At 58.8% G+C, this 44,598-nt stretch carries 55 protein-coding genes and 2 pseudogenes; 16 read left to right on the forward strand and 41 right to left on the reverse strand.

The features are described 5' to 3' along the window. Positions 1 to 875 (reverse strand): DUF499 domain-containing protein (locus C444_RS17920; protein ID WP_004594466.1); only part of this gene is annotated, 875 nt, incomplete at its 3' end. Beyond that, positions 868 to 1,095, reverse strand: a complete 228-nt coding sequence (locus C444_RS17925; protein WP_004594467.1) for a hypothetical protein — start codon at positions 1,093 to 1,095, stop codon at positions 868 to 870. The genes C444_RS17925 and C444_RS17920, both read right to left, overlap by 8 nt. 365 nt (positions 1,096 to 1,460) lie before the next feature. Between C444_RS17925 and C444_RS17930 the strand changes: the two genes are divergently transcribed. The 5 genes from C444_RS17930 (at position 1,461) to C444_RS17950 (ending at position 6,289) form a co-directional block, all read left to right on the forward strand. Then, complete coding sequence (locus C444_RS17930; protein ID WP_004594468.1) at positions 1,461 to 2,213, forward strand: hypothetical protein; 753 nt, start codon at positions 1,461 to 1,463, stop codon at positions 2,211 to 2,213. Between the two features lie 132 nt (positions 2,214 to 2,345). Beyond that, positions 2,346 to 2,801 (forward strand): hypothetical protein, encoded by a 456-nt coding sequence (locus tag C444_RS17935; RefSeq protein WP_152420829.1) that lies wholly within the window; start codon positions 2,346 to 2,348, stop codon positions 2,799 to 2,801. Between the two features lie 46 nt (positions 2,802 to 2,847). Further along, positions 2,848 to 3,207: a hypothetical protein gene (locus C444_RS17940; RefSeq protein WP_004594470.1), complete on the forward strand. Its 360-nt coding sequence runs from the start codon at positions 2,848 to 2,850 to the stop codon at positions 3,205 to 3,207. A gap of 159 nt (positions 3,208 to 3,366) precedes the next feature. Then, positions 3,367 to 4,395: a Cdc6/Cdc18 family protein gene (locus C444_RS17945; RefSeq protein ID WP_004594471.1), complete on the forward strand. Its 1,029-nt coding sequence runs from the start codon at positions 3,367 to 3,369 to the stop codon at positions 4,393 to 4,395. Between the two features lie 637 nt (positions 4,396 to 5,032). Then, positions 5,033 to 6,289, forward strand: coding sequence for an orc1/cdc6 family replication initiation protein (locus C444_RS17950; protein WP_004594472.1), 1,257 nt, complete (start codon positions 5,033 to 5,035; stop codon positions 6,287 to 6,289). Between the two features lie 454 nt (positions 6,290 to 6,743). Here C444_RS17950 and C444_RS17955 read toward each other — a convergent pair. From C444_RS17955 to C444_RS17965, 3 genes and pseudogenes are all read right to left on the reverse strand, one after another. Then, positions 6,744 to 7,341 (reverse strand): annotated as a pseudogene (locus C444_RS17955) (hypothetical protein). A 93-nt stretch (positions 7,342 to 7,434) separates the two neighbouring features. Further along, positions 7,435 to 7,758, reverse strand: coding sequence for a hypothetical protein (locus C444_RS17960; protein WP_004594473.1), 324 nt, complete (start codon positions 7,756 to 7,758; stop codon positions 7,435 to 7,437). 172 nt (positions 7,759 to 7,930) lie between these two features. Next, complete coding sequence (locus C444_RS17965; RefSeq protein ID WP_004594474.1) at positions 7,931 to 8,749, reverse strand: hypothetical protein; 819 nt, start codon at positions 8,747 to 8,749, stop codon at positions 7,931 to 7,933. Positions 8,750 to 8,976: 227 nt separating this feature from the next. Here C444_RS17965 and C444_RS17970 point away from each other — a divergent pair, with 227 nt between their 5' ends. Both C444_RS17970 and C444_RS17975 read left to right on the forward strand, forming a co-directional pair. Beyond that, positions 8,977 to 9,648, forward strand: a complete 672-nt coding sequence (locus C444_RS17970) for a helix-turn-helix domain-containing protein (protein ID WP_049909607.1) — start codon at positions 8,977 to 8,979, stop codon at positions 9,646 to 9,648. After that, positions 9,645 to 10,340, forward strand: a complete 696-nt coding sequence (locus C444_RS17975) for a nucleotidyltransferase domain-containing protein (protein WP_004594476.1) — start codon at positions 9,645 to 9,647, stop codon at positions 10,338 to 10,340. The genes C444_RS17970 and C444_RS17975 overlap by 4 nt, the downstream gene beginning before the upstream one ends. Positions 10,341 to 10,465: 125 nt before the next feature. Here the strand turns inward: C444_RS17975 and C444_RS17980 are convergent, their stop codons facing one another. From C444_RS17980 to C444_RS17995, 4 genes are all read right to left on the reverse strand, one after another. Continuing rightward, complete coding sequence (locus C444_RS17980; protein WP_004594477.1) at positions 10,466 to 11,395, reverse strand: ArdC-like ssDNA-binding domain-containing protein; 930 nt, start codon at positions 11,393 to 11,395, stop codon at positions 10,466 to 10,468. Positions 11,396 to 11,483: 88 nt separating this feature from the next. Further along, on the reverse strand, positions 11,484 to 11,831 hold the full coding sequence (locus C444_RS17985; RefSeq protein WP_004594478.1) for a hypothetical protein: 348 nt from the start codon (positions 11,829 to 11,831) through the stop codon (positions 11,484 to 11,486). Between the two features lie 75 nt (positions 11,832 to 11,906). Continuing rightward, positions 11,907 to 12,908, reverse strand: coding sequence for a DUF6610 family protein (locus tag C444_RS17990; protein ID WP_004594479.1), 1,002 nt, complete (start codon positions 12,906 to 12,908; stop codon positions 11,907 to 11,909). A 124-nt stretch (positions 12,909 to 13,032) separates the two neighbouring features. Beyond that, on the reverse strand, positions 13,033 to 13,248 hold the full coding sequence (locus C444_RS17995) for a hypothetical protein (RefSeq protein ID WP_004594480.1): 216 nt from the start codon (positions 13,246 to 13,248) through the stop codon (positions 13,033 to 13,035). A gap of 189 nt (positions 13,249 to 13,437) precedes the next feature. Between C444_RS17995 and C444_RS18000 the strand changes: the two genes are divergently transcribed. After that, positions 13,438 to 13,587, forward strand: a complete 150-nt coding sequence (locus C444_RS18000; RefSeq protein ID WP_004594481.1) for a heavy-metal-associated domain-containing protein — start codon at positions 13,438 to 13,440, stop codon at positions 13,585 to 13,587. On the opposite strand, the gene C444_RS18005 is transcribed toward C444_RS18000, so the two are convergent. Then, on the reverse strand, positions 13,584 to 15,860 hold the full coding sequence (locus tag C444_RS18005) for a heavy metal translocating P-type ATPase (RefSeq protein WP_004594482.1): 2,277 nt from the start codon (positions 15,858 to 15,860) through the stop codon (positions 13,584 to 13,586). The genes C444_RS18000 and C444_RS18005 overlap by 4 nt on opposite strands. Positions 15,861 to 15,991: 131 nt before the next feature. Here C444_RS18005 and C444_RS18010 point away from each other — a divergent pair, with 131 nt between their 5' ends. Then, positions 15,992 to 16,591 (forward strand): ArsR/SmtB family transcription factor, encoded by a 600-nt coding sequence (locus tag C444_RS18010; RefSeq protein ID WP_004594483.1) that lies wholly within the window; start codon positions 15,992 to 15,994, stop codon positions 16,589 to 16,591. Here C444_RS18010 and C444_RS18015 read toward each other — a convergent pair. Further along, positions 16,538 to 17,371, reverse strand: coding sequence for a hypothetical protein (locus tag C444_RS18015; protein ID WP_049909608.1), 834 nt, complete (start codon positions 17,369 to 17,371; stop codon positions 16,538 to 16,540). The genes C444_RS18010 and C444_RS18015 overlap by 54 nt on opposite strands. 102 nt (positions 17,372 to 17,473) lie before the next feature. Between C444_RS18015 and C444_RS18020 the strand changes: the two genes are divergently transcribed. Then, positions 17,474 to 17,881: a CopG family ribbon-helix-helix protein gene (locus C444_RS18020; RefSeq protein WP_004594485.1), complete on the forward strand. Its 408-nt coding sequence runs from the start codon at positions 17,474 to 17,476 to the stop codon at positions 17,879 to 17,881. A gap of 3 nt (positions 17,882 to 17,884) precedes the next feature. Here the strand turns inward: C444_RS18020 and merA are convergent, their stop codons facing one another. Beyond that, on the reverse strand, positions 17,885 to 19,339 hold the full coding sequence (gene merA, locus C444_RS18025; RefSeq protein WP_004594486.1) for a mercury(II) reductase: 1,455 nt from the start codon (positions 19,337 to 19,339) through the stop codon (positions 17,885 to 17,887). A 78-nt stretch (positions 19,340 to 19,417) separates the two neighbouring features. Here merA and C444_RS18030 point away from each other — a divergent pair, with 78 nt between their 5' ends. Both C444_RS18030 and C444_RS18035 read left to right on the forward strand, forming a co-directional pair. Further along, positions 19,418 to 19,762, forward strand: a complete 345-nt coding sequence (locus tag C444_RS18030) for a winged helix-turn-helix transcriptional regulator (protein WP_004594487.1) — start codon at positions 19,418 to 19,420, stop codon at positions 19,760 to 19,762. Positions 19,763 to 19,863: 101 nt separating this feature from the next. Then, the gene (locus tag C444_RS18035; protein ID WP_004594488.1) at positions 19,864 to 20,418 is read left to right on the forward strand and encodes a redoxin domain-containing protein; all 555 of its coding nucleotides are present in this window, start codon (positions 19,864 to 19,866) and stop codon (positions 20,416 to 20,418) included. A 42-nt stretch (positions 20,419 to 20,460) separates the two neighbouring features. Here the strand turns inward: C444_RS18035 and C444_RS18040 are convergent, their stop codons facing one another. The 18 genes from C444_RS18040 to C444_RS18120 form a co-directional block, all read right to left on the reverse strand. Further along, positions 20,461 to 21,621 carry a hypothetical protein gene (locus C444_RS18040; RefSeq protein WP_004594489.1) on the reverse strand — a complete coding sequence of 387 codons (1,161 nt, stop codon included), beginning with the start codon at positions 21,619 to 21,621 and terminating at the stop codon, positions 20,461 to 20,463. 171 nt (positions 21,622 to 21,792) lie between these two features. Then, positions 21,793 to 22,329 (reverse strand): hypothetical protein, encoded by a 537-nt coding sequence (locus C444_RS18045; protein ID WP_004594490.1) that lies wholly within the window; start codon positions 22,327 to 22,329, stop codon positions 21,793 to 21,795. Beyond that, entirely contained in the window at positions 22,326 to 22,481 is a 156-nt protein-coding gene (locus C444_RS22460) for a hypothetical protein (RefSeq protein ID WP_004594491.1), read from the reverse strand. Before C444_RS22460 ends, C444_RS18045 begins: the two co-directional genes overlap by 4 nt. Next, entirely contained in the window at positions 22,481 to 23,167 is a 687-nt protein-coding gene (locus C444_RS18050) for a DUF6166 domain-containing protein (protein ID WP_004594492.1), read from the reverse strand. Before C444_RS18050 ends, C444_RS22460 begins: the two co-directional genes overlap by 1 nt. 156 nt (positions 23,168 to 23,323) lie before the next feature. Beyond that, positions 23,324 to 23,623, reverse strand: a complete 300-nt coding sequence (locus C444_RS18055) for a hypothetical protein (RefSeq protein ID WP_004594493.1) — start codon at positions 23,621 to 23,623, stop codon at positions 23,324 to 23,326. A gap of 53 nt (positions 23,624 to 23,676) precedes the next feature. Beyond that, entirely contained in the window at positions 23,677 to 23,898 is a 222-nt protein-coding gene (locus C444_RS18060) for a hypothetical protein (protein WP_049909609.1), read from the reverse strand. Positions 23,899 to 23,947: 49 nt separating this feature from the next. After that, on the reverse strand, positions 23,948 to 24,223 hold the full coding sequence (locus tag C444_RS18065) for a DUF7389 domain-containing protein (RefSeq protein ID WP_004594495.1): 276 nt from the start codon (positions 24,221 to 24,223) through the stop codon (positions 23,948 to 23,950). A 23-nt stretch (positions 24,224 to 24,246) separates the two neighbouring features. Continuing rightward, positions 24,247 to 24,648, reverse strand: a complete 402-nt coding sequence (locus C444_RS18070) for a DUF6166 domain-containing protein (RefSeq protein ID WP_004594496.1) — start codon at positions 24,646 to 24,648, stop codon at positions 24,247 to 24,249. A 79-nt stretch (positions 24,649 to 24,727) separates the two neighbouring features. Continuing rightward, positions 24,728 to 25,123 carry a DUF7567 family protein gene (locus C444_RS18075; protein ID WP_004594497.1) on the reverse strand — a complete coding sequence of 132 codons (396 nt, stop codon included), beginning with the start codon at positions 25,121 to 25,123 and terminating at the stop codon, positions 24,728 to 24,730. Positions 25,124 to 25,201: 78 nt separating this feature from the next. Then, positions 25,202 to 25,567 carry a DUF7568 family protein gene (locus tag C444_RS18080; RefSeq protein WP_004594498.1) on the reverse strand — a complete coding sequence of 122 codons (366 nt, stop codon included), beginning with the start codon at positions 25,565 to 25,567 and terminating at the stop codon, positions 25,202 to 25,204. 3 nt (positions 25,568 to 25,570) lie between these two features. Beyond that, positions 25,571 to 26,062, reverse strand: coding sequence for a hypothetical protein (locus C444_RS18085; protein ID WP_004594499.1), 492 nt, complete (start codon positions 26,060 to 26,062; stop codon positions 25,571 to 25,573). 107 nt (positions 26,063 to 26,169) lie between these two features. Further along, a complete protein-coding gene (locus tag C444_RS18090; protein ID WP_004594500.1) occupies positions 26,170 to 26,592 on the reverse strand; it encodes a hypothetical protein in 423 nt (140 codons plus the stop codon). A 121-nt stretch (positions 26,593 to 26,713) separates the two neighbouring features. Then, entirely contained in the window at positions 26,714 to 29,077 is a 2,364-nt protein-coding gene (locus tag C444_RS18095) for a heavy metal translocating P-type ATPase (RefSeq protein WP_004594501.1), read from the reverse strand. A gap of 59 nt (positions 29,078 to 29,136) precedes the next feature. Further along, positions 29,137 to 29,886, reverse strand: a complete 750-nt coding sequence (locus C444_RS18100; protein ID WP_004594502.1) for a helix-turn-helix domain-containing protein — start codon at positions 29,884 to 29,886, stop codon at positions 29,137 to 29,139. A gap of 61 nt (positions 29,887 to 29,947) precedes the next feature. Further along, positions 29,948 to 30,232, reverse strand: a complete 285-nt coding sequence (locus C444_RS18105; RefSeq protein ID WP_004594503.1) for a hypothetical protein — start codon at positions 30,230 to 30,232, stop codon at positions 29,948 to 29,950. 37 nt (positions 30,233 to 30,269) lie between these two features. Then, a complete protein-coding gene (locus C444_RS18110) occupies positions 30,270 to 30,932 on the reverse strand; it encodes a DUF6735 family protein (protein WP_004594504.1) in 663 nt (220 codons plus the stop codon). A 67-nt stretch (positions 30,933 to 30,999) separates the two neighbouring features. Further along, positions 31,000 to 31,380 carry a hypothetical protein gene (locus tag C444_RS18115; protein ID WP_004594505.1) on the reverse strand — a complete coding sequence of 127 codons (381 nt, stop codon included), beginning with the start codon at positions 31,378 to 31,380 and terminating at the stop codon, positions 31,000 to 31,002. Positions 31,381 to 31,466: 86 nt separating this feature from the next. After that, the gene (locus C444_RS18120; protein WP_004594506.1) at positions 31,467 to 31,655 is read right to left on the reverse strand and encodes a hypothetical protein; all 189 of its coding nucleotides are present in this window, start codon (positions 31,653 to 31,655) and stop codon (positions 31,467 to 31,469) included. Between the two features lie 335 nt (positions 31,656 to 31,990). On the opposite strand from C444_RS18120, the gene C444_RS18130 reads away from it, so the two are divergent. Both C444_RS18130 and C444_RS18135 read left to right on the forward strand, forming a co-directional pair. Then, positions 31,991 to 32,542, forward strand: a complete 552-nt coding sequence (locus C444_RS18130) for a DUF7342 family protein (protein WP_004594508.1) — start codon at positions 31,991 to 31,993, stop codon at positions 32,540 to 32,542. Between the two features lie 17 nt (positions 32,543 to 32,559). Next, on the forward strand, positions 32,560 to 33,048 hold the full coding sequence (locus C444_RS18135) for a hypothetical protein (RefSeq protein ID WP_004594509.1): 489 nt from the start codon (positions 32,560 to 32,562) through the stop codon (positions 33,046 to 33,048). Positions 33,049 to 33,299: 251 nt separating this feature from the next. On the opposite strand, the gene C444_RS18140 is transcribed toward C444_RS18135, so the two are convergent. From C444_RS18140 to C444_RS22605, 3 genes and pseudogenes are all read right to left on the reverse strand, one after another. Further along, positions 33,300 to 34,172 (reverse strand): biosurfactant protein 1, encoded by an 873-nt coding sequence (locus tag C444_RS18140; protein ID WP_004594510.1) that lies wholly within the window; start codon positions 34,170 to 34,172, stop codon positions 33,300 to 33,302. An 86-nt stretch (positions 34,173 to 34,258) separates the two neighbouring features. Next, complete coding sequence (locus C444_RS23010) at positions 34,259 to 34,381, reverse strand: hypothetical protein (RefSeq protein WP_275039453.1); 123 nt, start codon at positions 34,379 to 34,381, stop codon at positions 34,259 to 34,261. A gap of 53 nt (positions 34,382 to 34,434) precedes the next feature. Further along, positions 34,435 to 35,453 (reverse strand): annotated as a pseudogene (locus tag C444_RS22605) (transcription initiation factor IIB). Positions 35,454 to 35,674: 221 nt separating this feature from the next. Between C444_RS22605 and C444_RS21425 the strand changes: the two are divergent. After that, on the forward strand, positions 35,675 to 36,424 hold the full coding sequence (locus C444_RS21425) for a hypothetical protein (protein WP_011222446.1): 750 nt from the start codon (positions 35,675 to 35,677) through the stop codon (positions 36,422 to 36,424). A gap of 5 nt (positions 36,425 to 36,429) precedes the next feature. Here C444_RS21425 and C444_RS21430 read toward each other — a convergent pair whose 3' ends face one another. The 7 genes from C444_RS21430 to C444_RS18195 form a co-directional block, all read right to left on the reverse strand. Next, positions 36,430 to 37,767, reverse strand: a complete 1,338-nt coding sequence (locus C444_RS21430; RefSeq protein ID WP_011222445.1) for an AlbA family DNA-binding domain-containing protein — start codon at positions 37,765 to 37,767, stop codon at positions 36,430 to 36,432. Positions 37,768 to 37,998: 231 nt separating this feature from the next. Next, the gene (locus C444_RS18170; RefSeq protein ID WP_004594516.1) at positions 37,999 to 38,859 is read right to left on the reverse strand and encodes a hypothetical protein; all 861 of its coding nucleotides are present in this window, start codon (positions 38,857 to 38,859) and stop codon (positions 37,999 to 38,001) included. 587 nt (positions 38,860 to 39,446) lie between these two features. After that, a complete protein-coding gene (locus tag C444_RS18175) occupies positions 39,447 to 39,704 on the reverse strand; it encodes a HalOD1 output domain-containing protein (RefSeq protein WP_004594518.1) in 258 nt (85 codons plus the stop codon). Between the two features lie 84 nt (positions 39,705 to 39,788). Beyond that, positions 39,789 to 40,118, reverse strand: a complete 330-nt coding sequence (locus C444_RS18180; protein ID WP_004594519.1) for a hypothetical protein — start codon at positions 40,116 to 40,118, stop codon at positions 39,789 to 39,791. Positions 40,119 to 40,124: 6 nt separating this feature from the next. Then, a complete protein-coding gene (locus C444_RS18185; RefSeq protein WP_004594520.1) occupies positions 40,125 to 40,475 on the reverse strand; it encodes a hypothetical protein in 351 nt (116 codons plus the stop codon). 156 nt (positions 40,476 to 40,631) lie between these two features. After that, entirely contained in the window at positions 40,632 to 40,958 is a 327-nt protein-coding gene (locus C444_RS18190) for a DUF7558 family protein (RefSeq protein ID WP_011222441.1), read from the reverse strand. Then, positions 40,958 to 41,248 (reverse strand): hypothetical protein, encoded by a 291-nt coding sequence (locus C444_RS18195; RefSeq protein ID WP_004594521.1) that lies wholly within the window; start codon positions 41,246 to 41,248, stop codon positions 40,958 to 40,960. Before C444_RS18195 ends, C444_RS18190 begins: the two co-directional genes overlap by 1 nt. A 525-nt stretch (positions 41,249 to 41,773) precedes the next feature. On the opposite strand from C444_RS18195, the gene C444_RS18200 reads away from it, so the two are divergent. After that, positions 41,774 to 43,753, forward strand: coding sequence for a hypothetical protein (locus C444_RS18200; protein WP_004594522.1), 1,980 nt, complete (start codon positions 41,774 to 41,776; stop codon positions 43,751 to 43,753). Positions 43,754 to 43,796: 43 nt separating this feature from the next. Here C444_RS18200 and C444_RS18205 read toward each other — a convergent pair whose 3' ends face one another. Then, the gene (locus C444_RS18205) at positions 43,797 to 44,486 is read right to left on the reverse strand and encodes a hypothetical protein (RefSeq protein ID WP_239641336.1); all 690 of its coding nucleotides are present in this window, start codon (positions 44,484 to 44,486) and stop codon (positions 43,797 to 43,799) included. Positions 44,487 to 44,598: the final 112 nt, after the last annotated feature.

The following is a 44,598-nucleotide window of genomic DNA, read 5'->3' on the forward strand; positions in this document are numbered from 1 at the left end:
TTGACCTCCTCAATGTGATCACGGACACCATCACGAACCCGGTCAGCCTGCTCACCAAACGCCGTATCCGCGATAGAGTAGACGACCGTGACGTGCTCCGACTCGGCAGCCGCTTCGAGGAGCGCCATCACGAACGAAAGCGTCTGATCGGCGAGCGTCTTGTCGCCGACAGGCGTGCCCGCGGCTTTGTTCATGTAGTCGGCGATTTCGTCGATCAGAATGAGGGCCGGCTGGTCGTGCTGAGCGAAGAGTTTCGAGAGCGTCCCCTCACCGGGGGCGTCCCGGTCTTGGTCGTAGTCCTTGAGGTACTCGTAGCCATCGAGCCCATAGAGCTGGTACGCGAGTTCACCCCACATCGTCCGGGTATTCGGAGCATCCGGATCGTCGTCGGCATGGCGGGCATCCTTGCTATCAGCCTTCGTTCCGATGAAGACCCCCGTCGCAATATCGAGGCCCTCTGCCACCGCATCTTGATAGTCGGCCGCAAGCTCCTCGTCGCCGTCCAGCAGGTAGTGCGAGAGGTCGTCAATATCTACGGGGTTCTCAGCAAGATGGTAAGAGGCAATGAGGTCGTGCGTTTTCCCACCACCGAACCGTGTGTCGAGACAGAGAATGCTCGAAGTATACGAGCCGGGGTCGTACTTTGTGGTCGCCAAGAAACGCCCCGTGAGATTGGAGAGCAGCGTGCGGAGACCCTCCGTGGGATAGGTCATATCGTAGAACGAGTCGGGGTCTCGATAGACTGGTGCTGCCTTCTCAGGGTTGTGGACGACAGTCGAGAGTTTCGCAGCGAACTGTTCCTCTTGGAGCGAGCCGTCTAAGACGTCGTCTCGTGGCTGACAGCTTTCGAAGAGAGAAGGGTACTCACTACTCATCGATTTCCTCCGTGGGTGAGGAATCGGCTTCTGGTTTGGATACGATTACGAATTCACACTCCGTGCTGTTCTCGATGATCGCCTTGGCGATCCCCTTCGACTCCGCGACATCGACCTTGATAGCGTCCCCAACCTCCGCATCGAATTGGTCGAGTTCGGGTCCCGACAGATTCACCCGGCCCGATTGGCCGGTGTTCTGTCCAATTGTCTTCTGAGTCATCTGGATAGTCACATCACCTAGCGGGAATGTTATAACCTTTACTTAGTCTAAGTTCCCGATTTGTAGTATGGTAGTTCTTCTATAGCCCCTCCCCCCACTACCCCCTGAATACTAAGTGACTGGGGGTAATCGGTCTACTCACAATGCAAATTAATCGCGGTCCTCGCGACCACCGATATGGGACGTACTGGAATCGTATCCCGGAGTGTATGCCAAGGCACGTCCCGGTAGCAGACCTGGGAGGCTTCTCCATACCCCGTAACGAGGGGGGAGTACCCTCTAGAGAGGAGTTCCCCTATCCAGTAGTCCCGGTCACCGACCAATACCAGTTACATCTGTTTCCGGCACCTGACCATATCCGGCCGATGCTGGTTCGGCTCACCGATGGCGAAGTGCTCACCGATGGTCACGAACCGTACGGATTCTGGTTGACCGTCGATGGGATTGCCGAAGCTCGAGAGACACTCATCGCACAGGCAGAGAACTATACGAACCAGACGGCACCTCGAGAGCTCGGAACCGCCCTCCAAGACGCACTCGTCACGGATGAACTGCTACACGACATCTTCTCAGAGCAACTTACTGAGAAGCTCCGTCCACCGACCGTTCGTTGGCTTCGTGACCGTACCAAGTCTGTAAGCGCAGACACTATCGAATACACCGGTGGAGCGTACGTCAAAACGGAGTGGACCATCGAGTTAGAGCCTGAATCAAACAGAGAAGAGCGATCCCCACGGACACTCGAGTTCCACACCGATGACCTCATTCAGCAGGATTCGCAACGGTTCACGGTTGATTACCGGCAGCTCTTCCGCCAGCAAATTCGATGCTCGAACACCTGGTGGACGGATCTCAGCAGATACTGGATCTCCTCGGCAACGGTCGAAGATATTGTAGACGACGATTATCCCACAGAAGACGAATCTGCATTCTCGCTCCGCCAATCGGGGAAGGCGAAGTACCACCTCGTACAGAATGAAACTGGGACGACCGTCTGTGGTCATGAAGCCCGTTCAGGCGACACCCGGGAATTCTCCCCAGATACGCTCCCGATGCCAGCGGCACTCTGCAATCATTGTTCTAGAGAAGTCAAACGACACCTGATTCCCAGAGAATAGTGTCGATTCGGGCTGATCGCTGATCGTGAGAGCTGAACACGATAGAATCAGGCGATTCGCAACACCTGTTTAAACCAGACAGAAGCGGTACAGCACCAGAATATTATGACGTTCCAGTCGTGGTATCTTCGTATGAGTATACCCGATCTCGCCCCGATACGAGAGTCTCTTGATGCCAGAATCGAGGAGCTGGAAGAGGAGCAAAAACGACAGGAAGAGCGGCACGAAGGAGATGGAAGCAACCCCGCGGTCTGGGACAAGGTGGAACCGAAAATTCGGCGAGATGTCGTGGAGGACTGCCAAGAGGATCTTGATGGCGTGGACGAACAAGACGAGGTTCTCCGAATATTGGCTGAATGGCGCCGTAACGAAAATCGAGAGTGGGAATTCAACAGGAACAGTTCCAAGGTAGAGAACGAACGAAACAACATCAAGAAGGCTGAAATTCGGATCTGGAAGGAGAAGCTCATAGAACTAATTCCCGAATCCGAATTCAAGACCTGCGGCCTCTGTGAGTCACTTCAATTGCCAAAAAGCGACCGGCGCAAGAGTCGGGGGTACGTATGGGAATGTCCTGACTGCTTCTAGTCTGGGCCCACGAACATCTATTATACTGACGACAAGAGGGGGGAGTATGGGCGCATCTGATTGGGCTGGCAGGATGTGTATGCGACTAGAAGAGGAGTTTAACATAAGCGAGGACCGGGCCCTCCGTATCACGACACTCGTTCGACTACTCCGAGGAGAAGGATATGAGGATGTCTTTGGCGAGTACGGAAGCGAGCGACACCAGAAAATCCAAGAGCAGCTGATCGACGAACTCGATAAGTCACTTCTCAAGCAGTCCGGCAATACGATCGAAGAACGCTGGAATAACCTGATGGATGAGTTGGACTGTCAAAGTCGCGCTGATAACGGAGTATACCTCATCCCCTGGAGTGAACACGAAGCCGACGACTGGCAAAATCCCGGTGTAACTAGTTCCCGCCCGTGACCTGATTCCGGAAATCCCGGAAGCCTTGAATTTCCACTAACAGGAATCGCGTTACTGCGAGAGGATTTTGTTAGGTTCGAGGGGGCTAATTGGGGTGTTTCCGGAAGCAACCCGGTCACGTTTTTAGTACTAGCCAGAAAACCAGTCTATCAATCAAAGATGATCCGCGATGCTCGCGTTCTCCGCGCCGGGTTCGTCCCTCGGGAAGTTGAGCATCGCGACGCTGAGGTCAACCACCTCTCCAGCGTCCTCGAGCCCATCACGAACGGTGAACCCGCCGACACGGCTATCGTCACCGGGCCCAGCGGCGCCGGCAAGACCTGCATCTCGCAGTTCGTCACCGAACGCCTACGTGAGGAGGTGCTCGACGTCGAGGCCACCTACGTCAACTGCTGGCGTAACTACACCCGATTTCGGACACTCTACCAGATCCTCGACGACCTCGGCGCGACCATCGACATCCACCGGCAGTCGACGCCCCACGACGAACTCGTCGATCGCCTCCAGCAGCACGACGGCCCGCGAACCGTCGTCATCCTCGACGAGGTCGACCAGCTGGAGGACCCCAGCGTCATTTACGATCTCCACAGCCTCCCGCAGTTCGCGATCATCTGCATCGCGAACAAGGAAGAGGAGCTGTTCAGCCGCGTCGACGACCGCCTCGTGAGCCGGCTGCGCTCCAGCGAACACGTCCGGATGGACAAGTACCACGACGAGCAGCTGTACGATATCCTGAGTGCGCGGGCGAAGTGGGGGCTCGACGAGAACGTCATCACCGACGACCAGCTCTACCGGATCGCCGATGCAGCCGCCGGCGACGCCCGCCTCGCTATCGGCATCCTTCGAACAGCCGCCGGCAAGGCTGACCGCGAGAACCAGGAGCGGATCACCAACGACATCCTCCTGGACGCCGCCGAGGATGCCCGGGCCCAGATTAAGCAGAAGAGCATCGATTCACTCACGCCACACCAGCGCGTCGTTTACAACATTGTTCGCGATCACGAGCCACTCGGGCCGAGCGAGATTCACGACCGCTATACCGAGAAGGTCGACGATCCTCGGACGAAACGGACAGTGCGGACGTATCTCTCCAAGATGGTCCAGTACAACCTCGTCGATGCGGAAGGCACGAGCCGGGACCGGGAGTACTCACTCGTCGGTTCGGAAGCTGCGTCGCCGATGCAGTAATATCCTGTCTCCGATTGGGTGAGATCGAGCGGCAATCAAGCGAACCCTTGCGGAATCGCGAAACGCCGAAATCACGGGATACTAGTACTGAGTGCCGACTGCGAATCGAGCATAGGCCATGAGCAGTTAACCAACAGACGGTTAATACATACGATTTGTTGGTTAACCGAAAGAGGTCCACGGTCATCATCGACTGGTGTCGGGAAGGGTAGATTTCGACTGGAATATCGGCCAGGCAACGATGGTAGCAGGGAGAGGGCGACCAGAGTTGCCAGTATTGCCAATAATACCGTCGTTTAAGTACCTCTCTCACTCCACCATTGCCAGTAACGAGGGGAGAATGGACGGGAGGGCAGAAACTGTCACGTCTCTAGTCTAGTTACTGTTATCTAAACCTACTACAACTAGTGGAGTTTTCGTTAGTGCGGGTATGGTTTAACGTACAATGTATTAAGAGTATCGCTAATTAGAGAGGGGGTCGTTGACCCCCTCCAGTTGTTGCAAAGGTTTACTGGCAATAGTGGAGTGTGTGTGTTTTATAAGTGGATGCGACACTGGCATAATTGGTTCGAGTGGTGGGTTAGTGGTGATACTGGAACCCATGGTTTTATGATGGTTCTTCGTCTTGAGTCCGCCTATGGGCCGATTCAATCGAGAATCGTTCATCATCCAAGACAAAGACGTCCTCCGGGATGATTACCAGCCAGAGACACTCGAGGAGCGGGACGAAGAACTCGACGAATATGCGGCCGCTCTCCGTCCCGTCATTCAGGGCTGGCAACCGAACAACGTCTTTCTCTATGGCGTTACCGGCGTCGGGAAGACAGCTGCTACGCACGATCTTCTTGAGGAGCTGCAAGAATCCGCCGGAGAGTACGACGACGTCGATCTCAACGTTATTGAACTCAACTGTACTGGCTGCACCACATCCTATCAGGTAGCGGTCAATCTCGTGAACGAGATTCGCTCTCCTTCTCACCCTCTCACCACAGTCTCGTCTTCGCGCGAACCGATGAGCGAAACCGGGTATCAACAAAAACGCATCTTCAACGAACTCTACAACGACCTTGAGTCGATCGGTGGGACTATTCTCGTGGTTCTGGACGAGATCGATAACATCGGCTCGGATGACGATATTCTGTACGAGCTTCCACGAGCACGCTCGCAATTGGATCTCGATGTGAAAATCGGTGTGGTCGGCATCTCGAACGACTTCAAGTTCCGAGAAAACCTCTCTCCGAAAGTCAAGGACACTCTCTGCGAAGAGGAAATCTTGTTCCCTCCGTACGACGCGACTGAACTGCAGAATATTCTCAAGCACCGAGCCGATATCGCGCTCTACGACGATGTCCTCGAATCAGATGTAATCCCATTGTGCGCAGCATTCTCTGCACAGGACTCGGGATCTGCTCGGCAGGCATTACGGTTACTCCGGAAAGCAGCTGATATCGCCGAGAACGACGCGATGGCGGGTGGAGAGGCGAAAATCACCGAAGACCACGTTCGGGAGGCCGAGCATCAGATCCAACGACAACAGGTTGTCGAAGGGATGCATTCGTTGACCCGGCAGGGGCAATATGTATTGCTGACTGTCTGTCAGCTAGCGGCAGAGGGAGAAACACCCGAACGGACGAAACTGATCTATGAGCGCTATCGAGAGGTTCTTCGTAATCACGGCAGTGAACCACTGAAACGCAGGCGAGTACACGACCACCTGTCGGATTTGAGCCTCCACGGGATCTTACGGTTGGTCGACTCGTCGAGTGGACGCGGGAACTACAACGAATACGAGCTTGATGTCTCTCTGTCGTCGGCCCTCGACGCACTCGAGAGCGAACTAGGTGAGCTCAACGACATTCGTGAAACTGCCAAGCGGCATCGGGTTCTGGAGTGACTTCTCAACCGCCAACACCAGTACTGCCAATACCCTCTCCACTTTTGCCAGTAACCGCGCAACCGTCAGTGCCAGTTTATCCAGTACCCTCTCCGGTGTTGCCAGTAACTCCCTGCCCCAATCAATCCGACTAGTTACTACCAGGACCACCGTTGCCAATTTCATCTAATAGCGTCTTACCCTCCGATTTTACTGGCAATAGTGGAGTGTCTGACAAAATCTAAACGACATTTCATTTACGAGCATTTGCAATCGCTCTCCAGTGGACTACTTATCCCGTGAGGGTTCGTGGTTCGAAGACCCAATCTTGCACGGATTCACCCCCGCACTTACTACTCGAAAACGGGGGATGTCTTCCTGTTCGAGTTCATTTGTTGTCTGGGCCATCGGTGAACAGGATTTCGTGGAGAAACGACAGAAACGTCGGGGGTGGGAGTAACCGATTCGTCTCTGTCTACGGGTATTCCTGATCACTCACGAGAGCCTCGGTACACTCGACGAGGTCGTCCTCAGTCGTCCACCGGCAGAGACGCCTAGCATCGTTGAGCATCTCGAAGATCGCGGTCTGCATTCCACTGTAGGGACTCTCGACGGCTACGTTTGTGTCGATCGCGTCCACATCTATCGTATTGTACGTCGTGTTTGAACACGTGCGTCTTCGCGAAGTACTCCTCAAGGGCTGTGAAGTAGCCCTGCTCGACGAGGAAGCAGCCCTGGGCGTGTTCGGTGACGCCCAGGATGACGTCTGTATGATCGGCGAGCAGCCGGAACTTGAGGTAGGTATTCGTCCACTCGCTTCGAATGTCGATCATCAGGAACGCGTACGCACCGGGCTGTCGGTTGAGGCGATCTTTTACGAGCTGGAGAGGACGGATTTCGGGTTTCCCGTAGCTGCCGAGGACAAAGTACGAATTCTCAGCTGAGAAGATCGGCGTGAGCTCCGCAACACTCTGTTTCAGCGCTTCGTATTCTTCCGGTGTGGGTGAGGCTTCGTGCAGATACTCGTCGGCTTTCTCGACGAGTTCGTCGACAGTGACCGGATCCTCACTCATCAACTCGGGACTTCTCTCGTACCCTGCGTCTTTCACTTCGCAGACGGGGTGTCTCCCCGAACAACTGGCCATCCGACTGAGGTACTAGTCCGTCTACTCGTCCGGATTTACTGGGGATTTGTACTTTGATTTGACGCGATCTCCTTCCCGCCACTGCCAGTAGTAGTAGCGGTTGTCGTTGATCTCCTTGATCGTGATCGTCGCCTTCGTCGGGACATCATCGGGGAGGTCATCGGGTCGCTCGTCGATCTCGTCTTCCTCCTCCGCTTCGGCAAGGCGGGCCTGGCGCTCGCGATGCTCGGCGAGGTCCTCGGCATAGTGGGCAACGTCTCGGAGCAGCTCGGGTGAATAGTCGTTGAGTGTGTCGATGACGTCGGTGGGGAGGTCCGCTGGGGGCGTCGGTGGCTCGTAGGACATGGGCCGATCTGTGTTAACCAACACAGGCGCAAACTGCATAGTTTTGTTGGTTAAGTTGCTGCCAACTGTTCTCACCGGTTCTCCAGCAGCCGTCTCACTACTCGAAACTCTCCATCAAGGAGTTTCGTCTGATGTTACAGTAGCCTCGGGAGATCTCGAACGCTGGGCGATCCTACGAGTTCGAGGGGAGACGCCCATCAGGTCGTGGGACCCGCCCCTGCTTGATCTCCTGATCGACTCGCCGGAGGTGTTTACAGCCGCCCTCGGGCGTACGCTTCCGCCAGTCTGGACACGTACACGACTCGCTGATCACGTCGACTTCATACCAGTTTCCGGACGCCGATCGGACCTCATAGCGGCCACCCTTTTCGAGCAGCGAGACGGCCATCGATTCGTCGACGGCACGGCTGGTTCGCGGCTCGAGGTCGTCGTGCTGGGTTGAGTGCTCCGTGACGACCATCCGATCGCGTACGTCGCCGGTGCGGCCGCCGTCTGGGGCAACCGCAGCTTCGGGATCCTGGAGCCGATTCGCAACCAGGGCCTCGACCGGATGCCCCTCCGGCCACAGATAGTGGACTTCCCGCCGCTCGCGATGGTCGTAGGAGCCACAGGCGGCAGCGCTCCCAGTCCAGACACGCCACGCCCCGAGTGCTGCCATCACGTCGACGATGACTCGCGGAACAGCGTCGTATTCGTCGGGGTAGAACACCCGGAACCGAGTACATGCCTCCTGCGGCGGAACCGTCTCCCACCACTCGACGTCGTCGTCCCAGCTGTTGCACATCGCGTCGTCCTCTCCGTAGCCGACAGTCACGCCGTCAATCTGCGGTACTTCCACCGATGTGTCGTCAGCCTCTCCTTCGAGCAGCCGAAGGACGGCGTACCTGAGATACTCGTGTTCCGGATGGTCCGAAGATTGGGCGACCTGCTCATGGTGCTCTGCGACTCGCTCTGCCTCGTCGAGAACGGTCGTTAGATATCGGTCGGTCATAGTTCGTGGAGACGGGACTGCGCCTCCGCCCTTCGGCGGGCGCTGAAAAACTTAACCAACGAATAGCGATCCATCGTATCCTCTGTTGGTTAATTCATCTCCGCTCAAATTCTGAGCCGGATCGGATTACCGGAGCCAAGAATGGTATATCTGTATAGAGATAATTTTATAGGGAATACGGGGGACAAGACTAATACCGTTAGATGCGATACCAATAACTAGCGATGATGGAGTACGTCGACGAGACCGCGGCGAAGATCATGGTCGCGGCCCGGCCGGGTGACTCGATCCGGCGAATCGCCCAGAAGATCGACGGCTCCTACTCGTGGGTCTACGACTGGATCGAGCGGTTGGAGGACGCAGGCTTCATCCGGCGTGAGGACGGCGTTTACATCGAGAATTACGCTGTCAGGGATCGCTACTACGATCTCGTCGCGGCCATCTCTCGCGCTGTTCCCCCCTCGATCGACGACGGCTACGTCATTCCGCACTTCGCCGGGATGCCCTTTGCGTACACGAAAATCGACGGCGTCTACGTCTGGACCCACGGCGGCTATCAGATCGCCCGCGGCCACGACGACTATCCGATCTTCATCCAGGTCGCCGATCAGGACGTCGAACAGTGGACGGCGTTCTTTGATGAGTTCGGGATTCCGAGCCGGATTGAAGAGCGGCCGGATGCGAGCGACTACGACGCGACCGTCTCGTACGTGTTGTTCCCGACGAGTGGGGAGATCACTCGCGAGTGGGTCGACGGCAATCCGGTCATTCCGTTGGACGAGACAATCGAGCACATGTTGGAGTACCGGGTGAACTACGAGCCAGCGTTGGAGATGATCGCCGACGAGTACGACCGTGATATCGACGCGTCCCACGAGGATCCGCGTCTCAATGCATGAGCCTCGGCGAACGCGAAGACGAGCTGCTGGACACCCTGGAGACAGTCATTGACGCTGACCTGCCGTACGTGCTCGTCGGTGGGTGGGCGATCGCGGCGTTCAATCAGCGCTTCACCACGGACGTCGACGTCGTCATTCCGGCCCAAGCGGTCGACGACTACACCGACCTTCTCACCGCCCGCGGCTACGAGAAAACGGCCGACGTCGAGCGAAACGAGCTCTACGAGGGCCGGACTATCCGGTTTACGAAAGATATCGGGAATCCGGTTCAGTTCGACGCGATGGTGGACGCGCTGGGCTGTCGCCAAACGGAAGCTGAATGGTCGTATCGCTATCTGGCCCAGCACTCTGTCACCGAGGAACTGCGAACCGGGCGCCCGGTAACAGCCAGGATTCCGGAACGGGAGTTGCTGTTCGCGGTGAAACTCCACAGTGGCCGCAAGGCAGACTCTCGGGATCTGGTGGTGCTGGCTGCTGGCGCGGATTTCGACCGGATCGCGACTCATCTGCATCGCGGAGAGTCCGAGAAGCTCGCTGGTCGCATCGAGACTGTCCTCAACCGCCTCACGTCGGAGGATTTTGCAGATGCATTCAAAGGAGTCTTCGAACAGCAAACGGTTCCCGAGCAGGATATCGATGCCGTCGTTGAGTTCCTTCGTGACCAGCAGCGCCGAATCGATTCTGAACGATAACATCGACTGTCGATGGGTATGTCTCGGGACCGATCGAAACACACGGGGTCGGGACGCCGAACGAATTAACCAACAATGTCGACAGAGTACCCTCCGGCGTTGGTTAACAGCCGGGAAGGGGGTGTTCAGCCCTCTACAACTGTGTCGATGATCTCCTGAGCGGTCGAACTGATCCGGCCGAGACGCTCCTGAATGCTCTCCGCATCGTCGTCCTGCCACGCGGCAAGATAGAACGCTGAACCGCTCGTATCCAGGTCGAAATACCGGCCGACGATGTACGCAACGGCTTCCGCTTCGACCTCGCGTTTTGCGCGCTCGGGCTCGTCGTCGCCATCGAAATGATGCAGCGCGTGGGCGTACTCGTGAATCAGCGTCACCGCGAGGTCGGCCTGATTCGCTCTATCTTTCGCTTCGACGACGGGTTGGCATTCGTGGAGGTTCCGGTGTTTGCAGACGCCTTTTGCGTCGCCATGCTCCCACTCAGCAGCGTCGACGACACGGACGTCGATATCGAGCGTAGCTGCCGCATCAAGGAGCGCTGGCACCAGGTCGTCGGCGTTACCAGTGGCCTCGGTTTCCAACTCGGGGAGCGGTTCGCCCTCGGTTTGAGACACATCGAAGACTGCCGTTGGTTTGAATCCAACCAGTCCTTTGGACCACTCCTCGGGCGATGTCTCGTCGTAGTCACAGTCGCTTTGCTCGTGGTAGCTCGGCGAATTCTCGCACTCCGGGCACTGCTTCGTAATAATGGGTGCCCAGATCCAGATCGCCTGTTCGCCCTCTTGGACGTGCCGGTCGAACTCCGATCTCCACGTATTGTAGCCCGCCACGCGGGTCGCCTCGGGACATTGGAGCTTGATCAAGAGGGTGTTGCGATGGGAGTAGTCGTGGAATCGGGACTGGACATCGAGCCACTCCTGGAACTGCTGGCTGGCTTTTGCCTCGTCGACATCTGCGACGAGCTCGTCGATCCAGTCTTCGATGGTACTGTGCATCTCGTCGTGTCGCGTGTCGGTCTCCTCGAAGGAAACCGACGGATTACTGGTCGTAGCCATTGTGTTCACCGAATCGAGGTTACCGCGACTGCAGCAGTTCAGAACGCGCCGCACCCCTCCAGGGGGCGAAGAAAAACCGCTCTGTCGGTTAGCGGAGCTCGTGGATTTCGTCAGCGAAGCCGACCGTGACGAGGTACTTGAGAAACTCGTCGAACCGCTCGACGTCGCTAGGCGTGTCAGTCGCAAGGTGGCGCGCCCACTCGATGGCCCACCGGAAGGCAGGATCCGTGCCGCCCTTGCCATGGATGTACCACCAGCGAGCCGCTTTGAGGACGACCAGTGGGTTCGTCGGTGGCTGTTCGCTTGCGAGACCACGGGTGATCGACTCGATTTCTCCGGGCACGTCGGCTGGTTCTATCTCCCCGGACTGGGTGTTCGAGATATCGATCGAAATCTCATCGACTGAAACGTCGTCTACAGTTTGTTGCTGGCTCACGGAAAGTCACCTCTGGACGAAGGCTCACGACCGAGCCTCCGCCCTCTCCCCGGGCTCGAAAAACAGCACGCTGCGTCATGCTGGAGGGATGTAGACACTCTGTTCGCCAGCGATTTCCTCGAGGTCGTTCCGATGGCGATGGATGAAGTAGCACTCGTAACTGCAGTACCCACAGACTGCACCGGTATCGTATTCAGCGACGAAGGGGCCGCGACGTGTTCGCCAGACGTTCGCTCCGCATTCGGTACAAGCTGCCTGTTCGAGATCGGCAGGACTCGGTCCCTCGTACTCGAAGTGTAACCCAGCGTCCTCTGGTGTCGTCTCGGGCCAGATCCCATGTGACTGCCAGAATTCGCGGATGCGAGCGAGACTATGGCGCACCGTCTTTCGCACGGTGACGTGGTCGGCGTCGCGACCGCTGTCGTCCCAGCCGTCAGCCGTCCAGAACTCGCCGAACTGTGCGCCGCGATGCAGTCCGTTCCAGTCAACGCCGACGATGTCGGCCGGCGGATCGTCAGAGAGCGTCGGTCTGGTCAGCTGTCGAATGGCGTCGAGCTGCTTGGGTGGGCTTCCGCCAAGGATGTGGACGCGCCGACCGCGCCAGTCTGCCGGATCGGAGAACTCGTGGGCCAGGCGGTCGGCGTATCCCCTTGAATACCCGAGGACGAGGGTTTCGGGTATCGCGTCGATCACCGCCCGCGACTTCGGAACGATGATGAGCTCGGCCTCGGGGTAGCTCGCTTGGATCTCACGAGCAGCAGCGACGTGGGCGTCGACGTCGTCGATATCATCGACGTCTCCGATGACCCCGACCCGTGGTTCGTACTCGAAAAAGCGGTCGACGAACCGCTCCAAATCGGGATTCCGGAAATCGTTGTCGAGCATTCCAACAGGAATATTGAGGTTTTGATACTGGTCCGTTTGATATCCACAATCTTCCCGAAATCCGGGGAGAAATCCGAGGGCGAGAGCATCGCCGGCGAAGGGAGCTCGGTGGAGGAACGCCACGAAGTCTGTTTGTCTGGCGGCGGCGATTTCGCGGGCGGTGCTGGCGCTGGAGCTCAGCTCGAGGGACATGATTAGGCTCGCGAGGCCGCTGCTGGCTGCCCCGCACCCTTTCAGGGGCCGGAAAAACCGAGGCACAGCAGATTAACCAACAATAGGGGGAACTCAAGCAGAGTGTGTTGGTTAAGAATAGAGCTTACTCTTTGTTCTCACGCAACTCTTCGGCCTTCCACTTGAGCCGGCGCAGGATTTGTGTTCGGTTCTGGTGGGCGTTCTCGTAGGCAACACACTCCTGGAGGGTTTCCATATCCGGAATCGTCGCGATCCCTGGCTTGATCAGGCGTGTGTTCGACGCTTCCAGACGCTTCTCTGGAGGGAATTCGTTACTCTCTTCGTCGTCAGTAGTCCCCATCTCGAAGAGCCTCCACCCCTTTGGGGCCGACACAAACAATTCTCCGGACGATGACGCCCCACCTCTAATAGGGTTAAAACCGATACAACAGTTACCGTAATGGCCATCCCCCGCGAGTGTTTATAATCTCGTATGGAGCGAAAGACGGTTTCCGTCACCGGGATGTCGTGCAACGGGTGTGAATAGAACGTGGAGACCGCCCTGCGAAACCTCGATGGTGTGAATCGGGTCGACGCTGACCACGACGCTGAAACGGTCGATGTGGTCCTCGGGGATGAGGTCTCCGATGATGAGGTGAACGCGGCAATCGAACAGGCCGGGTACGACGTCGTGGCCTAATCGGCCGCCGCTCGGCCGTCGCTCACGTCACCGCCCGTTCGTTCATCGAGGGCGAACTCGGTGTTGACATCCTCGCCCGAGAGGAGCTGCCCGGCGAAGCTGTTGGCGAGGACGGCTGAGACGGACAGCACCATCGCGAGCATCGCGAACACCGGGTGAACGAGCCCGGTCGTCGCGGCGGCGACGCCGATACCGTTGAACGCGAAGGCTGTCGCGAGATTCTGGCAGGTCTTTCGATAGCTCTCGTTCCCAATCTCGTAGGCGTCCATCACGCCGCCGAGCCGGTGGCCCATCAGGACGATATCCGCCGACTCGATGGCGATGTCGGTCCCTGCGCCGATTGCGATGCCGATGTCCGCCTGCGTAAGTGCCGGCGCGTCGTTGATGCCGTCGCCGACCATCGCCACACGGTGGCCGGCTTCCTGCAGGCGACCGATCTCTTCGCGTTTCTCGTCGGGGAGGACGTCGGCCATAACGCGATCGATGCCGACCTCCTCAGCGACAGCCTGTGCGGTGCGTTCGTTGTCGCCGGTGAGAATCACGGGCGTGATACCGGCGTCGCGCATCCGCTGGATGGTCTCGGCGGCGTCGGCTTTGATTTCGTCGCCTATGCCGATCAAGCCGATGAGGTCACCGCCACGAACAACTCCAGCAACGGTGAGGCCCCGGCCCTGGAGTCGCTCAATGTCGTCGCCGCCCTTCGACAGGTCGATTCCCTCGTCGCTGAGCCATCCCGGTTTCCCGACCAGCACGTCGTCGCTGGCTACCGTTGCCCGGACGCCCTTGCCGGTCACGGAGTCGAAAGCATCGGGGTCAGCGACCTCGACATCTTGCTCGTCGACGAATTCGAGGATTGCATCAGCGAGAGGATGCTCGGAGAACGCCTCTGCACTGGCTGCAGTCGTGAGTACATCCACCTCGTCGGCACCGAACGCGACGACCTCACTGACGGCGGGTTCGCCGACGGTGATGGTGCCGGTCTTGTCCAACACAACGTGGTCGACATCGGGAAATATCTGGAAGGCGTCGCCGGAGCGCATCAGGATGCCGCGGTTCGCCGCCTTCCCGCCACCCCGAATTAGGGCGAGCGGTGTCGCCATCCCAAGCGCACACGGATAACCGAGGACGAGAACGGCCAGCGCTGCGAACGCCCCGCGCTGGACATTGGGAGCTGCCCCCCACGCGAGCGGTGCGACCACCCAGAAGAGGAACGAGAGCGCGGCAATCGTCAAGACGCCTGGGACGAAGTACTTGAGGACGCGGTCGGCGAGCTGAATAATGCCGGGTTTCATCGCCCGCGCCTCCTCGATCTCGCGTGCCACCTGATTCAGGAACGCGTCCTCCCCGGTTGCAGTTACCTCGATGAGCAGCGTCCCGGTCTCGTTGACGCTGCCACCGATCACCGTGTCGCCGCCCGTTTTCTCCTCGGGGATGGACTCACCGGTGGCGACTGACTCGTCGACGGTGGACTCTCCCTCGACGACCGTCCCATCGACGGGGATGTTCTCGCCAGGTTTGACCCGGACGTAGTCGCCGACGTCGAGGTCGTCAAGGGGAACTTCCTCGACGTCACCGCCATCACTGACGCGGCGTGCTGTGTCGGGCTGGAGGTCGAGCAGGTTCTGCACGGCCTGTGAGGCTCGTGTGCGGACGATGAGGCTCGTATATTCGGAGAGGATGTGGTAGGTGGTGATGAACACGGAGACGGCGAAGAAGTGGACGGTCGGGAAGCTCGAGAAGACAAACAGGCCGAGTAACCCACCGAGGAGCCCTGCGAAGGCGCCCGCCTCTAGGAGGACGTGCTGGTTGAAGATCCCCCGGCGAAGGCTCTGGAACGCCTTCTGTTTGATGTAGCGCCCGGGACCGAACATCGTCCCGAGGGCCAGCCCCAAGGCCGCCAGATCCATCGCCGGTGACGCTGACTCGAAGCGTCCCATTACGAAAATCATCCATCCCATCAGGGCAGCGACAACGATAGATGCGCCGCCGGCGATGAGGAGGCGGCGCTTCCCGTCGGCGAGTTCGGCCTGCTGCTGCTCGTATCGTTTCGCCTTGTCTGGATCTCGGATGGTGTAGCCGAGGTCCCGGAGTGTGTCCTTCACCGCCACCTCGCTCAGCAGGTCGTCGTCGTATTCAACGAGAACTTCCTCGTGGGCGAGACTCACGTCGACGTCCTCGACGCCGTCGGTCCGGCTGTAGGCCTTCTCGATGCTTTCGGCGCAAAACGAGCAGGACATCCCCCCGACGTTGAATTGTTCGTGTGTCGTTCCCATCGTGCCTATTGATTATCGTGCGACGCGGATAACCATTATGACGAAACTCATAGCGGTTTCGAAGTACTGATACTGCTGTCGGGAGCGTGGCGTTACTCTTACCGTCGTCGTCCGCTTACCTCGTCACAATAATGCCGCTCCTCGAATCTGACGTGCCGATCCGTGAAGTCGTGACGACGGACCCGGAGAAAGCGAAGGCACTGGAGAACGACGTTCGGGCGAAGATCCTCGACATGCTCGCAGCCGAGGAGATGATGATTGAGGAAATCCACGATGAACTGCATCGTCGTGGCGAGGAAAAGGCGGAGACGACGGTGCGCCACCACGTGAACGTCTTGAAGGACGCAGGGATGGTTGAGATCGCCCGTCTCGAGGAAGCTGGTGGGGGGACGCGGAAGTACTACAAGTCGAACACGCGGATATTCTCGTATGACCTTCCAGAGGACGCTGAGCAGACGCTCGCTGGGGCGCAGGAAACCCTGACAGCCGAATTATCAGGACTCGTTGAGACGCTCTATGGGGAGCACGGCGACGACATCGAAGCGGTGGCACGAGAAATGAAGCCGTGCGAGTACTGTGCAACACAGCATTACGAGGAGTTCGTCCTTCGGGAATTGCTAAATCGCGCGCTTATTGACCTCACTGAGAATGGGACGGTGGAGAGCGTTCGACGTGATTCAGAAGACGCCGGCGATGAAGCCGAGTCCCATGACGACGAGGACGGTCGCTGAGAACAGTGGCAGGTACGGTGTATACTTCTCCACCGTTTCTTCATACTCCTGATAGCCGGCGATGAGGAGCATCGTTAACCCGACGATACCGACGATGACCGTCAGCGCATATGCGGTCATGAGTTCCAGACAGTACGTCGAACCGGCACAGAGGCCGATAATCTCGAATTCCTCCTCGTGAGCGAACCCGAGGACGAATGCGAACCAGGCGATTCCGAGTAGTCCGCGGTCGGCGTCAGTACCTGGATCGGCTCCGTGCTCGTGGGAGTGCCCGCCGATTCCTGGAAGCCGAGTTTTTACGCGTGTAAGAAGCCCATCTGAGGAGTGTTCGTGCGTGGGTGACGTGCCGTGACTGTGGTGGCTCGACTGCTCCTCCGTATGCTTATCGTGGTCGTGTCCATGGCTGTGCCCATGTTCGTCCTCGTGCTGGTGGGAATGACCGTGTGTGTACTCTCGAACCCCGAGTCCGATGAGTAAAACGCCTGCAACGATACTCACTGGACCGCCGATGGTAATGCCGCCAAGAATCGAGATCGGCTCGTTCACTTGGGTCAGCTGAAAGTAGGATTTCGCATAGAAGAACACGCCGACCATCGCCAGACTGCTAATGAGGTGGCCGATGCCGATTAGCAAACTGCTGGCGAGGCCGTAGAGCCACTTGTTGGATTGATCGAGCGCATAACTCGCGGCAACCGGCCATCCGTGTCCGGGCTCGATGCCGTGCACAAATCCGAGCGCAATCGCGCCGACCAATACTGGTAACGCCTCACCGTGGAGCATCATTTATTCCTCTATCCCTGCGCTGTATAGCGGTTGTTAAGACTGAAACGGGAATTCCGTAATAATCGAGGGGTCAAGACAGTAGGGGACCAATTGGGGAGTATGCGCACGAGCTTGAACGTGTCTGAGGATATTCTCGAGGAGTTCGATGAGACGTGGCAGGCTGAGGGGTTGGACTCCCGCTCGCGGGCGATTCGTGAAGCGATGCAGGAATACATTGAGGGACATTCACAGCTCGAAGAGGTTTCAGGAGAGGTCGTCGCTGTACTGGCGTTCGATTACCAGCACCACGAGGTAATTCATGACCTCCATTCGGCCCAGCACCAGTTTCAGGACATCATCGAAACGATGAGCCATACCCACCAGGGCGAGTGGTGTTTAGAGACCGTCTTCTGTCATGGCGATGCGGCGCGGGTGCGGGAACTCGTGTATCGGCTCCGTGATTTCGATGGGGTCGGTCGCGTGAAGACGATGCTCCTCCGCAGTACTGCGCCGGCCGACCCGGAGTGAGATTCACTCGATACAGCAACTCATCGTCGACGTGTCCCGTCGGAACGCCTGACAGGCCTGTTTGATCGCCTCGGAGAACGTCGGGAACGGGTGGACAGTATCGATGATGTCGTCGACGGTGAGGCCGACCTTCACCGCTAGCGTCGCTTCCATAATCATGTCGGCGGCACGGGGCCCGACCATGTGGACGCCGACGATTTCGTCGGTCTCGTGGTGTTTGACGACTTGGACGAGGCCATCCGTGTTCTTGACCGCCTTCGCCCGCGGGACGTCCTCCATCTGGACAGTACGGCACGAACAGGTGCCGTGTTCGTCCATATACTCGCGTTCGGTCGTGCCGACGGCTGCGACTTCGGGGCTGGTGAAGACGACTGCGGGGACGGCATCGTAGTCGATGCTGACGCCCTCGTTGCCGAAGGCATTCTTGACGGCGTGATTGCCCTCCTTGGCGGCGACCGTCTCCAGTTCGGGCTCGCCGATCACGTCGCCCGCTGCGTAGACGTCGGGATTCGTCGTCTGGAAGTGCTCGTCGACGTGGACTGTCCCGTCGTCGTTCGTTTCGACTCCTACCGTTTCGAGACCAATGCCCTCGCTGTTGGGCTGGACGCCTGTCGCGACGAACAGCGCGTCACCGGTGATCGTTCGTTCGGTGCCGTCGACAGTTGTTTCGACGGCAACGCCTGATTGTATCGCTTCGGCTCCCCCGTCGGCTGCTGATGCGTGGACGCGCCGGAAGTCGTTGCCGGTGACCACCTCGATACCTTCTTCCTCGAACGCGCGCTGCATCTCGCGACCAAGTTGGCCTTCCATGTCCGAGAGGATGCGGTCGGAGCGCTGGAGAACCGTCACGTCGACGCCGACGCGGTGGAGGATCTGGCCCCACTCCAGTGCAATATACCCGCCACCGAGCATCAGGATACTCTCGGGAAGGTCGCGCTCCTCGAGGATTGTCTCGCTCGTGTAGTAGTCAACGTCGTCGAGGCCATCGATAGGTGGCGCCCACGGTGAACTTCCGGTCGCGACGAGCGCTTTCTCTCCAGTGATGTGCGCGCCCTCATCGGCGCCGTCGACGACCTCGATTGTCGTGTCGTCGACCAGCTGGCCGTAGCCCTCGTAGATGTCGGTCTCGAAGTGCTCGGCGACGTCGACGTAGTTCTCCTGCCGGAACCGCTCGACGAGTTCGTTGGTGCCGTCGAGTGCGTCGGCCCAGTCGACAGTCGGTTCCTCAGGGTATCGAACGGCGTCGAAAGGATTCTCCGCCGCTGCAGCGCCGTTCTCGACGACGGCGAGCAGATGCTTACTCGGGACACAGCCGACGTTCACGCACGTCCCGCCGATTGGCAGGCCGGTGTTCACCATCGCCGTTGAAAGATCTCGGCGGCTCGCTTCAGTGATCGCGGCGAAGGCTGCGGCGCCACCGCCGAGAATCACGAGATCATAGTCAGAGGTGTGGGTCATCAGTGCCAATACTTTACGACGGGAAGTTCTTATACTCCAGAGTCCGAAGCTACAGAGAAGGTTGGAGGCTACGAAGCTATGGCAGATACTACCTCATCGGCGCCCACGTGCGATGTCGACGGGACGTGCTACTGTCCGCTCACAGGCGTCATCGACACATTGAGCCAGAAATACGCGATGCAACTCGTCAGCATCATCGGCGCACACGATTCGCTGCGGTTCGCGGAGATCGAGGGGCACCTCCCCACAGCGAGCACGTCGACAATCTCGAAACGCCTCGACGAATTCGAGGAGGCAGGACTCGTCTCACGGACGCAGTATAATGAAATCCCACCGCGTGTCGAATACGCGCTAACTGACCAGGGGGATGAGATTCGTTCGAGATTAGAACCTCTTCTTGAGTGGGCGACGGCGAAATCCTGACGTACAGGTTCTAGTGAACTTGATCCCATATCTGGGGGTCAATAAGTCAGGCCAGAGTGTTGGCCCAAAGACTATCCTTTCTCCGTGTGCTACTGTGACACATGATAAACGAGGGAGCGTCTGCACCGTCGTTTACTCTTCCAGGTCTCCGTGACGGAGCACAAACCGAGTACAGCTTGGATGAGACAACTGCGGATGATCGGGCTGCGTTGCTGGTCTTTTACCCGTTTGATTTCAGTCCTGTGTGTACAAACGAATTGTGTGCGATTAGCGATGCAGAGTGGTTCCAGCTGACACCAGCTCTCGAGGTTTGGGCAATTTCTGGTGACAGCGTCTACGCCCACCGAGCATTCGCCGAGGAATACGACCTCAATTTCCCGTTACTTAGTGATAGCTCCGGGAGCGTTGCCGAGTCATATGATGTCTGTTATGACGGATGGGAGAACCACGAGCGCGTCCCGCAGCGTGCCGTGTTCCTCATCGATTCCGAGCAAACGGTTCGATACAGTTGGGCGACAGAAGATGCACTCGAGAAGCCAGATTTCTTCCCTGTTAAAGACGCTCTTGAGACGCTGGGAGCGGAACGCGATGAACTCGGTCCTGAGGATGTCGAATTAGCAGTCGAATATAATGAGGAACCGGAACCGCTCACGTAAGCTGTTATTTGAGGATCGTTTCAGTGAACGCCGCTCCGACAATCAGCTCATCGCATCTTGGAACCGCTCACGGAGCGCATCCTCTCGCTCCTCGAACTGCTCAACGTTGGCCTGCAGGTCCTCGTTCACACGCTCGATGCTCGCGAGGGCCCGCTCGCCGGCGAGCGACGCCTGCGACCCGTCGTCGCCGTCCGCCTCCAGCTCCTCCTCGTAGGCTCGTTCGACGCGCTCGATGGTGCCCTCCGGGTTGAACAGGATGTCGTTCGCAACGCGAACGTACTGATCGAGGGACGTGCCCTCTTTCCCCTGGAAAAAGTGGGTGAGCGCGTACGTTGCGCCGGAGTGCAGCGTCCACATATCGATCTCGAACGGTGACGCCGCGTTCGCCTCGGTATCCTCGGCAGCACGCTCTGCGAGGTAGTCCGGGAAGCCAAGCAGACTGTAGAACTCCGTGACGGTGAACGGGAGCTCGGAGAACTCGAGATCGATCTCCTGCGCATCTCGGATGAACTCGAAGAGATCGTCGGCGACGAGTTCGACCTGTGTGAGAATTTCCTCCCACCAGGTTCGGAAGTCCCGCACGTCCCCGACGTGCTTGATGACCTCTTTATCGGTGAGCGAGCGCATCGAATTCGAGCAGTACCCGTCCTGAGCGAATCCCTCCACGTAGACGGCGTGCTCACCGAAGAAGTCGTAGCCGGAGGTCACACCCATCGTGATCGGGTCCGCCCGGCCGGGAAGCCGGACTTCGAGACCGTCGAACATGATGTCCATATGGACCTCGCCGCCGCCCCGGTAGCGACGAATCTCGCCGAACATCACGTTCCCGAGCGGCGTCCCGTCGATGGTCTCCTCGCGAAGGACTTCCTCCAAGGGCCTGTACACGTCCACCGGATTGATGATCGCGTAACTGTCCGTAGGAACGTGAAATAGTGGGTCTGCGTCGGGCTCATCGTCTGTCGCGTGGTCGCGCGCTCTCGTCGGCTCGACTAAGGCGTTGAAGCGCTCCGTTTCGACCCACTCGTCGGAGTAGGGATTCCGGTATGCGACTGTCGTCTCGACGGCCTGCGGGAGGTCACGCATCGTCTCGGCGAAGGACTTCGGTTCGTCGATCGTTTTCTTCCGGCGGTACCAGTCGGGTAGTTCTGTATCGGTTCGTCCGTCGACGCCAGCGAACACGGTTCTGGATTCTGGGTCTTTCATTGCAGTCACCTCGAAATCGAATTCGTCACCCGCGCCGGCGCTCTCATCACGCGCCCTGCGCCCCTCTCACGGGCGCAAAAACAACCACTCTTAACCAACATTCTACCCAAGAATCCAGTACTGTTGGTTAATCATCTGGACGGTCCCGACACCTGGCTTCGGCTCTTCAATTCACTCGTCGGCGTGGCGTCGACGGCGCACCTGCTCTGGATTCGGCACCCAGGGATGAACATCCCAGCAATGGAGGGCGTGCTCTCGTGCCGTATCGAACAGCGTCTCACACGATCCACATTCGTAGGCTGTCTCGGGCCAGCGTTCCGTGACGAACATCGCCGTCACCGTTGATCTGATTGGGTCTGGTGCAACCGACCGCCGGACGTAGTCGTACCCGATCACCGTCCGTCGACGAAGCGCCGACTGCACCAGCCGTTCGGGCCTGTCTGCTGGGAGATACACCCAGCGGACGAACGCCTGTTCAGAGTCTTTCGCCGACGGTTGGAGGATGAACCACCGATCGTGGTCGTCGCGGAAGAGATACCGCTCGCTTCCCCGATTTTGGAGATAGAGCGGAGTGCCGCGCCCGGGAATCACCCGCAGACCGATGGACGGGGAAATTGGGGTGAGGAGTCGCTCTTCCAGCGTGAGCGAGCGGGACTTACCAGCTGAATTCTCGGTCTCGAAGTCGTCAAGCGTCGCTTCGCCAGTCATGATTCGCCGGGATTCGTCTCGTCGGTGTCTTCCCCGCCTGTTCGTTCGTGCCGGTCGTTGTATCGCTCGAGTTCTCGGCCGATGCACTCCAGCGCCGTGACGGCGCGTTCGATGAGCTGGTACGTGGCCCGCGAGAGTCGGATGTTCTCCATCAGATGTCCTCCTCAGGCTCGACGAGGTCGTTACTCTCAGTGACGAGTGCCTGAACGGCTGAGGCAGGGTCGTTCTCGACCGGAAGCGTTCGATGGTCGAGCGGAGCAGGATACGCCCGGTCCCCCTGCGCACAAAGTATGATCAACCACTCCTCGCTCCCTTCGGCGAGGACGACGTAGTGGTCGATATCCCGACGTTGGAAGACTGTCCGATCTGTCCGGCTCACCGCACTCCAATTCGCCGGCAGTGACGATGACGGCGTCCCACCATCTGGCGTGAGTGCTCGGTACTCTTCGAATTCGGCGAGTGCCGCCTCGATTTCCTCTCCGGTGAGGTGCCAGCAGTCGGCTGGGCCATCACACACCAACTGACTGACCACGTTGTTGCGGAACTGGATGTAGTGTTGCTGGGCGACAGTTTCGTTGTCGGTGTAATCGAGGAGGAGCGCACAGGCGAGCTGTGCCGGTCCGCTTCCCGTATAGCCCCAGTCGAATCCCGCCGGGCTATGCCGCACGAGACCGAGACTTCGATTTGGGGAGAGGCGTTCGTGTGCGGTGAGGTTCAGGACCACTGGCGTTCCGTCGACACGCATTCCGACGTACTCAACGCAGTCTGTACTCGCCTGCCATCGCTCATCCGCATCCTGTACGACTGCTCGTGGGTCGGTAGTCGAATTCGTCTCCATCGTTGAATGCGGGCGTTCGGATTCCCCGCACCCCTGCTGGGGGTCGAAAAACCACCACCGGCTATTAGCCCCTCAGCCTCGCTTCAAAATTAGAATACAGACTATTATAGTTCAGACCATAACAATTTATCAGACAATCAATCGATAGAGGCAAGTCTATTCTTCGAAGAGACAGCGAGCGGCTGCATCGCCGCCAGCGAGGGTCTGCTGATTCTCGTCCGTATCAGCGAAGAGTGTTGACTGATCTCCCTCGGATGTTTGCTCAACTTCGGGCCGATCGTCGACGCCGAACTCACACGCCTCGGGCTGATCAAGACGTGAATCCCGGTCACGATGATCCACGTCAGCGCCGAAGTCCTCAAGCGAGGTCTCGACGCTTGTTTCGGTTACTTCGAGTTGGCCATCGTCACCGAATGCGGTCTGTCGTTGAATCTCGATCTCTGGTCGATCGCTCATCTGGATTGAGCCTCCACCCACCGAGGCTCCGACAGACACCTCCGGGCGTTGGGTCAATCGTCTTGTGCGCGGAGTTCGCTGGCCCGCTGTTCAAGCCGGCGGAGGATTTGGACCCGTTGCTGATTCGCGTTCTCGTAGGCGACGCAGGCTCGCAGCGTCTCCATATCGTTGATCGTCACGATACCAGCGTTGATGAGCCGCGTATTCGGGGGTTCGAGCCGTTGTTCTGGTGAAAGCTCGCTCACGTCAGTCGATTGACCGTCAGGGTTGCTCACTGATAATCGCCTCCGCCACTGCTGAGGCGACAAAAAACAGCCCTCGCCGTTACCCGTCTTCTTCGGGTTGGATTTGGCGAGCGTCCTCCGCGAGATCGTGGATGTACTCCCGAAGGATTTCCATGTCCTCGCGAGCGTCTTCGAGGGTCTTGCCTTTCGCTTTCGCGATTACCTCGTCCTGGTCCCTGGTGCCGGTTCCACGCTTGATCTTTACGGTGAGGGAGACGCCGACGTCACTTCGTTCGACGTACTCCGTTCGTGTCGTCTGTTCGCTCGATTCAGCCGATTCGCCATCCGTACGAGATGGTTGGGTATGTTCTGACATGGATTTCTTTCGGTGATTGGTATTTAGATGGACGGTGCGGCCGGCTCGCCGGGTGTTTCGTGAAGGATTGCGTCGATCTCGGCCCCGGTGAGTCGCCAGCGTCCAGCAGACCCAGCACAGTCCAGTTGGCTCACGACCTCGGTTTTGAATGCCTGGTAGTGGTCGAGAGCGAACGCTTCGTCATCCGTGTAGTCGAGGAGGAGTGCGAGCGCGAGTTGCGCCGGACCACTACCACCATATCCCCATTCGAATCCCGAGGGACTGTGATTCACCAGCGCGAGACTCCGTTCTGGCGTGAGCCGTTCTTGGCCGGGACGTTTCTCAACGATAGCCTGCCCGCTCTGCCGATATCCGACGTAGGCGATGTCGCAGTCGCTCGCTGGGCGTGTCTGTTCAATCGAGTGTGTGTCGCTAGGTCTACTCATCGGTCTGTTCGGGAGCTACTCGTTCGAGCACCCCCGCACCCCTCAGGGGGTGAAAAACAGTCCCAGGGACTGCTTGCCCCTACGCGAGATGGGAGATATCGGCTGGTTCGTCGACATCGTCGAACTCGCCTCGTTCGACCGGCTGCCAGTCATCGCCGGGTGCTGGACTCCACCAGTCGACCTTGTAGGCACCCGGTGCGCCGAGGATCTTCACCCGTGCCGACCCATCGGGTAGGTCGCGACGGAGCTTCTCGTCGACGTGGAGGTTCCACGTTGAGTGGGTGTCGAAGCAGGCCAGGACGGCCTCCTCGTATCCGCGTGTCTCTCGGGATTCTTGGAGTTCGACCTGTGTGTTGCAGTTCTTGCAGAACACACCTTCGAAGGGAATGTGACTGAATACCTCGTGTCCGCAGACGGGACACCAGAGGCACTCGAACAGTGCTTCGCTGTGGCGGTCGATGACTTCCAGACTCATCTGTGGATCTGGCCCGATTGAGACGGGCCACCCATTCTGGCCCAAAAATAAACACCATCGCAGATACGTTCCAATCAATCAGCGCTCGGCGCCGTACACGATTCTCGAGGATGCTTCGTACCCACAGCTCCGACACTCGAACCAACGCTGAACCTTCGCGCCGTCAGCCGTTTTTCCGCCGATTGCCACATCGCTGTTCGGACACTCGGGACAACTCAGTTCGGGCGCTGGCCGTTCCCGGAGCTCGTTACGGAACGATTTCGCGTCTTTCGTCTCGTACCCCCGCGACCACACTGGGTAGCCGTCGACGAGGATTACGCCACGCCACTTGTAGCGGTACGAGTCCGGTGCTCGGTGTAAGACTGCCCGAGCTCCGGTCTCGGTGTTCCGGTATGCGAGTGTGGGCGACCGACTCTCGCGCTTCCAATTTGTGATCCGGGACATCTGTTAGAAGTGGACGTCGGCGGGCACGATCCAGAGTTCCTCGCTCTCCTCCAGCACTCGATCCAGCTGCTCACGGTGACGGATCCCGTTCGCATATTCGTTGTACAGGAAGATCGTTGGCCCGTCGTAGGCGCCGACCTGGTGGAAGGCGTGCCGAGCGAGATCTTCGTCGCGCATGATCTCCTCATCGGAAAGTTCGTCAAGTGCCTCCCTCACCCGTTCGAGATTGCGCTCGAACTCCTCTTTCGTCGCCTCCCAGCCACGCTCAAGCAGGTCTTGGCCGGCATCGGAGTCGACGGGGGCTGCAGTCGGCAACTCACCCCATCGCGCCTTCCCCGCAACGGACGTGTCTTCCTTATCAAAAGTCACGTGGTAGTCGAAGACTGCGCCGGCGTGTGGGTCCGCGCCGACCAGGCGGTCGAACACCGACTTTCCGCTGGCCAGTGCGTCGTCGTGGGTCGATTCTTCTACCAGAGCGTAAATTACCATGTGCATCTCGAACACCTCGAAACGCCGACGCACCGGGAGTGGTTGATCGTTCGCTCCTGCTGCGCCGGCACCCATCGCCGGCGCTCGAAAAACCCTGATCTAGCGGTCGATTCTTAGGACTCGTTCGTTCGATCGACTGTGATGGTCAGGTTTCCGGACTCGTAGTCAGCTTCGAAGTCGACGGTGAACGCATCCGAGTCATATGCGGCGTGGTAGGCGCGGTGACGCCTTAGCGAGCCCGTCGCCTTGAAGTGGAAGAACGCAGCCGACGTGTAGGGCTTACTCTGCGTCTCGATTTGCGTCTCAACTGACGCCGGAAGTGCAATCTGTGGCGTGTCGGTGTCAATACTCGCAGCGAACGCCTTCGCTTCCTCGACGGTCGCCTGTGAATGTGCGGGCGTCTCGCCAGTGAGCACGTTCACCGGTGTCTCCGTCTCATCGGTGAACAGGACATCGTGGAAGGTGCGCGTCCCGAGGACTGCGTCGGGATCTAACTCGCAATCGTGGAATGGATCGTCGTCTGAATTCTCGGGCATCAAATCACGAGCCAACGGTGGGGCTCAGTCCTTTCTGCCCCAGACAAACCACAACTAGTCTCGATGTAGCGGAGGTAAGTCCCGAAAGAAGAGCGTCCTGCCCGCACTTCCCGCCGCAGAATCAGGCGTCGATGATTCGATCGGGCTCGATTCGTGACAACCGCATCGCGTTCCCGGTGACGCCGAGGCTCATCCCCATATCTCCGACAACGACTGCCAGCGCAACGCTGACCAGGCCCAGCGGCACGCCTAACGCGAGCAGAAGCTTCACGCCGAGGCTCGCCCAGATGTTCTGCCGGATCACGCCGTTGGCCGTATGCGACAGGTCGTACAGGTACGGGAGTTTCCCGATGTCGTCGCCCATCAACGCAATATCAGCCGTTTCGAGGGCGGTGTCGGTGCCCGCCGCGCCCATCGCGATGCCGACCTCCGCAGTGGCCAGCGCGGGGGCGTCATTGATGCCGTCGCCGACCATCGCGACCTCCCCGTACTCCGCCTGTAACTCCTCGACTGCGTCGACCTTCTCGTCGGGTAGGAGTTCGGCGCGATATTCATCGACACCGACCTGCTCGGCGATGGCGCGGGCGGTGCCCTCGTTGTCCCCGGTCAGCATCACCACGCGCTCGACGCCCAGCTCGTGCAGGCGTTCGACAGCCCGCTTCGAGGCCGGGCGCACCTCGTCGGCGATGGCGATTGCACCCAGCAGTTCCGACTCCGTCCCGACGATAACGACAGTCTTGCCCTCCCGCTCCAGCGCGGAGAGGGCATCCTCGGCGAACGCCCCGTTCTCGCCCTCGGTCGCCTCTTCCGTCATAACGCCGCCGTCCGTCTCGCGGCGTGCCCGAGCGAGGTCGAAGCCCAGTTCCTCGAAGAGCGCGGGCTTGCCCGCATAGTACGTCTCGCCGCCGATCTCGCCGCGGATGCCCTTCCCAGTGAGGCTCTCGAAACCCGTCGGGTCGGGCAGGTTGCCCACGCCCGCCTCCTCAGCACGGGCGAGAATCGCCGTAGCAATGGGATGCTCACTGCGCTGCTCCAGCCCAGCGGCGCGACGGAGCAGATCGTCCTCCGTAGTGTCACCCACCGGAACGACGTCGGTGACGGCGAGTTCGCCCTTGGTGAGCGTCCCGGTCTTGTCGACGGCGACGGCGTCGACCTCGCCCATCGCTTCCAGGTAATTTCCGCCCTTGATCAGGACGCCGTTCTTCGCGGCGCTCGTGATGCCCGACACCACCGAGACGGGTGTGGAGATGACGAACGCACACGGGCAGGCGATCACCAGCAGCGTGAGCCCACGGATGAACCACGTCTGCCAGTCGCCCGCGAAGGTGAACCCGTAACCGGCTAGGTCCACCGCCACCGGATCAGCGATAACCAGCGGCGGGATAGCGGCGGTCAGGATTGCCAGCACGACGACGAGGGGTGTGTAGTAGCCGGAGAAGCTGTCGACGAACTGCTCAGACTCGGTCTTCTTCGCCTGTGCGCCCTGTACCATTTCGATAATACGCGAGAGCGTCGAATCGCCAGCGGTCGAGGTGACCTCTACCTCGAGGTACCCCTCTTCGTTGATCGCGCCGGCGTACACCTCGTCGCCGGTGGTCTTGTCGACGGGGACGCTCTCGCCCGTGATCGGCGACTGGTCGACTGCACTCTCGCCTTCGATGACCGTCCCGTCGAGCGGAATCTTGTCGCCAGGGCGGACGACGACGGTCTCGCCAACGTCGACCTCCTCGACGGAAACGGTCACTTCCTCACCATCGCGACGGACGGTCGCCTCGTCGGGCGAGAGTTCCATCAGCTCGCGCAGAGAATCCCGTGCCCTGTCCATCGCATAGTCCTCGAGCAGTTCGGCGATGCTGAACAGGACGGCCAGCGTCGCGGCCTCGACGAAGTAGCCGATGCCGGTTGCGGCGATGATCGCTGTCCCCATCAGGAGGTCGATGTCGAGGCTTCGGTTCTTCGCGGAGTAGTACCCGCTGCGGACGACCGGGATGCCACTGGCCGCGACGGCACCGAGGAACAGGACATCTGCGATGTGTAGCGGGTAGTCGAGGATGCTCGCTATCGCGACGTTCTGGCCGGTGAGAAGGAACTCGAAGACTAGACCAAGGATGACGAACGCTGCGCCGAGCCACGTCTTCTTCGCGCGAGAACTCGTCCAGACCTCCGAAGGTGGCGCGATATCGACGCCGTCGGCAGACTCGTCGGTTTCGTCGTCTGCTCCGCCGATCACGTCATAGCCGGCGGCTTCGATCGCCGCGACGACGTCGGCTTTGGTAGTCCGGTCCGGATCGTACTTGATGGTAGCTGTCCCGGTGGTCGGCTGGAGCGTGGCCTCAACGACGCCGTCGACGCGCTGGAGGCTCTTGTCGACTTTTTGCGCACACGACGGACAGTCCATCTCGGGGACCGTGAGACGGGCAGTCAACTCCCGCTGCCCGCCGCCGTTCGGTGGTCCCGCTGTATCCACATCGGAATTCTCTGTCATCACCTCACGGTAGGAGCGGGAGTTCGATATGTCTTTGTTGGAATATTCCAACCGCGGTGTCAGTGCGATGCCAGCCGTTCTTCCGCTACCCGCTCGCCGGCGACGTGTTGCTTCGCCAAATGTTCTTCCGCCCGACGGAGCCGGTAGGTAAGTGTTGACCGAGGCACGTCGAGATGCTCGGCCAACTCGCCGACATCGACCTCGCGGGGCGACTCGTAGTAGCCGTGTTCGACGGCGGCTTGGAGGGCGGCTTCCTGCGCCGGGGGTAATCCGCTCGGTGTTTCGTCGCTTCCTCCAGCTGCTGTCGTCGTGTCCGCGGTGCGGAGCATCTCCATCTGAGCGCATTCTTCGACGGCAACCTCGAGGGAGTCGAAGAATGCCGCCACGTCGCCGTCGCCCGAGTGGATGAGTCGCCACGTGTAGTGGCGGCCCTCATGACGGGTCTCGAACAGCACGCCGTCCCCGAGATGGTCGCGGGCGATGTGGGGAACCGAGGCGCAGGTGGGGGTTCGCTCCCAGTCGGAGTAGAGGACGAGCGTGTCGTCCGTGCGGTCAAGGACGCGGGTGGTCTGGGTGGCGCCGCAGTCCTCGGTGGCGAGACAGTCGGCGTAGTAGTCGCTGTTTCGAAACGCGTCCTCGATGGCGTCGAGTGCGTCCGGAGTGCCGGTGGCATGGTCGACTCGCCAAAGTTGGTCGGCAGTCGCGTGCAACGAAAGCGAGCGGACACGGGCGTCGGGGTAGTCGGCAAGGGCATCCGCCACCCTATTGCACCCCGGCTCGTATTCGAGGGCGAAGACGAGTTCGCGCATACCCCGTCTACGGCCTCCTCCGACATAACCAATGGCACGGGACTACGTCTACTGGTGAGCATCAGATCACGTCGTTCGGGTCGTGGACCTCCTGCATTCGCTGCGCTTCGGCCGCGTATTGGTCCTGGAGATCGGGGTCATCAACCGTGCCGAGATTGCCGGGCCCCGCATCGACTGCCGCTGTCGTATCTCGAATATCGGTGAAGGACGTGAGTGCCCGCTCTTTCCGATAATACTGTTTGCCGTCGGGTGTCGCGTAGGTGAGGATGATTAGGTTCTGTTCATCATCGGAGTAGGTACGTTCGACGAGCCATACTCGCACCTCGTCATCAGCCCGATCTGACATATCCAGACGTTCGTGGGGACTCAGAAAGGGATTGGCGTTATAATCGGTCGACTGACGCAGTTTTCGACGGTGATTCACCACCAGGGATGCGCAGTTCCTGGCGCTCGCCGACCCACTCGCCGAGTTTCTGCTTGAGGTACTGCCTCGCCGTCGACGGCGTGAACACCCCCTTGTCGACCATATCGCCGACGACGTCCTTCAGCGCCCGGAACTGCCCCTTCAGATGGCCGTCGCCGACCGGCTCGCCGTCGTGCCACCGAACGGTCGCGAGCGCCCCGTTCCCGACCGTCTCACCGTTGTCGATTGTCTCTGAATCGTACTGCAGGCCGAACCACAGCGTCCGGTAGGCGGTCACCTCGAAGGTCGGTGACACCACGTAGAACGCCTCGTGGTGGAGGTAGTCGAGATGGTCAGCGATGATCTCGTCGAGGGTGAGCCCGGTGGCGCGGGGCTTCGGCTCGACGACCGTCGACGGTCGATCCTCGTCAGCGAGGTAGCCGTCGACCGCATCTGCCTCGAGGCCATCGGCCAGTTCAGCCAGCAGCTGTTTCGCCCACTTGGAGTTGGTGTCGTCGCCACCGAACGGCGACTCAGCCGAAATTCGGTGCTTGAGCTTGAGGTTCGCTGCGCCCCAATGGCTGTAGTGGAGCGTGTACTGTCCGTCTGTGCGTTCGTACGCAACGAGTGCGCGGTGGCCCATCGAGCAATCACCTCACGGGGCGACCGCTACTGGATCGCCCCGCACCCCTCTCGGGGGACGAACAACGCTACTCCTCGATTGGTTCGGGGGAACTGAGATCCGCGTAGAGGACTTCGCCGTCGCGAACGACGTACCGCTTCGCCAGCACTGGGAAGCGACACTTCGTGAACCCCGCTGTCTGGATGTCGAGTTCCTCGTCAGCTTCGAGGTGGTCGGCAAGTTCTCGCAAGAATTCGTGGGTCACGATGCCGCCCTCGTAGTCCGGGAGGCCGTTCTCCCGCGCCTCGTACACTTCGAAGTCATCGTACCCCCAGATGGTGAGTTCGCCCTTGTCGGTGACCTCCCAGTCGAGCGTCCCGAAGCAGTAGCTCTCACAGAGTTCGCGGACAGCCTGTGGATCCGATACGATCGCGCCGGTTGACGTCGTCGCAGCTTGTAGTGTCGCCATGTCTGGACTCGCGGGAAGCCCCGCACCCCTCTTGGGGGGCGATAAACCGACACTGGAAGTGCCCCTGGCGTCGACGGCGATGACGATCAGTCGTCTGTTGGGGCGTCTGGTCCGCTCCCGTCCTCTGGTCCCGTGAGTAGGCTCACTTCTTCCAGGAGGTCTCTTGCAGTCTCGACTCGCTCTCGATCCGCGTCGTCCAACCGCTCGACGTCGAGGCGGCTGAGATTGCTGAGTACACGATGCATCCAGTAGCCCTGTTCGACTTGCTGATTCATCGGTAGCGCCTCACCACTCGCCGGCGCGGATAGACACTCCACGTGACTGTCGTCGTCGCATCAGGTCGCCACCAGTGCTCGTCGCGACGCGTTGCCGCCAGGAGGTCACTCTCACACCCGTCGTCCAACATTGTGTCCGGGCTGTGGGATGCCTCGCCGGTCGGCCGTAGTTCCTCAACGTCAGAATATCGGTCGTACATCGGTTGGCCATACCTTCTGTCGGTATCGCATTTCAACGTCCGGACGCCTTCGCCCGCAAGGCATTCTTGATTATGCGAGACAGTACAAACATATATGGGAGTAGGGCGCGAACACTGTCCCAAGAGGTGCCAACCATGACCGAATCCTCGCGAGATGGGGTCCAATCGTGGACTGAGTCGATGAGCGCCCGCGACCGCATTCGGGCGGTCGCCGAGTCACTTCGCGAACCCCGCTCAGTTAACTGGATCAGCGAGCAGGCCGACGCCGCCTGGAGCACGACCAACGAGGAACTTCAGGACCTCGTCGACCAGGGCCAGTTGCGTCGCGTCGAGGCCGGCGAGACGACGCGCTACCAACCGGACTACACGCGACTGCTCTTCGAGGAGATCCGCACGCTCATCGAGGAAAATACCCGCGAGGAGCTGCGGAGTGAATTGGCCGCGATTACCGAGGAGATCGAGGAGTGGCAGGCGACCTACGACGTCGAGACGTGGAAGGAACTCGAACAGTCGCTCGCCGACGGCGACCTCACAAGTGCGGAGCTTCGGGACCGCCGCGACGTCATCGCGTTCTGGCGCGAGAACGAGGAGGATCGCCGCCTCATCAAGCACGCACTGGAACTCTACTCCGACGTCGAAGCCGCCCGCGAGCAGATGACTGACGTGGCTGACCGCGCCACGAGCTAATCCCCCTCTCTCACAGAATGATCTTTCTTGCCGGTCGCGACCACTATACACAGCGGACCCTCCTCCGCGACGTTCACGACCGATTGACGAACCAGCCAGGGTGTGAAGAGGTCCGCTATCGCCCGTCTCGACGCCGACCCCGGTACGTCATCGCGGATGTCGATCCGACGACGTTCCTGAGTGACTCTTACGACGCGGCGACAGCACGACTGGAGATTCGTTTCTGGTACTCCGCCGGCGTTGACCACGAATACTATCGCATAAACTGGGTCGAACCGGACCGCAATCTGATGCTCGGCTTCCACCAAGACGCCGACCATCCGGATCTTGGGCCCTGTCATATCCAACTCAATCACGAAGACACGCCGGTTGATCGGCACGAGGCGACGTTTCTCGATGCGCATCCACTCGCCGTTCTCGATGACCGACTACAGCAGTTGCCGGCGGCGTTAGATGCGATTCACTGGAAGAATGGAGCGCCATCGCTCCCTACCTGGCCCGTCTAGACAGCGAGTTCATCGAGCCTCTGGTGATGTGTCCGTGCCGCGGTCGGCGTGACGTTTCCGGACTTGACGATGTTACGGTTCGTTACTCACTCCCCCCGTTCCCGCCCCGATTTGTGGAGGCAAGCCGCTGCGAACCCTGCTGAATGAACGCCCGCCGTGACTGATGTCGGACTCGAGGGTACTCACCGTGTTAACCAACAGAAGCCATCTCTATCAGAGACTGTTGGTTAATCGGCGAGATTCCTCCTGCCCTATTCGGGAGCAGGCCCGTAGCGACCTGTGCTACACACCTGGCACTCCCAGATTGGTTGGCCCGTCCAGGTCTCGTCAGGGAGCGACTCGCGTGTCCTGAATCGATGTTCTGTTTCTCTCGTACAGTGCTGGCACTCCAGGGCTGTCACGGTCGGGATTTCGGCTCCGGTACTGGTGGATTCCGTTTCGTGGGGTACTGTTTCAACAGCGATTGCTGAGACGATCCAGAGCTGATCGCTGTCGTCGAGCGTGTGCTCGAGGGACGACTCATCACGAATTCCCTGGCTACGCTCGTCATAGACGCGTGGAATCTCCTTCTGAGGGCGATTGTTCCTCCCAACTTCTTCCCCTGTCCGCTCACGGGCCGCTGATAGCAACGCGTCGCCAGCCGCTGCGGTCACCTCGGCAGCAGCGGAGAGCGTAGGCCAGCGCTCGGTTAGCTGGGGTGCGGGCTCGTCGTCGAGATCGTAGATGAGCGTACAGTCGTCGATCGGCTCGTCGCGACCCGACGTAAGAAGTGTCGCTGCAGCTGCCCCATTCGCGACAGCACCATAGAACGTCTCGGATTCGACGAGGAAGTGGATCACACCACGGAATGATTGCTCGGAACTCGCAGCATCCGACGCTGAGGCGACGTCGAGTTCATGTTCGAGACAGAACCGGCATTTTCGTTGCGACGCCGGGATCGATGCGTCACAGGGGACACAGGCTCGGTCTGTGTCGGTTGCTCCGTCCGGATACCCTCCCGAATACGAGGCTTCACGCTGGCGGCTTAGCTGGCCGTCTGCTGGCTGATCCAGCGCTGGGTCCGGCGCCAGAGCGCCCTCCCCGACTGGTTGGAAGGCGTCTCGGTCTGAGTTGCGGTTAGTCATCGATTCGCTCCGCGTTTCCCCCGGTTTGGTATTTAAACTCAAGGGTGAGCAAACGCGGGGTCGGATTCGGCGACGACGGGATACATCTACTCGCTTGAGACGGAGTCAGTCCCGGAGCTCAGCGACCGCTCGACCGACCTCGCGAACGTGCTGGCTACGCTCGATATCGAGCTCTGCAGATAGATGATCGCAGTCTCTTCGAGGTCCATATCGCTTGAGAAACTCTTCGTCTGTATGCGGGTACTCCTCTACCGGGGGTGTCTCAGACCGCCTGGAGTTCGTCCCGCCGGCTTCGGAGCGTCACGACTGACACCTCCGCTGTCGATGCGACGGTAGATTTGGTAATCAACGCGCCCTGCTCTTGGGCGGCCAGATAGACGCAGGCGGCCGCGACGCCCGATGGCTGACAGCCGTTCGTGAGGGCTGTCCCCTCGGCGCGTTCTGCGAGTTCGTTCGCACGTCGGCGAATGTCGTGGTCTAACTCCAGCTCCGAGATCAGGCGCGGAATGAACGATGTCGGGCGCATTGGTGGTGTCGGGAGCTCTAATTCGCGATTCAGTGTTCGGTAGGCGTTGGTCACACGCGTGGACTCGACTCGGGCGGCGTCGACGACATCCCCGATGAGAAGCGGGTGTTGGTTACACCGGCAGGTACCGTAGATACTCGCTGCGCCGATGGCTTCGATGGATCTGCCACGAAGCAGATCCTCGCTCTGGGCGCTGCGGAAGAGCTGACACGCCTGGTCACGGACCGAATCGGAGAGTTCCAGGGCACTCGCCAACCGACGCACTTCGCCCAGTCCGTGGGCGAGATTCCGTTCNGGAAGAGCTGACACGCCTGGTCACGGACCGAATCGGAGAGTTCCAGGGCACTCGCCAACCGACGCACTTCGCCCAGTCCGTGGGCGAGATTCCGTTCCGCTTTGGACCGCCAGCGACCACGGGTCTGCTCACGTCGCATCCGGGCCAGCTGCCGGCGTTTCTGACCAGAGAGTTCGTTCCCGTGTGCGTCGGTTCCGTGGCCGATCTCGGTCGAGATGCCTCGATCGTGACGGGCTGTAGTGAGTGGTGCGCCTGTTCGCTCGCGCTCGTCTGCATCGTACGCCCGCCACTCCGGCCCGTGATCGATACGTTGTTCCTCGATAACAAGTCCACAGTCCTCGCAGATCGTTTCGACCGCATTCGTAGTGACCCGGCCGTCACACTCTGGACACTGGGTAGCGCTCGACTCTGTTTGGACGTCTTCGTCGAAGCCAGTTTCGTAGATGTCTCTGGTAGTCATCGTTCTCACCATGTTCAGGAACTCGCCAGTACAGCGAATCCTTCACCCATTATGGGTGGAATAAACCTCTACAAGACGGTTCAGATATCTCGGAACCGATGGCGTACAGCGACCGAGTCTGATTCTTATACCAATGAACTGGCTATGCAGGAACTGGGGCGGCACTCAAGGCCACAACAGGGGACCGAATACATATTTATCTAAGGTGAGAGGGGGAGCATATGAGTGATTCACATCTTCGGCGTCTCCATGAACTCAACCGTGAATATCCGGCGGTTGATCGGTCGACATTATATCGCGAATACCACCTTCAGCGCTTCGATATGCTTAATTCAGAGGATGCAATTCCACAGCTCTTGTTCCATATTGTTCCTGAAAGTGCTCTTGATGGATCGCGTCTTGTCGATATCACAGAACTTGAGGAACTGCCTGTTCCCGCGACGTGTCGACCATCGTTTCGGCCCGATAGACTGTTTGAACACGCGGATCCGACATGGAACCATATTGTCGCTCGCTACGAGAATCGAAAAGACCTGAGTTCAGTGGCAACTCTGTATGATACTGGCATATATGAGGCCCGGGGGAGCGGGCTCTGCTATCCAACCGGTCATTCATACGACTGTGACTATGCAGTCAGTTCACAGGATCTTGAATTAAGTCTCGTCACCGTCCTCCAGTTCTATCGTGACGTCCTTCCTGATGAACACAGCGAGAAGGTGTATGCAATCCTCAGTGGGACAAATCTCACGAACGCGACAATAGACCAACATCGGCAGGTTGACCGGGTTGAAGCATTTCCTGAACCTAACCGCACCTCGCGCCTCACACCTCTCAGTCTGTCCGATGAAGACGGTATCCGTGACCAACTCACACCGCTTTTCCGACCATTATCAAACTCTCAGTTCGGATATCATCCCGGTTTCTATTACGATGATGAAGGTGCGTGGGAATTGGATGAACATCTAGAGTAGCGTTGTTACTGGCTTTGCATCCGGTCCAGCTCATTCTGGATTAGATCGGATGGCGGCTCGTAGAAATCAAAGATCTGGTATAGCGGTTGGGTCAAGGTCTCAACCACTTCCGGTAGAGCGTCTTCAAAATCTTGAACAGTGAAGCGTTGACTGGCCGTAACTGTCGCTTGATGTGATTCTCTTTCAATCGGAGGGAAAAGTCCACGGCGATTTTCAATTGAGCCCAGTGTTCGTCCCTCTAGTCCCGTCCATCGGGCTTGCACGGTGACCGACGTGTTTTCCTCACCGAGTTCTCGCCCCAACCGCTTCGCATGTAGCAAGCATTCACCGACTCGCCAGATTGGGAGAATATAATCCAAAACTGTACCTGGCTCAAGTTCATCTTTGCTGTCTTCCTGATAGCCACGAAGCAAGAACAGCATCCCGTCTGGGGATGCACGCCAGTAGTCTGCGTGCGCTGGGTCATCGAATGTTCCGCCGGTATACCACCCTTCGATTGTCTCATCGCGGGGATGTACCTGATCCTCGCTGATCAGCCACGCCGGCCACCCCGTTTCATGACCTTTCACCTCCCGTAGTAGATCTAAGAACTCAGAGAGAGATGGCTGATCAAACTCAGAATCCAGACTGTAAGCAAATGACCAGTACCCGTGACGATAGGGTGAATTATCCATATTTCCGTACTCGTCCATCACGTTGGCTTCCCAGTCTTCCCGCATAGCCTCAGTCCACGAAGCAAGCTGATCCAGCGGATCAATCTCTTCTTCACTTGCTCCTTTTTCGAACCCCGTCAGTACGGTTCGCATTCGATCTAACAGATCATCACGTGAGGCAGTGACACACCGCCGAATCAATTCGTCCCACTCACGTCCTGTCTTCGGTGCTGCACTTTCTGGCCCTGGCCGCCTAATATAATATGTGTTGTAGGTAACGTGTTGGTCTTCAGGGCCAGCACTGTCTGATCGAATCGGCACCCGATGGTCTCCCGGTACATCGATAATTGGAAAGACTTCACCAGATTCTGGATGTTCAATATGGTATACTTCACAGTGAAACTGGGGCTCAGCAAACTTCTCAACGATCCCATTAATCGTATCTTGATCGTAGTGGTCAATCGGATGTGGTCGAGATGGATCCGGTTCCCATGATTCACCGACCTCCTCATATCCAATCAAAATCTGACCCCCACCAGAATTCGCTAATGCGAGCATCGCTTTTGCTACGTTTGCCTTGTCCACATTATCAGACAGATCAAGCCAGCTTTTGATTTCACGATGGACCTCTTCTCGTGGATTACGCAATAGATCCTGCCACCGCTGATCCACGTCTCCCGATTTAACCATATTCCCTCTATGTTTCTAGTCAGCCTAAAAACCTCTCTAGGCGGTAGTTGCTTTTTATTTCGGACGGATACACGCGGTTAGCGAATTCCCGAATTCTGACATACATCTCAGCTCGGTTCTTGAGGTTGTGGCTGCGCGCGCAGCGACCAGCGGGAGCGAGCACGGAGCGGTGGGTGGGGCGGTGGGGCCTGGGCCGGTCCGGCACTCACGAAAAAAGAAAGGGCGTTGCCCCTACTCCTCCCACCAGCGGCGGTCGCGTTCTGGGAAGACGATCATACTGTCGTAGGTCACGGCGAGTGAACATCGTCCCTCGTACCAGTTCTTCTTAACCGCCCGCATTCGGACGGTGTCCCCTTCTTGGACGAAGGCAGGCTCCGATTTTCGCCACGAGGTGAACTTGATTTTCCCGGTGTCGTCCGCGACCAAGCCCACTTGAGCGATCTTCCGGCTGGAAGCATCCCAGAGCTGAACGACTTCTCCTTCGATGCTCACCTCATCCGTCTGCACGTCCGGGACGTCCTCGATCGGGCAGATGGCGCCGGGGGCCGCCTTGAGTGCATCCATCGTGTCGAACACTGCTTTGGTGATGTCTTGCCCCTTGGCGACCCGCTTTGCGAGCGCCCGCGAGACGGCCGCCCGACTGTGACCGGTGCGAAGCCGCTGTGCCATCCGGTCTGCTTCCTGGTTCACCTTCGCCAGCTCCATCCGGGAGAGACGCTCTCGCGGATCCGTCCGGTCCGGGGTGCGTTCCGCCCGCTTACGCTGTCGCCGTTCGGTGACGACCTTGCGAGTTCGCTTCGCCCGCCCGTCTTGGGTGCCGAGTTCCGCCTGGGCGCTGATGTGGTCCAGTTCGGCCTCCCGGGCGCGAATCTTCTCTTCCTGCGCGAGGGGCAGGTGCGAGAAGTCCTGGACGATGCCGTCTGGGTGGTTGGAATCCACCTTCGCCTGCTTTTCCTGCTGAACCGTCGCTCGGAACTCCGGTTTGTCGTCGACGACCTTGAAGCCGTCCTCGTCGACGCCGGCGTCTTCGGTTCGTTCGAATGCCTGTTCATCCACCGTAACGACCTTGCGACTCGAGTTGTTACTTGACATTGGTATCCTCCAGATACCACTGAAGGCGCTCGTGCGCCGCCACCGCGATGCCCCTAACATCGCGGTTTTCCGACGACGTCGACGACCGATAGCACCGACTGCGCGCTCTCGCTCGCGCCTTCGCGAGCGCCCTACCGGGCGCGAGCGAGAGCGCGCCCGAGTGCGGCGACCCCAACCAGCACCGCGCGCCGACCCGCCCGGAGCGAGCGGCCAGCGGAGAAAGCGTGGGGGGTGAGCAGCCACGCCGCGCAACCCCCCGCGCTTTCCCGCTGGCGCCGAGGGCACATTCACTTTAGCCCGGCAGCCCGCCCGCTACCGCAGGCAGGCAGCCCGGAATGGTCGGTCGCGAGCGACGCGGAGGGCGGCAGCGGCGAGCGGGGCGGGCCGGTACGGACACACCTGTCCACCCGGCTGCGCCGCTCGGATGGTCATTCACCGTCCTGGCGGACTCAGAAAGGGCGAGGCCGCCTCGGTCGTCCCCCGACCCCGCAAGCACCGCAGGGACGAGGAGCGCAGCGGTGGTCGCGGGATGCCGAGCGGCCGAGGGCTTTCAGGGAGTGTCGCTGTCGACGAATTCGATCGCGCTACTAATCCGGTGCCCCGGCTGGCTCGTCGAGAAGGACATCGACGCCGTCGTGGGTGACGGCGAGTTGGATCCCCTCCACGGTGAACCGGACTTCCACGTCCCCGGCTGAGGATGCGAGAAGCTGCTCGAGTGCCTCGACGTCAACAGCGTCGTGGAGCTGATACGAGTCGGTGGGGAGCCCGTGGGCTTCCAGTGTCTCGACGATTTCAACGAGTAGATCGGGGGATGGATCTGAGTCTCTCGGGGTGGAGGGTGCCATTATGGCCTCGACGGGTAGATAGGACGAACAGGAGTTAAAAATGGGGGCTCGACGGCCTGTCGCTGCGGCCTTTCAACCGGTCCCTCAGTGGTCGTCCTGTGCGTTTAGCTCCTCGAGAAACCAGCTGGCTGCGGTTCCGATCCGAACGCCGTCGACGTTGCGCATCTCAAGGCCGTTCGTGGCGGTCCGGAACGGCTCGTCGTCGACGAGGATGCGGTTGATGACTGTCCGGACCGACTCCGTTCCGTATCTGTCGACGAGAGCCGCGACCGCCGTATCGAAATGTGCATCCTCGTGCTCGGTTCGCGGGTTCTGCGCCCGGTAGATCACGAGGTCAACCACATCGTCGACCGATGCGTGCTCGGGATTCCCGGTTTGCTCACGAACATTATAGTTGGCCTCTGTATCAGGCATTGCGAGTCACTCCGCCGCGTCGTCCGTATCGGTCGTCGCCGAGTCGGTTTCTCGTTGCTCACGGATTGCAGCCAGCGTCTCCTCAAGCGTACCCACACAGCCGATCGCTGCGAGCTCATCGGCAATCTCGTCGATGAGTGCGGCTCGCTCGACGGCAGTCTCGTCGCCGGCGGTCCTGTCGATCGATGCGACGCGAAGCGCCCGCGTTTCGTGCCAGCCACAGTCCCAACAATCGCGGGTCACCTCGATCTGCTCGTCCTCTTCCGCTGCGAGGACGGCGTCGGACAGCGACGTCGACAGGGGCCGGTCTGGTCCGACCTCGAGGGTGACGGGGGACCCGCACGCGGGGCAGTCCATAGTCATCCCGAGGAGCGCCCGTCTGTTGAAGATAGCGGAGCAACGAGACAGCGACACAACCAGCGCTGCTGAGTTCGCGGGGTGGGACAGCTACGGACAACTGTGACCCTCCCGCAGTGGTCGCCGTACCACTCGCGTCGACGACCGCTCGGCGGGTCAGTCAGAGACGATGTGTGCCTCGAGGTCGCGTGTCCAGTACGTTGCTGGCCCGCCTGGACTACACCGCGCACAGACCTGTATCGGGCCTTCGAGATGGCCGAGTTCGATTCGAAACCGTGTGAGCGCTGCGAGCGCGTTGACGACGAGGCCACAGCTGTCACAGGCGTAGTGATCACGATCATCGGGATCCGGCGTCTCTTGGATCGCACAGTCGACGCAAATCGGGTGGTTGACCCGCTCTTCCTTCCCCCACGTGTAGGCGATCCCAGTCTCTATCCCGGATGGAGCCTCGCAGAAGGCACAGCCGGCCAGCGTCTGCTGCATCACCCATCACCCTCGCCGGCGTCCCGGGCGGCCGTCCAGCCTGTGTGGAAGACGGCGAGCTGCTGCATCGATTCGAACGCTGTGTTGCTGGGCTCGTGAACGAGGAGCCGCTGGTCGACGACCGGTGTGACTGTCCCGGCATCGAGTAGCTCTCGAACCAGCTGGCGGGCCGTCTCGTCGTCAAGATCCGCCGTCGATGGTGACCGCGCATCCCGATCCTGAGCGAGCAATTCCGCTTCGAACCGTTCGTGATCGTCTGCCGTATCGTCGTATCTATCCGGACCAGACATACAAATCAGGGGCAGCACAGGAACCGCCCCGCACCCACTCGGGGGCACAATAAACAGTCGCCACAGTCACCATTCTCAGTCACGATGTCGATCTGCTCCTTCACCCTCCACGCCCCACGCCATCGTCCGGGTGGCAGCCTACTCTCGCTTGGCCAGCGGCCTGGCATCTCGGCCCTGGTGGCCGCGAACATAACTTTGGGCCGCCACCCCCACCACATATCGGTTGATTTTCCTGCTGTCTAGTGGCACAATTCGCCTCCAAATCGCAAGACAGCAATACCTGACACCAGATTTCGGGGGCTGTCCGGGAACTCCCTCGTCGGTGAGTCTGGTGTCTAGTGCTGCCGTCCTACGATTTGTTGACTCAGCACGACTCTCAGCATACCTGGTGTCTAGGGGAGGTCGTCGCTGGTGTCAGGTTAACTGTTCGGACGATTTAACCGAAATGGCCCTGTCGAACTCTGAAGAAAGTGAAAGAAATTCTGGTGACAAACGCTTTTCACCCTCTTTTATATACTGTATAGTATGTCTGAAAATGAGAAAAGCTTCTTCGAGTATACCGAGTTTTATTCTGACTCAGAGACTCAGGATCCCGAAGAGGTTATTCAGGATCGTCAAGACCCGGAGATAGCGTACGCTCACATATGTAAAATCGCAGGGACAATCAACGCAGGGTTGGATGCGGTACCTGAGGACCAGCGGGATACTGTAAAGGTGTACTCGGTCGTGGATCTTTTCCGAGCAACGATGCAGTATATCGAGGAGTTTGGATCCTATTTCAGATATCTCATTTTGAATAAGGAATCCTATATTAATGAGATTATCCGGACTTCAAGCGGAGATATACGGCCACTCTTTGAGGCTATTCTGGAGGAGGAACTTGATGGGTATCTTGATAAACGAGATGTTGAGGCTGACTCGAATGAGGTTCTGAGTTTGATCTTTGGGTATCAGGCGGTGCGAGAGGGAGCGATTAGTTTCTCAGAGGAAGAACTGGAAGATGTTCCAGTTGATGTTGGGTTGGCTGATATAGAGATTCACGAAGGTGAGGGTGAGGATATCCCTGAGTCGATGGAGATGGAGTTGTTAGTCGAGGATTCGATTGAGAATCTGAGAAATAAACTCAAGAATATTGCTGTCTTCTATTTGAATTTCCGAGAGGCGTACAACGCCGTTAAACACGGCAATCGGGTTACGGTTGGTGACAGTACTGGGTTTGAGCTCGGGAATGACGAGTTACTCGATGATCGAATTGTTCTCGATGATGAAGTCATTCAGTTCCTGTGTAAGTACTCTGCTGATTCACAGGATGGTGAGCCGTATCTGCTGACTATTCCTCGATCGATTCTGGAAGAGAAGACTCTGAATGTCGTCGAAGATGTGTATACTCTCTATACCCAGGCATATGATGTGGCGACTTTAGATGAGGGTGAAGAGATTAATCTCAGCTTCTGGAAGTCCACCGGTGGTGGTGGCCAGGATGAGAATGATTTGATACATATCGCTAATCCTGATTCTCGGATTCTATTGCCGAGAAATGTAATGCCGGATGTAATTGAGGATTTGCAGGTTCCAGAAAAGTCAACAGTAGAGTGGATCGGTAATTGGTCTCTTGCCGGCGACACGCTGGAGTTTGAGGTAGAGTTTGGTTCGGAGCCTACACCTGAGCATCCAATCCACGTTGAGATTAATTGGGAGAAGACTGCCGATGATATCCACGAATTCGGAGAAGGCCAGTTCAATTTTAATGTTGATCCTGATGATCTGAGTGTTGAGCAATACTTTGAGATGCTCAAAATCCAGGATAAGGATGATATCCGGAGGGTAGAATTTGAATTCCCAGATTCGGATAAGACGTATCAGCAGCGGCTTGAGGAGCCTTTCGAAGGTATCGATTTACCTGAGCCCGAGGATCGTGATATCCTCGAGTTTGTGAAACGTGTGGGGTTGGCGACGGATACTCGGATTCCTCTTCCGGAGTTTATCACGGAGAAGCATCGGGAGGTGTACGATGACTACAAGGATTCCGATTTGGACTCTGATACAGCAGAGGAGATTCTTTCTGAGCTTCAGGAGCGAGGTGAAAAGGTTCGGCGGTCATTAGTGGGTGTTGCTGTCTGGGAGGGGGATTTCTCGGATGTAGATGTTGATGAGGATGAGCCGGCACACGCTGAGGATTTAGGCGAGCTCCGTGCTATAATGGGTTTGAGCGAATCTCAGGATGCGGATGATATGGAACGTTTTCCTGGGGAAGTACGCTGGACACACCCTGAGTCGACGAAGTATACACCTGATGAGTTACTTGATAAGCTGCGAGAAGGGTATGGGGAGACGGTCGGTGAGCTCCAGCGTTCGGAGGTTGATAGGGAGGAGGCTGAATCGGAGTTTAGTCATCGGATTCGTTTCGGGCACGAGACTATGTGGGGAACCTTTGATAAGCACGTTATCGATATCTTCCCAGTGTCTGAGGGGGCGTTTGATAGAGAGGATTCGCCGGAGACGTGACTGTTGAGGTAGTTTAAGATTTGATGCTGAGTGAGTGAGATGTCTACCGATTGGATGAAATGAACCTTCTCGCCCTGTCAAGTGGGGATCGATTCTCGTCCTGGTTTCCCTGATTTGGCTCTTGCTCGAACTCACGTTCTTCGAGAGCAGCCTCTAGCCGATCACGTTCAGAGCGGACGGTAGCGAGCTCCGATTGGAGATGGTTGACCTTTGTTTCCAGCCCCTCGATTTGCTCCGATTTCTCCTCCAGTTCAGATTCGAGACGCTTGATTTTCGCTGTCAACAGACGGTTCTTTTCGCGAAGGTGAGCCCGGTCCAAGTCACCAGGTCGATCGTCACTCGTAGGAGATTCGGGGGGTGACTTCGATTCATCGTCAGCTGCGTTCTCCTCGGGCGTGACCCGCTCGCGCCCGTGGTTCAGGTCCGTGTCTTCGATGGCTTCTAGCGTCTCGTTGTAGGTTTCGTACCCGGGGAATCCCTCGTAGGTTCCTTCCTCGCCCTCACGATCGACGAACGCATTCTCCGGACAAATCTCGAGCGCGACAGCCGCTTTCCGAACGGCCCAGAACGGCATCTGGTCGTAGGTCCCGCCGTCGACGCGGTCCGATCCGGCCTCTGGAACCCACACCGGAATGTCGTAGCCGGCGCTCCGCAGTTCGTCGACGGCAGCCCAGTAGTCCTCCCCGTCGAGGTCCGCATCGGCGGCGGAGATAATCCCCGTCGCGAGCGCCATCAGCTTCGCCGGCCCGCCCCCGGCGTTAACCTTCGAATCGCCGAAGGTATTGGCCTGCTCGTCGACGAAACAGGATTGCCCGCTCTCACTGTGGCGCCAGCACGGGTCGAAC

The organism is Haloarcula japonica DSM 6131 (assembly GCF_000336635.1).
GTDB lineage: Archaea > Halobacteriota > Halobacteria > Halobacteriales > Haloarculaceae > Haloarcula > Haloarcula japonica.

Coding starts and splice junctions, on each gene's coding strand:
- C444_RS18020 (WP_004594485.1), top strand. CDS start 17,474: ATGCGCACGAGCTTGAACGTGTCTGAGGATATTCTCGAGGAGTTCGAT.
- C444_RS17960 (WP_004594473.1), bottom strand. CDS start 7,758: ATGTCCTACGAGCCACCGACGCCCCCAGCGGACCTCCCCACCGACGTC.
- C444_RS18030 (WP_004594487.1), top strand. CDS start 19,418: ATGGCAGATACTACCTCATCGGCGCCCACGTGCGATGTCGACGGGACG.
- C444_RS18040 (WP_004594489.1), bottom strand. CDS start 21,621: ATGAAAGACCCAGAATCCAGAACCGTGTTCGCTGGCGTCGACGGACGA.
- C444_RS18180 (WP_004594519.1), bottom strand. CDS start 40,118: ATGCCTGATACAGAGGCCAACTATAATGTTCGTGAGCAAACCGGGAAT.
- C444_RS18195 (WP_004594521.1), bottom strand. CDS start 41,248: ATGTCTGGTCCGGATAGATACGACGATACGGCAGACGATCACGAACGG.
- C444_RS18205 (WP_239641336.1), bottom strand. CDS start 44,486: ATGGCGCTCGCGACGGGGATTATCTCCGCCGCCGATGCGGACCTCGAC.
- C444_RS22460 (WP_004594491.1), bottom strand. CDS start 22,481: ATGGAGAACATCCGACTCTCGCGGGCCACGTACCAGCTCATCGAACGC.
- C444_RS17980 (WP_004594477.1), bottom strand. CDS start 11,395: ATGGCTACGACCAGTAATCCGTCGGTTTCCTTCGAGGAGACCGACACG.
- C444_RS18090 (WP_004594500.1), bottom strand. CDS start 26,592: ATGCCCGAGAATTCAGACGACGATCCATTCCACGATTGCGAGTTAGAT.
- C444_RS17950 (WP_004594472.1), top strand. CDS start 5,033: ATGGGCCGATTCAATCGAGAATCGTTCATCATCCAAGACAAAGACGTC.
- C444_RS17965 (WP_004594474.1), bottom strand. CDS start 8,749: ATGACCGACCGATATCTAACGACCGTTCTCGACGAGGCAGAGCGAGTC.
- C444_RS18120 (WP_004594506.1), bottom strand. CDS start 31,655: ATGAATCAGCAAGTCGAACAGGGCTACTGGATGCATCGTGTACTCAGC.
- C444_RS17945 (WP_004594471.1), top strand. CDS start 3,367: ATGATCCGCGATGCTCGCGTTCTCCGCGCCGGGTTCGTCCCTCGGGAA.
- C444_RS17990 (WP_004594479.1), bottom strand. CDS start 12,908: ATGTCCCTCGAGCTGAGCTCCAGCGCCAGCACCGCCCGCGAAATCGCC.
- C444_RS18050 (WP_004594492.1), bottom strand. CDS start 23,167: ATGGAGACGAATTCGACTACCGACCCACGAGCAGTCGTACAGGATGCG.
- C444_RS17970 (WP_049909607.1), top strand. CDS start 8,977: ATGGAGTACGTCGACGAGACCGCGGCGAAGATCATGGTCGCGGCCCGG.
- C444_RS18140 (WP_004594510.1), bottom strand. CDS start 34,172: ATGACTAACCGCAACTCAGACCGAGACGCCTTCCAACCAGTCGGGGAG.
- C444_RS18080 (WP_004594498.1), bottom strand. CDS start 25,567: ATGTCCCGGATCACAAATTGGAAGCGCGAGAGTCGGTCGCCCACACTC.
- C444_RS18010 (WP_004594483.1), top strand. CDS start 15,992: ATGCCGCTCCTCGAATCTGACGTGCCGATCCGTGAAGTCGTGACGACG.
- C444_RS18095 (WP_004594501.1), bottom strand. CDS start 29,077: ATGACAGAGAATTCCGATGTGGATACAGCGGGACCACCGAACGGCGGC.
- C444_RS18115 (WP_004594505.1), bottom strand. CDS start 31,380: ATGGCGACACTACAAGCTGCGACGACGTCAACCGGCGCGATCGTATCG.
- C444_RS18190 (WP_011222441.1), bottom strand. CDS start 40,958: ATGCAGCAGACGCTGGCCGGCTGTGCCTTCTGCGAGGCTCCATCCGGG.
- C444_RS18135 (WP_004594509.1), top strand. CDS start 32,560: ATGATCTTTCTTGCCGGTCGCGACCACTATACACAGCGGACCCTCCTC.
- C444_RS17925 (WP_004594467.1), bottom strand. CDS start 1,095: ATGACTCAGAAGACAATTGGACAGAACACCGGCCAATCGGGCCGGGTG.
- C444_RS21425 (WP_011222446.1), top strand. CDS start 35,675: ATGAGTGATTCACATCTTCGGCGTCTCCATGAACTCAACCGTGAATAT.
- C444_RS18045 (WP_004594490.1), bottom strand. CDS start 22,329: ATGACTGGCGAAGCGACGCTTGACGACTTCGAGACCGAGAATTCAGCT.
- C444_RS18100 (WP_004594502.1), bottom strand. CDS start 29,886: ATGCGCGAACTCGTCTTCGCCCTCGAATACGAGCCGGGGTGCAATAGG.
- C444_RS18105 (WP_004594503.1), bottom strand. CDS start 30,232: ATGTCAGATCGGGCTGATGACGAGGTGCGAGTATGGCTCGTCGAACGT.
- C444_RS18085 (WP_004594499.1), bottom strand. CDS start 26,062: ATGCACATGGTAATTTACGCTCTGGTAGAAGAATCGACCCACGACGAC.
- C444_RS18130 (WP_004594508.1), top strand. CDS start 31,991: ATGACCGAATCCTCGCGAGATGGGGTCCAATCGTGGACTGAGTCGATG.
- C444_RS17930 (WP_004594468.1), top strand. CDS start 1,461: ATGCTGGTTCGGCTCACCGATGGCGAAGTGCTCACCGATGGTCACGAA.
- C444_RS18070 (WP_004594496.1), bottom strand. CDS start 24,648: ATGAGTAGACCTAGCGACACACACTCGATTGAACAGACACGCCCAGCG.
- C444_RS18175 (WP_004594518.1), bottom strand. CDS start 39,704: ATGGCACCCTCCACCCCGAGAGACTCAGATCCATCCCCCGATCTACTC.
- C444_RS18005 (WP_004594482.1), bottom strand. CDS start 15,860: ATGGGAACGACACACGAACAATTCAACGTCGGGGGGATGTCCTGCTCG.
- C444_RS17995 (WP_004594480.1), bottom strand. CDS start 13,248: ATGGGGACTACTGACGACGAAGAGAGTAACGAATTCCCTCCAGAGAAG.
- C444_RS23010 (WP_275039453.1), bottom strand. CDS start 34,381: ATGGACCTCGAAGAGACTGCGATCATCTATCTGCAGAGCTCGATATCG.
- C444_RS17975 (WP_004594476.1), top strand. CDS start 9,645: ATGAGCCTCGGCGAACGCGAAGACGAGCTGCTGGACACCCTGGAGACA.
- C444_RS17935 (WP_152420829.1), top strand. CDS start 2,346: ATGAGTATACCCGATCTCGCCCCGATACGAGAGTCTCTTGATGCCAGA.
- C444_RS18065 (WP_004594495.1), bottom strand. CDS start 24,223: ATGTCAGAACATACCCAACCATCTCGTACGGATGGCGAATCGGCTGAA.
- C444_RS17940 (WP_004594470.1), top strand. CDS start 2,848: ATGGGCGCATCTGATTGGGCTGGCAGGATGTGTATGCGACTAGAAGAG.
- C444_RS21430 (WP_011222445.1), bottom strand. CDS start 37,767: ATGGTTAAATCGGGAGACGTGGATCAGCGGTGGCAGGATCTATTGCGT.
- C444_RS18015 (WP_049909608.1), bottom strand. CDS start 17,371: ATGCTCCACGGTGAGGCGTTACCAGTATTGGTCGGCGCGATTGCGCTC.
- C444_RS18170 (WP_004594516.1), bottom strand. CDS start 38,859: ATGTCAAGTAACAACTCGAGTCGCAAGGTCGTTACGGTGGATGAACAG.
- C444_RS18035 (WP_004594488.1), top strand. CDS start 19,864: ATGATAAACGAGGGAGCGTCTGCACCGTCGTTTACTCTTCCAGGTCTC.
- C444_RS18185 (WP_004594520.1), bottom strand. CDS start 40,475: ATGGACTGCCCCGCGTGCGGGTCCCCCGTCACCCTCGAGGTCGGACCA.
- C444_RS18075 (WP_004594497.1), bottom strand. CDS start 25,123: ATGAGTCTGGAAGTCATCGACCGCCACAGCGAAGCACTGTTCGAGTGC.
- C444_RS18200 (WP_004594522.1), top strand. CDS start 41,774: ATGTCTGAAAATGAGAAAAGCTTCTTCGAGTATACCGAGTTTTATTCT.
- C444_RS18055 (WP_004594493.1), bottom strand. CDS start 23,623: ATGAGCGATCGACCAGAGATCGAGATTCAACGACAGACCGCATTCGGT.
- C444_RS18110 (WP_004594504.1), bottom strand. CDS start 30,932: ATGGGCCACCGCGCACTCGTTGCGTACGAACGCACAGACGGACAGTAC.
- merA (WP_004594486.1), bottom strand. CDS start 19,339: ATGACCCACACCTCTGACTATGATCTCGTGATTCTCGGCGGTGGCGCC.